47 protein-coding genes, 1 rRNA gene, 2 pseudogenes and 1 riboswitch are annotated in these 57,671 nt (G+C 53.0%); of the genes and pseudogenes, 26 read left to right on the top strand and 24 right to left on the bottom strand.

Going from position 1 to position 57,671, the window contains the following annotated elements:
* The first annotated feature begins 102 nt into the window (after window positions 1-102).
* From fieF to F4V61_RS17880, 6 genes are all read left to right on the top strand, one after another.
* Complete coding sequence (gene fieF, locus F4V61_RS17905) at window positions 103-1,005, top strand: CDF family cation-efflux transporter FieF (RefSeq protein ID WP_001077317.1); 903 nt, start codon at window positions 103-105, stop codon at window positions 1,003-1,005.
* A 184-nt stretch (window positions 1,006-1,189) separates the two neighbouring features.
* Window positions 1,190-2,152: a 6-phosphofructokinase gene (gene pfkA / locus F4V61_RS17900; protein ID WP_000591793.1), complete on the top strand. Its 963-nt coding sequence runs from the start codon at window positions 1,190-1,192 to the stop codon at window positions 2,150-2,152.
* Window positions 2,153-2,315: 163 nt separating this feature from the next.
* Window positions 2,316-3,290, top strand: coding sequence for a sulfate ABC transporter substrate-binding protein (locus tag F4V61_RS17895; RefSeq protein ID WP_080161166.1), 975 nt, complete (start codon window positions 2,316-2,318; stop codon window positions 3,288-3,290).
* A 115-nt stretch (window positions 3,291-3,405) separates the two neighbouring features.
* On the top strand, window positions 3,406-4,155 hold the full coding sequence (locus F4V61_RS17890) for a CDP-diacylglycerol diphosphatase (RefSeq protein WP_000750753.1): 750 nt from the start codon (window positions 3,406-3,408) through the stop codon (window positions 4,153-4,155).
* A gap of 72 nt (window positions 4,156-4,227) precedes the next feature.
* Window positions 4,228-5,532, top strand: a complete 1,305-nt coding sequence (locus tag F4V61_RS17885) for an SLC13 family permease (RefSeq protein WP_079829233.1) — start codon at window positions 4,228-4,230, stop codon at window positions 5,530-5,532.
* Window positions 5,533-5,645: 113 nt separating this feature from the next.
* The gene (locus F4V61_RS17880) at window positions 5,646-7,118 is read left to right on the top strand and encodes a DASS family sodium-coupled anion symporter (RefSeq protein WP_080161167.1); all 1,473 of its coding nucleotides are present in this window, start codon (window positions 5,646-5,648) and stop codon (window positions 7,116-7,118) included.
* 41 nt (window positions 7,119-7,159) lie between these two features.
* Here F4V61_RS17880 and tpiA read toward each other — a convergent pair whose 3' ends face one another.
* The gene (tpiA, locus tag F4V61_RS17875) at window positions 7,160-7,927 is read right to left on the bottom strand and encodes a triose-phosphate isomerase (RefSeq protein ID WP_001216335.1); all 768 of its coding nucleotides are present in this window, start codon (window positions 7,925-7,927) and stop codon (window positions 7,160-7,162) included.
* Between the two features lie 112 nt (window positions 7,928-8,039).
* Entirely contained in the window at window positions 8,040-8,636 is a 597-nt protein-coding gene (locus F4V61_RS17870; RefSeq protein WP_038397254.1) for a YiiQ family protein, read from the bottom strand.
* 100 nt (window positions 8,637-8,736) lie between these two features.
* On the opposite strand from F4V61_RS17870, the gene F4V61_RS17865 reads away from it, so the two are divergent.
* Window positions 8,737-9,165: a DUF805 domain-containing protein gene (locus F4V61_RS17865; protein ID WP_038397253.1), complete on the top strand. Its 429-nt coding sequence runs from the start codon at window positions 8,737-8,739 to the stop codon at window positions 9,163-9,165.
* Window positions 9,166-9,286: 121 nt separating this feature from the next.
* On the opposite strand, the gene fpr is transcribed toward F4V61_RS17865, so the two are convergent.
* From fpr to F4V61_RS17845, 4 genes are all read right to left on the bottom strand, one after another.
* Complete coding sequence (fpr, locus tag F4V61_RS17860) at window positions 9,287-10,033, bottom strand: ferredoxin--NADP(+) reductase (RefSeq protein WP_000796294.1); 747 nt, start codon at window positions 10,031-10,033, stop codon at window positions 9,287-9,289.
* Between the two features lie 96 nt (window positions 10,034-10,129).
* Window positions 10,130-11,140, bottom strand: a complete 1,011-nt coding sequence (gene glpX / locus F4V61_RS17855) for a class II fructose-bisphosphatase (RefSeq protein ID WP_038397252.1) — start codon at window positions 11,138-11,140, stop codon at window positions 10,130-10,132.
* Between the two features lie 138 nt (window positions 11,141-11,278).
* Window positions 11,279-12,787, bottom strand: a complete 1,509-nt coding sequence (gene glpK, locus F4V61_RS17850) for a glycerol kinase GlpK (RefSeq protein WP_079829234.1) — start codon at window positions 12,785-12,787, stop codon at window positions 11,279-11,281.
* A 20-nt stretch (window positions 12,788-12,807) separates the two neighbouring features.
* Window positions 12,808-13,653: an MIP/aquaporin family protein gene (locus tag F4V61_RS17845; RefSeq protein ID WP_079829235.1), complete on the bottom strand. Its 846-nt coding sequence runs from the start codon at window positions 13,651-13,653 to the stop codon at window positions 12,808-12,810.
* A 266-nt stretch (window positions 13,654-13,919) separates the two neighbouring features.
* Here F4V61_RS17845 and F4V61_RS22635 point away from each other — a divergent pair, with 266 nt between their 5' ends.
* Both F4V61_RS22635 and zapB read left to right on the top strand, forming a co-directional pair.
* On the top strand, window positions 13,920-14,045 hold the full coding sequence (locus tag F4V61_RS22635; protein WP_254899578.1) for a hypothetical protein: 126 nt from the start codon (window positions 13,920-13,922) through the stop codon (window positions 14,043-14,045).
* 4 nt (window positions 14,046-14,049) lie between these two features.
* Window positions 14,050-14,289: a septal ring assembly protein ZapB gene (zapB, locus tag F4V61_RS17840; RefSeq protein WP_000051365.1), complete on the top strand. Its 240-nt coding sequence runs from the start codon at window positions 14,050-14,052 to the stop codon at window positions 14,287-14,289.
* Window positions 14,290-14,510: 221 nt separating this feature from the next.
* Here the strand turns inward: zapB and rraA are convergent, their stop codons facing one another.
* The 7 genes from rraA to priA form a co-directional block, all read right to left on the bottom strand.
* Window positions 14,511-14,996 carry a ribonuclease E activity regulator RraA gene (gene rraA / locus F4V61_RS17835; RefSeq protein WP_000872920.1) on the bottom strand — a complete coding sequence of 162 codons (486 nt, stop codon included), beginning with the start codon at window positions 14,994-14,996 and terminating at the stop codon, window positions 14,511-14,513.
* A 92-nt stretch (window positions 14,997-15,088) separates the two neighbouring features.
* On the bottom strand, window positions 15,089-16,018 hold the full coding sequence (menA, locus tag F4V61_RS17830) for a 1,4-dihydroxy-2-naphthoate polyprenyltransferase (RefSeq protein ID WP_000139643.1): 930 nt from the start codon (window positions 16,016-16,018) through the stop codon (window positions 15,089-15,091).
* Between the two features lie 66 nt (window positions 16,019-16,084).
* Window positions 16,085-17,416, bottom strand: coding sequence for an HslU--HslV peptidase ATPase subunit (gene hslU, locus F4V61_RS17825; RefSeq protein WP_038397250.1), 1,332 nt, complete (start codon window positions 17,414-17,416; stop codon window positions 16,085-16,087).
* Between the two features lie 9 nt (window positions 17,417-17,425).
* Window positions 17,426-17,956: an ATP-dependent protease subunit HslV gene (gene hslV / locus F4V61_RS17820; protein ID WP_000208241.1), complete on the bottom strand. Its 531-nt coding sequence runs from the start codon at window positions 17,954-17,956 to the stop codon at window positions 17,426-17,428.
* 91 nt (window positions 17,957-18,047) lie between these two features.
* Window positions 18,048-19,022: a cell division protein FtsN gene (gene ftsN / locus F4V61_RS17815; RefSeq protein ID WP_038397249.1), complete on the bottom strand. Its 975-nt coding sequence runs from the start codon at window positions 19,020-19,022 to the stop codon at window positions 18,048-18,050.
* Window positions 19,023-19,115: 93 nt separating this feature from the next.
* The gene (gene cytR / locus F4V61_RS17810; protein ID WP_000841329.1) at window positions 19,116-20,141 is read right to left on the bottom strand and encodes a DNA-binding transcriptional regulator CytR; all 1,026 of its coding nucleotides are present in this window, start codon (window positions 20,139-20,141) and stop codon (window positions 19,116-19,118) included.
* Between the two features lie 154 nt (window positions 20,142-20,295).
* Entirely contained in the window at window positions 20,296-22,494 is a 2,199-nt protein-coding gene (gene priA, locus F4V61_RS17805; RefSeq protein ID WP_080152786.1) for a primosomal protein N', read from the bottom strand.
* 203 nt (window positions 22,495-22,697) lie between these two features.
* On the opposite strand from priA, the gene rpmE reads away from it, so the two are divergent.
* From rpmE to F4V61_RS17790, 3 genes are all read left to right on the top strand, one after another.
* A complete protein-coding gene (gene rpmE / locus F4V61_RS17800; RefSeq protein ID WP_000715284.1) occupies window positions 22,698-22,910 on the top strand; it encodes a 50S ribosomal protein L31 in 213 nt (70 codons plus the stop codon).
* Window positions 22,911-23,246: 336 nt separating this feature from the next.
* On the top strand, window positions 23,247-23,927 hold the full coding sequence (locus F4V61_RS17795; protein ID WP_000768226.1) for an oligogalacturonate-specific porin KdgM family protein: 681 nt from the start codon (window positions 23,247-23,249) through the stop codon (window positions 23,925-23,927).
* Window positions 23,928-24,013: 86 nt separating this feature from the next.
* Window positions 24,014-25,438, top strand: coding sequence for an MFS transporter (locus tag F4V61_RS17790; protein WP_000093228.1), 1,425 nt, complete (start codon window positions 24,014-24,016; stop codon window positions 25,436-25,438).
* Between the two features lie 155 nt (window positions 25,439-25,593).
* Here F4V61_RS17790 and metJ read toward each other — a convergent pair whose 3' ends face one another.
* Window positions 25,594-25,911, bottom strand: a complete 318-nt coding sequence (gene metJ, locus F4V61_RS17785) for a met regulon transcriptional regulator MetJ (protein WP_000852811.1) — start codon at window positions 25,909-25,911, stop codon at window positions 25,594-25,596.
* A gap of 264 nt (window positions 25,912-26,175) precedes the next feature.
* On the opposite strand from metJ, the gene metB reads away from it, so the two are divergent.
* Together metB and F4V61_RS17775 are read left to right on the top strand one after the other, a co-directional pair.
* Window positions 26,176-27,336, top strand: coding sequence for a cystathionine gamma-synthase (gene metB, locus F4V61_RS17780; RefSeq protein ID WP_080152895.1), 1,161 nt, complete (start codon window positions 26,176-26,178; stop codon window positions 27,334-27,336).
* A gap of 2 nt (window positions 27,337-27,338) precedes the next feature.
* Window positions 27,339-29,771, top strand: coding sequence for a bifunctional aspartate kinase/homoserine dehydrogenase II (locus F4V61_RS17775; protein ID WP_080161168.1), 2,433 nt, complete (start codon window positions 27,339-27,341; stop codon window positions 29,769-29,771).
* A 62-nt stretch (window positions 29,772-29,833) separates the two neighbouring features.
* Here F4V61_RS17775 and F4V61_RS17770 read toward each other — a convergent pair.
* Both F4V61_RS17770 and F4V61_RS22510 read right to left on the bottom strand, forming a co-directional pair.
* Window positions 29,834-30,264 (bottom strand): annotated as a pseudogene (locus F4V61_RS17770) (hypothetical protein).
* 434 nt (window positions 30,265-30,698) lie between these two features.
* Window positions 30,699-31,445: pseudogene (locus tag F4V61_RS22510) on the bottom strand (cytoplasmic protein); the annotation flags it as partial.
* Window positions 31,446-31,524: 79 nt separating this feature from the next.
* On the opposite strand from F4V61_RS22510, the gene F4V61_RS17755 reads away from it, so the two are divergent.
* The 3 genes from F4V61_RS17755 (at window position 31,525) to katG (ending at window position 36,511) form a co-directional block, all read left to right on the top strand.
* On the top strand, window positions 31,525-33,081 hold the full coding sequence (locus F4V61_RS17755; protein WP_058346038.1) for a bifunctional metallophosphatase/5'-nucleotidase: 1,557 nt from the start codon (window positions 31,525-31,527) through the stop codon (window positions 33,079-33,081).
* Window positions 33,082-33,275: 194 nt separating this feature from the next.
* Entirely contained in the window at window positions 33,276-34,166 is an 891-nt protein-coding gene (gene metF / locus F4V61_RS17750) for a methylenetetrahydrofolate reductase (RefSeq protein ID WP_000007508.1), read from the top strand.
* 164 nt (window positions 34,167-34,330) lie between these two features.
* On the top strand, window positions 34,331-36,511 hold the full coding sequence (katG, locus tag F4V61_RS17745; protein WP_079782033.1) for a catalase/peroxidase HPI: 2,181 nt from the start codon (window positions 34,331-34,333) through the stop codon (window positions 36,509-36,511).
* Between the two features lie 106 nt (window positions 36,512-36,617).
* Here katG and gldA read toward each other — a convergent pair whose 3' ends face one another.
* The 6 genes from gldA to argE all read right to left on the bottom strand — a co-directional run bounded on the left by gldA (window position 36,618) and on the right by argE (window position 45,762).
* Window positions 36,618-37,721: a bifunctional L-1,2-propanediol dehydrogenase/glycerol dehydrogenase gene (gene gldA, locus F4V61_RS17740; RefSeq protein ID WP_079835608.1), complete on the bottom strand. Its 1,104-nt coding sequence runs from the start codon at window positions 37,719-37,721 to the stop codon at window positions 36,618-36,620.
* A gap of 11 nt (window positions 37,722-37,732) precedes the next feature.
* Entirely contained in the window at window positions 37,733-38,395 is a 663-nt protein-coding gene (gene fsa, locus F4V61_RS17735; protein ID WP_058346036.1) for a fructose-6-phosphate aldolase, read from the bottom strand.
* Between the two features lie 254 nt (window positions 38,396-38,649).
* Window positions 38,650-39,486, bottom strand: a complete 837-nt coding sequence (locus F4V61_RS17730) for a helix-turn-helix transcriptional regulator (protein WP_038397241.1) — start codon at window positions 39,484-39,486, stop codon at window positions 38,650-38,652.
* A gap of 160 nt (window positions 39,487-39,646) precedes the next feature.
* Complete coding sequence (locus F4V61_RS17725; protein ID WP_079799648.1) at window positions 39,647-41,380, bottom strand: phosphoethanolamine transferase CptA; 1,734 nt, start codon at window positions 41,378-41,380, stop codon at window positions 39,647-39,649.
* Between the two features lie 210 nt (window positions 41,381-41,590).
* Window positions 41,591-44,242, bottom strand: a complete 2,652-nt coding sequence (ppc, locus tag F4V61_RS17720; protein WP_079828310.1) for a phosphoenolpyruvate carboxylase — start codon at window positions 44,240-44,242, stop codon at window positions 41,591-41,593.
* A 368-nt stretch (window positions 44,243-44,610) separates the two neighbouring features.
* Window positions 44,611-45,762, bottom strand: coding sequence for an acetylornithine deacetylase (gene argE / locus F4V61_RS17715; protein ID WP_000800200.1), 1,152 nt, complete (start codon window positions 45,760-45,762; stop codon window positions 44,611-44,613).
* 88 nt (window positions 45,763-45,850) lie between these two features.
* Between argE and argC the strand changes: the two genes are divergently transcribed.
* From argC to oxyR, 4 genes are all read left to right on the top strand, one after another.
* Window positions 45,851-46,855, top strand: coding sequence for an N-acetyl-gamma-glutamyl-phosphate reductase (argC, locus tag F4V61_RS17710; RefSeq protein ID WP_000935327.1), 1,005 nt, complete (start codon window positions 45,851-45,853; stop codon window positions 46,853-46,855).
* 7 nt (window positions 46,856-46,862) lie between these two features.
* Complete coding sequence (argB, locus tag F4V61_RS17705) at window positions 46,863-47,639, top strand: acetylglutamate kinase (protein WP_012210721.1); 777 nt, start codon at window positions 46,863-46,865, stop codon at window positions 47,637-47,639.
* Window positions 47,640-47,756: 117 nt separating this feature from the next.
* On the top strand, window positions 47,757-49,130 hold the full coding sequence (gene argH / locus F4V61_RS17700) for an argininosuccinate lyase (RefSeq protein ID WP_058819918.1): 1,374 nt from the start codon (window positions 47,757-47,759) through the stop codon (window positions 49,128-49,130).
* Window positions 49,131-49,477: 347 nt separating this feature from the next.
* A complete protein-coding gene (oxyR, locus tag F4V61_RS17695) occupies window positions 49,478-50,395 on the top strand; it encodes a DNA-binding transcriptional regulator OxyR (protein WP_001025923.1) in 918 nt (305 codons plus the stop codon).
* On the opposite strand, the gene sthA is transcribed toward oxyR, so the two are convergent.
* Window positions 50,378-51,778: a Si-specific NAD(P)(+) transhydrogenase gene (sthA, locus tag F4V61_RS17690; RefSeq protein WP_024132063.1), complete on the bottom strand. Its 1,401-nt coding sequence runs from the start codon at window positions 51,776-51,778 to the stop codon at window positions 50,378-50,380. The genes oxyR and sthA overlap by 18 nt on opposite strands.
* Window positions 51,779-51,976: 198 nt before the next feature.
* Between sthA and fabR the strand changes: the two genes are divergently transcribed.
* Window positions 51,977-52,612, top strand: a complete 636-nt coding sequence (fabR, locus tag F4V61_RS17685) for an HTH-type transcriptional repressor FabR (protein ID WP_000971961.1) — start codon at window positions 51,977-51,979, stop codon at window positions 52,610-52,612.
* Between the two features lie 15 nt (window positions 52,613-52,627).
* A complete protein-coding gene (locus F4V61_RS17680) occupies window positions 52,628-52,987 on the top strand; it encodes a YijD family membrane protein (protein WP_038397237.1) in 360 nt (119 codons plus the stop codon).
* A gap of 77 nt (window positions 52,988-53,064) precedes the next feature.
* Here the strand turns inward: F4V61_RS17680 and trmA are convergent, their stop codons facing one another.
* Window positions 53,065-54,165 carry a tRNA (uridine(54)-C5)-methyltransferase TrmA gene (gene trmA, locus F4V61_RS17675; RefSeq protein WP_038397236.1) on the bottom strand — a complete coding sequence of 367 codons (1,101 nt, stop codon included), beginning with the start codon at window positions 54,163-54,165 and terminating at the stop codon, window positions 53,065-53,067.
* Window positions 54,166-54,279: 114 nt separating this feature from the next.
* Window positions 54,280-54,472: riboswitch (cobalamin riboswitch) on the top strand.
* Window positions 54,473-54,537: 65 nt separating this feature from the next.
* Here trmA and btuB point away from each other — a divergent pair.
* The 3 genes from btuB to F4V61_RS17660 form a co-directional block, all read left to right on the top strand.
* Window positions 54,538-56,382, top strand: a complete 1,845-nt coding sequence (btuB, locus tag F4V61_RS17670) for a TonB-dependent vitamin B12 receptor BtuB (RefSeq protein ID WP_000591410.1) — start codon at window positions 54,538-54,540, stop codon at window positions 56,380-56,382.
* Complete coding sequence (gene murI, locus F4V61_RS17665) at window positions 56,327-57,178, top strand: glutamate racemase (protein ID WP_000201804.1); 852 nt, start codon at window positions 56,327-56,329, stop codon at window positions 57,176-57,178. Before btuB ends, murI begins: the two co-directional genes overlap by 56 nt.
* 376 nt (window positions 57,179-57,554) lie before the next feature.
* A 16S ribosomal RNA gene (locus F4V61_RS17660) occupies window positions 57,555-57,671 on the top strand; the annotation flags it as partial.

The raw sequence follows: 57,671 nt of genomic DNA, 5'->3' as shown, positions 1-57,671 counted from the left end.
CGCTTCTTCTATGATGAGAGGAGCCACAATTTGTCACTCTGTTATTATCTTACTGTTTTAAACCATCCGTTATACTACCGACGGAAGATAGCGGGAGTATTTATGAATCAAACCTATGGACGGCTGGTCAGCCGGGCGGCTATCGCGGCAACGGCGATGGCGTTAGCGTTACTTTTGATCAAAATTTTTGCGTGGTGGTACACGGGGTCGGTAAGTATTCTGGCGGCGTTGGTGGATTCGCTGGTCGATATTGCCGCGTCATTGACGAACTTGTTGGTCGTGCGTTATTCGCTGCAACCAGCAGATGATGAACACACGTTTGGTCACGGTAAAGCGGAGTCGCTGGCGGCGCTGGCGCAAAGTATGTTTATTTCCGGTTCGGCGTTGTTTCTGTTTTTGACCAGTATCCAGAATCTGATTAAGCCGACGCCAATGAACGACCCCGGCGTGGGGATTGGCGTTACCGTCATCGCTCTGATATGCACTATTATACTGGTCACGTTTCAGCGCTGGGTGGTACGCAAGACCCAAAGTCAGGCGGTACGGGCGGATATGCTTCATTATCAGTCTGATGTTATGATGAACGGAGCGATTCTTATCGCGCTTGGGTTATCCTGGTACGGCTGGCATCGTGCGGATGCCCTGTTTGCGTTAGGTATCGGCATTTATATTTTGTATAGCGCGTTACGTATGGGGTATGAGGCGGTGCAGTCATTATTGGATCGCGCGCTGCCTGATGCGGAACGACAGGAAATTATTGATATCGTGACGTCATGGCCGGGAGTCAGCGGCGCGCACGATCTTCGCACGCGGCAGTCAGGGCCGACCCGCTTTATTCAGATTCATTTGGAAATGGAAGATAATCTGCCGCTCGTTCAGGCGCATTTAGTGGCTGAACAGGTAGAGCAGGCGATTTTGCGGCGTTTTCCGGGCTCAGATGTCATTATTCATCAGGATCCCTGTTCAGTCGTCCCCAGGGAAATTAAGAAGTTCGAGCTTGTATAATTGATTGTTAAAAAGTGAGCCAGGCCAGCATTTTGTGTATAAATTACCGCCATTTGGCCTGACCTGAATCAATTCAGCAGGAAGGGATTGTTATACTATCTGTATATTCGTTGGATCGTTTCGAAGTGCGAAATCCGCTTCCGGCAATAGATTTCATTTTGCATTCCAAAGTTCAGAGGTAGTCATGATTAAGAAAATCGGTGTGTTGACAAGCGGCGGTGATGCGCCGGGCATGAACGCGGCAATCCGCGGCGTTGTGCGCGCAGCGTTGACGGAAGGGCTGGAAGTCATGGGAATTTATGACGGCTATCTGGGCCTGTATGAAGATCGTATGGTTCAGCTTGATCGTTATAGCGTATCTGACATGATCAACCGTGGCGGTACTTTTCTTGGCTCCGCGCGTTTTCCGGAATTCCGTGACGAAAATATTCGCGCTGTCGCGATCGAAAACCTGAAAAAACGCGGCATCGATGCGCTGGTTGTGATTGGCGGCGACGGTTCTTATATGGGGGCAAAACGTCTGACTGAAATGGGTTTCCCATGCATCGGCCTGCCGGGCACTATTGATAACGATATCAAAGGTACCGACTACACTATCGGCTATTTCACCGCTCTGGGCACTGTGGTGGAAGCGATTGACCGTCTGCGTGATACTTCCTCTTCTCACCAACGTATCTCTATTGTTGAAGTGATGGGACGTTATTGCGGTGACCTGACTCTGGCGGCGGCCATTGCGGGCGGCTGTGAGTTTATCGTGGTGCCGGAAGTTGAATTTAATCGCGAAGATCTGGTGGCGGAAATCAAAGCCGGTATCGCGAAAGGTAAAAAACATGCCATCGTTGCTATCACTGAACATATGTGCGATGTTGACGAGCTGGCGCACTTTATTGAAAAAGAAACGGGTCGTGAAACGCGTGCGACGGTGCTGGGCCACATCCAGCGCGGCGGTTCTCCCGTACCTTACGATCGCATTCTGGCTTCCCGTATGGGCGCTTATGCTATTGACCTGTTGCTGGAAGGCCACGGCGGTCGTTGTGTCGGTATCCAGAACGAACAGCTTGTTCATCATGACATCATTGATGCAATTGAAAACATGAAGCGTCCGTTCAAAAGTGACTGGATGGAGTGCGCGAAAAAACTGTACTAAGTTTTGGCGACGTAAATTGCCGGATAAGGCGCAAGCCGCCATCCGGCAACTCCTCCTGTTACATATTCCCTACTGTTATAGCCAATCTTTTTTTATTCTTTAATGTTTGGATCGCTTTCTGGCACGCTTTGCTCATCACAATACAACATAAGCGAGTCGGGCGATGAAAAAGTGGGGCGTGGGATTCACATTATTGCTGGCGTCAACCAGCGTTCTGGCAAAGGATATTCAGCTACTTAACGTGTCTTACGATCCAACGCGCGAACTGTACGAACAATACAACAAAGCGTTTAGCGCGCACTGGAAACAGGAGACCGGCGATAATGTGATTATCCGTCAGTCGCACGGCGGTTCAGGCAAACAGGCTACGTCGGTGATTAACGGTATTGATGCGGATGTCGTTACGCTGGCGCTGGCCTGGGATGTTGATGCCATTGCCGAGCGTGGGCGCATTGATAAGGCCTGGATCAAACGCCTGCCGGACAATTCTGCGCCGTATACGTCCACCATTGTCTTCCTGGTGCGTAAGGGCAATCCAAAACAAATTCATGACTGGAACGATCTGATTAAACCTGGTGTGTCAGTGATTACGCCAAATCCGAAAAGCTCCGGCGGCGCACGCTGGAACTATCTGGCAGCATGGGGTTATGCCCTGCATTATAACAATAATGACCCGGCGGAAGCGCAGGCTTTTGTCAAAGCGCTATTTAAGAATGTCGAGGTGTTGGACTCTGGCGCACGCGGTTCAACGAATACCTTTGTTGAACGAGGGATCGGCGATGTATTAATCGCCTGGGAGAACGAGGCGTTGTTGGCGACGCATGAGTTGGGTAAAGACAAGTTCGAGATTATCACCCCCAGCGAATCCATTCTGGCGGAGCCGACTGTTTCCGTGGTGGATAAAGTCGTTGAGAAGAAAGGGACGAATGCGGTGGCGGAAGCGTATCTCAAGTACCTGTATTCGCCGGAAGGCCAGGCGATTGCGGCAAAAAATTATTATCGTCCGCGCAATGCTGACGTGGCAAAAAAATACAAGGATGCGTTTCCGAAGCTGAAGTTGTTCACCATTGACGAGGTGTTCGGCGGCTGGGCGAAGGCGCAAAAAGATCACTTCGCGAATGGCGGTACGTTCGACTAAATCAGCAAACGCTAAACCGTTTATAAACCCGGTAACGTATTATGTTGCCAGTTTTTTTCTTTGCCATAATTTTGCGTTACTCTTCCTCGTCTATGAGACATAGGGAACGCATAACATGAAAAAAACAGGCTACTTTTTACTGGCGGTGATAGTGATTGTCGCTGCGGCAGGCGTCGGTTACTGGAAATTCTCCGGCAATCCTGATGCATTACGGGAAATCGTGCTTGAACAATGCCTGCCCGATCAGTTACAGCATCAAAACCCAGCGCCATGCGCAGAGGTCAAACCTCGCGCCGGCTATGTCGTCTTTAAAGATCGTCACGGTCCGTTGCAATATTTATTGATGCCCACCTACCGTATCAATGGTACGGAAAGCCCGTTGCTGCTGGAACCCGCTACGCCCAACTTTTTCTGGCTGGCCTGGCAGGCTCGTGACTATATGAGTAAAAAATACGGGCATGATATTCCGGATAGCGCGGTCTCGCTGACGGTTAATTCGCGGCTTGGTCGTTCACAGGACCATTTACATATCCATATTTCCTGCATCCGTCCTGACGTTCGGGAACAGTTAGATAACGATCTCACGCGCATCAGTACCCGCTGGCTCCCGCTGCCGGGCGGCCTGATGGGGCATGAATACTTGGCGCGCCGGGTAACCGAGAGCGAACTGGCGCAGCGTAGCCCTTTTATGATGCTCGCGGAAGAGGTACCGGAAGCACGCGATCATATGGGACGTTATGGGCTTGCAGTGGTACGCCAAAGCGATGGCTCTTTTGTTCTGCTGGCGACGCAGCGTAATTTACTGACGCTCAATCGCGCCTCTGCCGAGGAAATTCAGGATCATCAGTGTGATATTCTGAAGTAACCTGGCGATTCTGGCGTTTACTCTACGTGCCTGTCCCCGTATTCTTGTTGAAAAAAACAACAGGAGACAGGCATGTCGCTCTGGCTTTCACACCCTCTGTTTCTTCCTTCGCTGGTTGTTGGCATTACTGTCCTGCTTTGGGCCACCTCATTGCTGCCGGAATTTATTACCGCGCTGCTCTTTTTTACCGTAGCGATGGCGGCGAAAATTGCGCCGCCGGATATGATCTTCGGTGGTTTTGCCTCTTCAGCTTTCTGGCTGGTATTCAGCGGATTCGTGCTGGGAATCGCAATTCGTAAAACCGGACTGGCGGACAGAGCGGCGCGTGCGTTATCGGCCAAATTAACGGACTCCTGGCTATTAATGGTAAGCAGTGTGGTGTTACTGAGCTATGCTCTGGCGTTCGTGATGCCCTCAAATATGGGGCGTATTGCGCTATTAATGCCGATTGTCGCGGCGATGGCGAAACGTGCCGGAATCGCGGATGGCACCCGCGCCTGGTATGGGCTGGCGTTGGCCGTCGGGTTTGGCACCTTCCAGCTTTCCGCCACTATTTTACCTGCGAACGTACCCAACCTGGTGATGAGCGGCGCGGCAGAAGGATCTTATGGTATCCATCTGAACTATGTACCGTATTTACTGCTGCATACGCCGATACTGGCATGGTTAAAAGGCGCCGTATTAATCGCCCTGATTTGTTGGCTATTTCCCGGCGCGCCCTGTACGCCGCGCGAGGCAGAAGCGTCTGCGCCAATGAGCCGCAATGAAAAGCGGCTGGCGTGGATGCTGACGGTGGTGTTGATGATGTGGGTAACGGAAAGCTGGCACGGTATTGGCCCGGCCTGGACCGGTCTGGCGGCAGCGGTAGTGACGATGTTGCCGCGAATAGGTTTTATCAGCGGGGATGAGTTTGCCAGTGGTATTAACATTCGCGCCTGTATTTATGTCGCCGGAATTCTGGGGCTGGCGCTCACTGTAACGCAAACCGGTATTGGTAATGCGGTGGGGGAGACATTACTGCATGTTATGCCATTAGATACGCAAAAACCGTTTACCAGCTTCCTTGCGCTCACGGGGATCACGACGGCGCTGAATTTTATTATGACCGCTAACGGCGTACCGGCGCTCTATACGACGCTGGCGGAAAGCTTTGCGGCTGCGACCGGTTTTCCACTGTTATCAGTCATTATGATTCAGGTGCTGGGCTATTCCACGCCGATATTACCGTATCAGGCGTCGCCTATTGTCGTTGCGATGGCGCTAGGAAAGGTACCGGCAAAGGCGGGAATGCTACTGTGTCTGGCGCTGGCGGCGGTGACGTATCTGGTACTGCTACCACTGGATTACGCATGGTTTCGGGTACTGGGCAAATTATAGTTTTAACGGGATGTTGATTTTTTGTTTTGTGAGATGGTGAATTGTTTTATTTGCACCGATGCCGGTTAATACCGGAGCGCAGATATATGCGCTGGAAACTCAAGGATTGATTCATGGACAGATTGACCCCCATTCGCTGTTGGCCTGCCATTATTTCGCTCGTGATTACGCTGACTATCTGGTTTGTTATCCCTTGTCCTGCGGATGTGATACCACAGGCATGGCAGTTGCTGGCGCTGTTTATCGGTACTATCGCGGCGATTATCGGGAAAGCCATGCCTATTGGCGCTATCGCGATTGTGGCGATTATGCTGGTGGCAATGACCGGCGTCACCCATCCCGGTAAGCCTTCAGCGGCGCTGAACGATGCGCTAAGCGGTTTTTCTAATCAACTTATTTGGCTGATTGGCTTATCGATCATGCTGTCGCAAAGTTTGTTGAAAACCGGCCTGGGCGCGCGTATTGGCTATAGATTTATTGCGCTGTTTGGTAAAAGAACGTTGGGGATCGCCTGGGCATTAACGCTGGCGGAAACCCTAATTGCGCCCGTGACGCCAAGCAATACCGCGCGTGGCGGCGGCATTATTCATCCGGTGATGCGGGCGATTGCGGAAAGCCTCGGCTCGCAGCCGGGAAACTGTGAAAATGGTTCCACGGGACGCTATCTCGCGCTGGTGAACTACAACATAAACCCGATCAGTTCGGCGATGTTTGTCACCGCAACCGCGCCAAACCCGTTAATTGTCAGTTTCCTGACCAAAGGAACGGACGGGGTCCTGAATATGACTTGGGGCATGTGGGCCATTGCCGCTCTGCTTCCTGCTATAATATCACTGGTCGTGATGCCCATTGTAATTTGGTGGCTCTACCCTCCTGCCGTTACGCGTACGCCGGATGCGCCGCAGTTCGCCCGGCAAAAGTTAAATGCGCTTGGTCCTCTCTCGCTGGCAGAGAAGATTACCCTGGCGGTTTTCATTCTGCTGCTTTGTCTGTGGGCCGGCGTTCCTGCGATGCTAATGGGGAGTGGCTGGACCGTTAACCCCACCAGCGCCGCATTAATTGGTTTATCAATTCTGTTGCTGACGGGAGTATTAAGCTGGGATGACATTCTTAAATGTCGCGGGGCGTGGGATACCATTGTCTGGTTCGCCGCGCTGGTGATGATGGCTGATTTTCTCAGCAAGCTGGGGTTGGTGGGCTGGCTGGCGACCAGCGTTGGTAGCGCCATCAACCATCTCGGCGTTCACTGGAGTATTGCAACGCTACTGCTGATCCTGCTTTACGTTTATTCACACTACTTTTTTGCCAGCACCACGGCGCATATTACAGCAATGTTTGCCGCGTTCTTTGCTGCGGGATTGGGTCTCGGCGCGCCACCGGCGCTGCTTGGCCTGATGCTCGGTTTCTCTTCCTCGTTGATGATGTCGCTGACGCACTATGGTACGGGTACCGCGCCCATTATCTTTGGTTCTGGCTATGTTACGTTGGCGGAGTGGTGGAAAACGGGACTGGTGATGAGTGTGCTTAACCTGATTATCTGGGGTGTTATCGGCGCTTTCTGGTGGCACTGGTTGGGATACTGGTAAAGCGAGAGTGACGGGAGGAGAGCGCCTCCCGTCGCGACAGCTTAAGCCTGTTTAGCGGCTTCGGCTGCTTTCACGATAACGGCGAAGGCGTCTGCTTTCAGAGACGCGCCGCCTACCAGCGCGCCGTCGATGTCCGGCTGTGCGAACAGTTCGGCTGCGTTGGACGCGTTTACGGAACCGCCGTACTGGATAATGACCTGCTCAGCGATTTTAGCGTCAGCTTTGGCAATGTGGTCACGGATGAATTTGTGCACCGCCTGAGCCTGGGCCGGGGTCGCAGATTTGCCGGTACCGATCGCCCATACGGGTTCGTAAGCGATAACCGCGCCTTCAAATGCCGCCGCGCCCTGAGTTTTCAGCACCGCGTCGATCTGGCGTGCGCACACTTCTTCTGTTTTGCCCGCTTCGTTTTCCGCTTCAGTTTCACCAATGCACAGTACCGGCGTCAGACCTTGTTCTTTCAGTACGGCGAATTTTTTGGCGATCAGCTCGTCAGATTCTTTGTGATAAGTACGACGCTCGGAGTGGCCGATAATAATGTACTGCGCGCCGATATCTTTCAGCATTTCCGCCGAAGTTTCACCGGTGAATGCGCCGGACAGGTTCAGGTCAACGTTCTGCGCGCCCAGCATGATGTGGCTACCGGCAGCAGCGCGTTTCGCCAGGTCGATATACATTTCCGGTGGAGCGATTGCTACGTCGCAGCCTGCTACGCCCGCCAGTTCTTTACGCAGGTTAGCCACCAGTTCGTTTACCATGTGGCGGCTGCCGTTCAGTTTCCAGTTACCCATCACTAAAGGATGTCGCATTTCATTTCTCCACGCTTAGTCAGCGAATTAAGGAAGATGGCCGCTCGTCAAAGCAGCATGGTCTGTGAAACAGTATAGAGATTCATGCCTGGAAAGGCTTTGCTTTTTGTCATCAATTCGACCCTTCCAGATTTTCAGATAACGCCAGCTTAATCGGTTCAACGGCGAAGGTCAGCCCCTTTTCGCCGTTATCTGCGACAACATAACGTACTGCGCCTTCGGTCTCGGCGTAATAGTGTTTACCTTTACCGGCGATAAGCATCTTTTGCAGTTTTTTCTGGCTTTGCTCCTTTGTCAGCAACGGGGCGACGGTACGGATAATAGCGGCCATATATTCCAGCGCTTTCGCTTTCGCTGCTTTCTGTTCCGGTCCCTGAATTGGCAGCCAGGTAATCTGCATACTTTTCACTTTGAGCGTACCGCGCTCCAGCGCCGTGGACGCATACAGATTTTCGTTAATTTTACTGGCGGCGCGGGTCAGATTCGCCTTATCACGGCTATTCTCAATAGCGCGAAATTCATTGAGCGGCAGGTCTGGGTTCTGACGGTTAAAGTTCTCACGGAACTGGCTAATAGAGAGATCGAAGGTAGGCGATCCCGCCAGCAAATAGGGCGCCGTCGTGGTCGATGATGAGAGCTGTGCACGCGCCGTTATGCTGGCGGTGAGTACAGAAAACAACAGTAAAAAGAGAGTATATCCGGGCTTCATCAAGTTTACCTTTTGTTAGGACTGCTGACGATTAAAACGATAACTGTCGAGCTTGTCAAAAGGGTAAACTGTAGCGGAAAGCAAAATATAAGGAACTTACATGACCATACAGCAATGGTTATTCTCATTTAAAGGGCGTATCGGGCGCCGTGATTTCTGGATTTGGATTGGCCTATGGTTTGCCGGAATGCTGGCGCTATTTTCGCTGGCGGGAAAAAATCTGCTTGATATCCAGACGGCGGCATTTTGCTTGGTATGCCTGCTGTGGCCGACCGCCGCCGTCATGGTCAAACGTCTGCATGACCGGGGGCGTTCCGGCACGTGGGCATTGCTGATGATTCTGGCGTGGATGCTGTTGGCCGGAAATTGGGTGATGTTGCCGGGTATGTGGCAGTGGGTCCTCGGACGATTTATTCCGACGCTGATCCTGGTGATGACGCTTATCGATCTGGGCGCGTTTGTCGGCGTTCAGGGTGAAAATAAGTTTGGGAAAGCGACACAGGATGTGAAGTTTAAAGCAGAACCGTAAACGGGTGGTAAACCGTAGCCTGTCACCTGGTAAATTGCCCGGTGGCGCTGGCGCTTACCGGGCCTGCGGCTTGATGATGATTTGTAGGCCGGATAAGGCGCAGCCGTCATCCGGCAGAACATCACCAGTAATGTTCTGCCGTCATATGCCCCGGTCGGCGGCGCAGATGTTTAGTCATCTGTCGGGTCTCTTTCAGCAGTTGCTGCGTATCGCGCACCATCTGCGGATTCCCGCACAGCATGACGTGGCTGGTCTCTTTATCCATCGGCAATCCAACGGCTTTTTCCAGTTCGCCGTTTTCAATGAGTGCAGGCACGCGTCCGGTAAGCGAACCTGGCACGCTTTCCCGGCTGACAACCGTCTGTATGTGCAGCTTGCCTGCATAACGCTTTTGTAATTCCAGCATCAGCGGCAGATAGCTTAAATCGGCGGCGAAGCGTGCGGCGTGGACTAAGACCAGATTTTTAAAGCGCGCTAAATCCTGGCCATATTGCAGGATCGATAAATATGGGCCGATAGCGGTTCCGGTCGCCAGCATCCATAGCGTCTCGCAGTCGGGCACTTCATCCAGCACAAAGAAGCCCGACGCATCGCTGACCACTTGTACCTCATCGCCGGGCTTTAGCGCTGCCAGCCGTGGGCTGAGTTTTCCTTGCGGAACCGTGACCAGGTAAAACTCTAAATTTGGATTGTCAGGCGCATTCACATAGGAATACGCGCGCTGAACGCGCTCGCCATCGATCTCCAGTCCGAGTTTGGTAAATTGGCCTGCAGTAAAAGGATTAATGGGGGCGTGAACGGTCAGGCTGAACAGTGCGTCAGTCCAGTTTTGCACCTTAGTGACTTTACCTGTTACCCAATCGGCCATGGTTTTCTCCTGTTCTGAATCGCTAACCTTATCTTCGTTCTTCAGGAGAAAGATTTCCAGCCCCGTGAGGCTGGAAGGCTCTAACTAACAAATGCGCTAGAGGATATGAGCCTGCACATCCGGATCTTTACGATCAAGATAGTGGATAGACTGAATGCGGCGGATAGTGCGTGATTTGCCGCGGATCAGCAGCGTTTCCGTCGTGGCGATATTACCTTTACGGCTAATCCCTTCCAGCAGGTCGCCTTTCGTGATGCCGGTCGCGGAGAAAATAACGTTATCGCTACGCGCCATGTCGCCCAGGCATAACGCCTTGCCTGCTTCAATCCCCATTGCTTTGCAGCGCGCCAGCTCCTGTTCGCCAATACGTCGATTTTCTTTGCTGCCGCCTTTCACGTCATGGCGCGCCAGCAGACGGCCCTGCATGTCGCCGTCCAACGCGCGGATCACCGCTGCGGATACCACGCCCTCTGGCGCGCCACCAATTCCGTAAAGCACGTCTACTTCGCTATCCGGCATACAGGTCAGAATTGAGGCTGCGACGTCGCCGTCAGGAATGGCAAACACACGTACTCCCAACCTGGCCATCTCTGCGATGACATCGTCATGACGCGGTTTTGCCAGAATGGTCACGGTCAGATCGCCAAGCGGTTTACCCAGCGCATTCGCAATGTTGCGCAGGTTATCCGCCAGCGGCAGATTGAGATCGATTGCCCCTTTGGCGCCCGGACCGACAATCAGTTTTTCCATATACATATCGGGCGCATTCAGGAAACAGCCTTTATCGCCGACCGCCAGTACCGCCAGCGCGTTCGCCTGGCCCATCGCCGTCATGCGCGTGCCCTCAATCGGATCGACGGCGATATCTACCGCATCGCCGTGGCCTGTACCGACTTTCTCGCCGATATAAAGCATCGGGGCTTCGTCGATTTCGCCTTCGCCAATCACGATGGTGCCGTCAATGTTGACTTGGTTTAGCATGATACGCATAGCGTTGACCGCCGCGCCGTCCGCGGTATTTTTATCGCCGCGTCCCAGCCATTTGTAGCCAGCCAGCGCCGCCGCTTCGGTTACGCGGGAAAATTCGATGGCAAGTTCTCGTCTCATAACAAACTCGTAGCAAAAAGGAGTGGCGCGCAGTGTAGCACAGGGGAGGGAGGGAATAATTGATGTGTGTGGGGAGTTGCCCCCGCACACAGAGTTTGCCGGATAAGACGCATTAGCGTCTTATCCGGCATGGCAACCTTACTTGTCGTGCTCTTCCCACGCCATGGCGCGTTTAACCGCTTTCTTCCAGCCGCTGTAACGGTAATTACGCTCGGTAGTTTCAATACCGGGGCGGAACTCACGTTCAATGACCGCTTTTTCCTGTAGCTCGTCCAGGTTCTGCCAGTAACCGACCGCCAGACCGGCCAGATAGGCGGCGCCCAGCGCTGTCACTTCGCGCACTTCCGGGCGTTCCACGCGCGTGCCGAGAATATCTGACTGGAACTGCATCAGGAAATTGTTGGCCACCGCGCCGCCGTCCACGCGCAGGGCGTGCAGGCGAATGCCCGAATCCGCCTGCATCGCTTCCAGCACGTCGCGGGTCTGGTAAGCAATGGATTCGAGCGTCGCGCGGATAATGTGATTAGAATTCACGCCGCGGGTAAGGCCAAAAATGGCGCCGCGGGCATACGGGTCCCAGTACGGCGCGCCCAGACCGGTGAAGGCTGGAACCACGTAGACGCCGTTGGTATCTTTCACTTTCGTGGCGAAGTATTCGGAATCGAATGCGTCGCTGATGAGCTTCATTTCATCACGCAGCCATTGAATGGACGCCCCCGCCATAAACACCGCGCCTTCCAGCGCATAGTTGACTTCGCCGGCAGGACCGCAGGCGATGGTAGTTAACAGACCGTTTTCCGATTTTACCGCTTTCTCGCCGGTGTTCATTAGCATAAAGCAGCCGGTGCCGTAGGTGTTCTTCGCCATCCCTTCTTTCACGCACAGTTGACCGAATAGCGCCGCCTGCTGATCCCCGGCTATACCGGCGATAGGAATACGCGTACCGCCTTTGCCGCCAATATTGGTCTGGCCGTAAACTTCGGAGGATTTACGTACCTGGGGCAGCATCGCGCGTGGGATATCCAGCACGTCCAGCATCTTATCGTCCCAGTCCAAATCATGGATGTTGAACAGCATGGTTCGTGAGGCGTTGGTGTAATCCGTAACGTGGACGCGGCCCTGCGTCATCTTCCAGATAAGCCAGGTATCCACCGTACCGAACAGCAGCTCGCCACGCTTCGCGCGTTCGCGCGAACCTTCCACATGGTCAAGGATCCATTTCACTTTAGTGCCAGAGAAGTACGGGTCGACGACCAGACCGGTATTGTCGCGGATGTAATCTTCCAGGCCGTCACGTTTAAGCTGTTCGCAAATATCGGCGGTACGACGGCACTGCCAGACAATAGCGTTGTATATCGGTTTGCCGGTTTCACGTTCCCAGACGATCGCGGTTTCACGTTGGTTGGTGATACCGATAGCGGCAATCTGATCGGAACTGATATCGGCCTTAGCCAGCACTTCTACCAGCGTTGAGCTTTGGGACGCCCAAATTTCCATCGGGTCGTGTTCTACCCAGCCTGGCTTAGGATAAATTTGCTCAAATTCGCGCTGTGATACGCTGACGATATTCGCGTCATGATCCATAACGACCGCGCGGGAGCTGGTGGTGCCCTGGTCGAGCGCAACGATATATTTTTTTTCAGTCATAATTTTGTCCCGTAATCAGATTACAGCGAAGCATTTTGTTGTGTGGTCGCGGTGGAGTCCTTCTCTTCCACGACGCAGGTATCGCACGGCAAATGACGGCCAATAAATTTGCGATAAGCAAACGCGCCCAGAATGGCGCCGACGATGGGGCCAAACAGCGGCACCAGGAAGTAAGGAATGTCTCTACCGCCGGTAAACGCAATTTCACCCCAGCCGGCAAGCCCGGCGAACATTTTGGGGCCAAAGTCACGCGCCGGATTCATCGCAAAGCCCGTCAACGGCCCCATAGAGGCACCGATAACGGCGATCAGTAAACCAATGAGTAATGGCGCAAGCGGACCGCGAGGTACGCCGTTTCCGTCGTCGGTCAGCGCCAGAATCAGTCCCATCAGAATAGCGGTAATTACCATTTCAACTGCGAAGGCCTGCGCAAAATTGATATGTGGATTCGGGTAAGTTGAGAAAATACCTGCAAGATCAAGACTTTCAATGCTGCCACGTACGATATGGTGGGTTTGTTCGAAATCGATGAAAAGATTGTAATAAAGCCCGTAAACTAACGCCGCTGCGCAAAAGGCGCCGGCAATTTGAGAAATAATAAAAGGAACAACTTTACGTTTGTCGAAACAGGCAAATAGCCAGAGTGCGATGGTCACTGCCGGATTCAGGTGTGCGCCAGAAACACCTGCCGTCAGGTAGATAGCCATCGCTACTCCCAGACCCCAGATGACGCTGATTTCCCACTGCCCAAAAGTAGCTCCGGCAACTTTAAGCGCAGCGACACAACCCACACCGAAAAAAATCAACAACCCGGTACCGAGGAATTCAGCAATGCACTGGCCTTTTAAGGTTGATGTTTGACTCATAATCGGATCCTAAAGAGTATGTAATGTTTATTGGTATGCGAGGAGGTCATGGACGTCCACGATGCCCTGTAGGCACGCTGTTAATTTATCGTTAACGAGCAAAAACGAGAAATATCGAAATTAAAATGTGTGTACTGTGTCAATAAAATGAGCGTTATCGCGCCATGAAGCGCGTTTTGAGACAGCAGAAGAGTGTGAATTGAATCATTTCATTAACCAATATGTTAACACTTTTGAGTTATTGGGGGAATGTTACCAGGAGATGGATGAAAATTGTTGCAAACCACGATCTATGCGGTATGTCGCTGGACAGCGAGAGCGGGGCTTCATACAATCGGCACTATATTGTGCGCGTTTACGTGAAGCGTCGCCTTGCAATTCAGGAGAGGTAAGATCATGTCTTTAGAAGTGTTTGAGAAACTGGAAGCAAAAGTACAGCAGGCGATTGACACCATCACCCTGTTACAGATGGAAATTGAAGAGCTGAAAGAAAAGAACAACAGCCTGGCGCAGGAAGTCCAGTCTGCACAGCATCAGCGTGAAGAGCTGGAGCGTGAAAATAACTCTCTGAAGGAACAGCAGAGTGGCTGGCAGGAACGTTTGCAGGCGCTGCTTGGTCGTATGGAAGAAGTCTAATCCTCGTCATATTTCACGTTATGGCGGCGTTGGCTGCGTGCGTTCACCCCAGTCACATAGTGGCCTATGCTCTTGGGGATTCACTTACTTGCCGCCTTGCCCTGACGCGAAATCTATAGAGGATTTAGAATGCGGATACCGGTGGGCCGGATAAGGCGTAAGCTGCCATCCGGCAATCAGCGACAACGTATAAAAAAGGCGCCTTACGGCGCCTTTTTTGATCACTCGATATCGAGTGGGTCTTCGGAAAGGATAATCCCGGTGTTGTCGGCATAGAGATGATCGCCGGAGAAGAACGTCACGCCGCCGAAATTAACGCGCACATCGCTTTCCCCAATGCCTTCACCTGCGGCGCCAACCGGAATTGCGGCGATCGCCTGAATGCCGATATCCAGCTCTTCCAGATCGTCCACCTGACGCACTGCGCCATAAATAACCAGCCCTTCCCATTCATTTTGCGTGGCCAGACTCGCCAGCTCCGCGTCGACTAACGCACGACGGACAGAACCGCCGCCATCGACCAGCAGAACCCGGCCACGGCCATTTTGTTCGAGCAGATCATACAGCAACCCGTTATCCTCGAAACATTTTACCGTGATGATTTGTCCGCCAAACGACGACCGTCCTCCAAAGTTAGAAAACAGTGGTTCCACGACGTTGACATCTTCCTGATAGATGTCACAAAGCTCGGAAGTATCGTATTTCATAGGCTTAACGTTCAGTTGCTGCGAGAATTTTTAGTATATCGCGCTAAGTACACTGTTGGCAAAATCATCAATTGTTAATTGATATTTGTCAGTTAAACGGCCCACTGACTCAAGAGTATCCCAATCACAAATAACAGGTTGGTTAACAGCGCGCCTTTGACGGTGCGTTCAAGCATTGGACGCATTGCCGCAGGCTCTCTTTCGCGCATGACATAGCGCGCCTGTTTGATGAGTAACGGCGCGGCCAGAATAAACAACCACCCCCATATGCTGTGTAGCGAGAGCAGGTTAAACAGCGCCAGACAGATCAGCGCGCCTAGCAACAGGCAGGCGTGATAACGACGCGCGTTAACATCGCCCAGACGTACCACAAGGGTGTTTTTGCCATTCTCTCTGTCGCTATTAATATCGCGCAGGTTATTAATATTCAGTACCGCTGTCGCCAGTAAACCGCAGGCGGTGGCCGGGAGAATCAGCGCAGGAATCAGCGTGTGCGCCTGAAGATACCAGCTCCCCATGACACTTAGCCAGCCAAAGAACACCAGAACAGAGATATCGCCCAGCCCGATATAACCATAGGGCCGATTACCCACGGTGTAGGTGATAGCGGCGACAATCGACAGCCCGCCCAAAATCAGGAAGCCGACAAAATCGGTTAATGTATGGCACGCAACCACCACCAGCGCCAGCCCGGAGATACAGATCAGCACGACGGTAATAATTAACGCTCGCTTCATCTCCTGTCGGGTGATAACGCCTTTCTGCATCCCACGCAGCGGCCCGATGCGATCCGGTTTATCACTGCCTTTGACAGCGTCGCCGTAATCGTTGGCGAGGTTAGATAAAATTTGCAGCAGTCCGGCGGTGATAAGGGCCAGCAGTGCGACCAGAGGATCGAAATAGCCTTGCCACCATGCCAGAGCCGTACCGACGATAATCGCCGCGAAAGCGAGGGGTAAGGTCTTGGGTCGTAAGCTTTCCAGCCAAGCCTGGGTGCGGCTAATTTGTTGTTGTTCAGTCATATTTAGCGCCAATAAAAATGGGGCTTTTCAGCCCCATCAACAGTGATGAAAATGCATTGGACGCGATTATAAGATAAAACGGCTGAGATCTTCATCTGCGACCAGCGCATCCAGATGTTTGCTCACATATTCCGCATCAATTGTGATGTTTTGGCCGTGCAGATCGCTGGCGTTATAGGAAATTTCTTCCATCAGACGCTCCAGTACGGTATGCAAACGACGCGCGCCGATGTTTTCGGTGGTTTCGTTAACCTGCCAGGCAGCTTCGGCAATACGTTTAATACCGGAATCGGTAAACTCAATATTGACGCCTTCTGTCGCCATCAGCGCTTTGTACTGCATGGTGACGGACGCATTCGGCTCGGTCAAAATGCGTTCGAAATCGCTGGTGGTCAACGCCTGAAGTTCAACGCGAATCGGCAGACGGCCCTGCAGTTCCGGGATTAGATCAGACGGTTTCGCCACCTGGAACGCGCCAGAGGCGATAAACAGAATATGATCCGTTTTGACCATCCCATGTTTGGTCGAGACAGTGCAACCTTCTACCAGCGGCAGTAAGTCGCGCTGTACGCCTTCGCGTGAAACATCCGGGCCGGAGGTTTCGCCACGCTTACAAATTTTGTCAATTTCATCGATAAACACGATGCCGTGCTGTTCAACTGCGTCGATAGCATCCTGTTTCAGCTCTTCCGGGTTAACCAGTTTAGCAGCCTCTTCTTCAACCAACAGTTTCATCGCGTCTTTAATTTTCAGCTTACGCGGTTTCTGTTTCTGGCCGCCCAGGTTCTGGAACAGAGACTGCAACTGGCTGGTCATCTCTTCCATGCCCGGAGGCGCCATAATCTCTACACCCATCGGCGCGGCAGCGAGGTTAATCTCGATCTCTTTATCGTCAAGCTGGCCTTCGCGCAGTTTTTTGCGGAATGTTTGACGGGCGGCAGAAGGTTCCTGCTGCTGTTCGGTTTGGCCCCAGTTATTTTTTGCTGGCGGGACCAGCACGTCGAGAATGCGTTCTTCCGCCAACTCTTCCGCACGATAGCGGTTTTTCTCGATAGCCTGTACGCGAACCATTTTCACTGCGGCATCGGTCAGATCGCGGATAATTGAGTCCACTTCTTTACCGACATAGCCCACTTCGGTGAACTTGGTGGCTTCGACTTTAATGAACGGCGCGTTGGCGAGTTTTGCCAGACGACGGGCGATTTCGGTTTTACCGACGCCGGTCGGGCCAATCATCAGAATATTTTTTGGGGTCACTTCGTGGCGCAGCTCTTCATCAAGCTGCATACGACGCCAACGGTTACGCAATGCAATCGCCACGGAACGCTTGGCGTTATCCTGGCCGATAATGTGTTTGTTCAGTTCGCTGACGATTTCGCGTGGGGTCATTTCAGACATGAGGGGTCCTTACGCTTTGGAGGTCAATTCTTCAATGGTGTGGAAATGGTTGGTGTAAATGCAGATATCGCCTGCAATATCCAACGCCTTTTCAGCAATTTCGCGCGCACCAAGCTCAGTGTTTTCCAATAGAGCGCGAGCGGCAGCTTGGGCATAAGGACCGCCGGAACCGATAGCAATTAAATCGTTTTCAGGTTGCACGACATCGCCGTTACCAGTGATGATGAGCGAAGCGGTTTCATCCGCGACGGCCAGCAACGCTTCAAGCTTGCGCAGCATACGATCGGTACGCCAGTCTTTTGCCAGTTCAACGGCGGCTTTGACCAGATGTCCCTGATGCATTTCCAGTTTACGTTCAAACAGCTCGAACAGCGTGAATGCATCTGCAGTACCGCCCGCAAAGCCCGCAATGACCTTGTCGTTGTAGAGACGGCGGACTTTCTTCACGTTGCCTTTCATTACAGTGTTACCTAGCGTGGCCTGACCATCACCGGCGATTACCACGTGGCCGTTACGGCGTACGCTTACTATTGTTGTCACGAGCAGACCCCTTGGTTATTAATGCAGAATTCCGGCCCCGTACTGCGTACGGGGCGTAATGCAAGTATAGATGGGGGAGATTTTGAGGGTTTCAACCCCCGGTGGCGAGTCGAATACAGTTTGTATGGCCCGCCATCTTCAGACGGTTAATGGTGCTGTCGGCATTTTCTTTACCTTTAACCGGCCCGATAACGACGCGATTCCAGCCGTTATTGGTGGTGATTTTGGAGTCAAAGCCTTCAAACGCCAACTGAGCGCGTACACTTTCTGCCTGCCCGGCGCCTTTGAATGAGCCGCATTGCACCATCCAGCGACGTTCATCTTTTTTCTCTGTTGCCGCTTTCGGCGCTTCAGGCGCGCGCGTAATTGGCGCGGCTTTCGGCGCTGCCGCGCTGGTATGCGTCGGCGTTTGCAGCAAGTCCTGGTAAGGTTGCTGCGAGGCCATCTGCTTCGGCGGCTGGCTCTGGCGTACGGGTTGTGCAGGAGCGGATTGTACCGTGCGCGTTTGCGACTGCTCGTTTACCCGCGGCTGCGTTCGTGGTTGCTGAACAGGCTGCGTTTGAGTCCACTGCTGTTGCTGTGCCTGACGCTGGCGCTGTAGCGTTTGCTGACGCTGTTCGGGCGTCTGCTCGTTCCACGGCACTTCGTTAAGTTGCGTCGGCTGCTGGCGCATATCCGCCTGCATCTGCGCCAGTAGTTGACGCTGCTCGCTGGTTAACTGATTCGGATTCATGACTTCGCCGCCAGCGGACGGTTCCGTTGGCGTACGCACGCCCGGCTGGCGGCTTTCCAGCTCTTTGATGTAACGCCAGCGCTCTTCCGGTTTTGGCGGAAGCCCGTTGCCGGTGACTTTCTGGTTTTGTAGCGTTTCAGACTCTTCTTTCTTATGGTGCGTAATGAAGTACAGACCGCCGATAAAGGTCACAAGGACGGCTGCCGCAATCGCGACCATTGCCGGCGAGACCGCAGGCATATTGCTTTGCTTCTTCCGTGAGTTCCGTGAGGTGTTCTTTTTGCGCCGCGAAGGAGCCGGTTGGCCGCGACGTACATAATCTCGTTGTGCCACTATCGTTTCGCTGTATTTATTCGTTCGTCAGTCCGTCATGTTACTGAAGCGGCGGGCCTTTGACCAGACAGGTGAGTCTTAAAGCTATTTACTTTAAGGTAAAGCGCGCGTAGAACCGCGAATAATCAGCTCGCAATCCATTAAACGCGAGCCGCTGCTCACATTTTGCCCCTGCATCTGATCGAGCAATAGCAGCATCGCTTCGCGACCAATGTCAAAACGCGGCTGCGCCACGGTCGTCAACGGAGGATCGCAAAACTCAGCCAGCGCGATATTGTCAAAGCCGATAATCGACAGATCGTCAGGCACTTTCAGCCCCTGGCGCTTAGCCCAGGAGAGCGCGCCCAGCGCCATCACATCGCTATGGCAAAAAACGGCGGTAGGCGGCAACGGTTGCTCAAGCAACTGCTTTAATGCGTTTGCCCCAGCTTCATAGGTAAAGTCGCCACGGGCGATGTAATGCGGATCGACTACAATGCCACTGCGTCTTAATGCCTGTACGTAACCTTGTAAGCGATAGTGACAGAGTGGCATATCTTCCGGTCCCGCAATACAGCCAATACGCTGATGGCCCAGATCCAGCAGGTAGTTCATGGCATTGAACGCGGCGGTAAGGTTATCGATATGTACCGTCGGCAGTTCAAGCTCCGGCGCAAACTCATTCGACATCACCATCGGAGGCAAATTGCGCTGCTCCTCAACGCTGGCGTCAAAGGGCAGTCGGGAGCTGAGAAGTACCATGCCGTCGATCTGTTTGGTGATGATGAGATTAAGGAAGGTTTTTTCTTTCTGGTGTTGATGCGCGCAATCGCCAATCAGCACCAGATATCCCTGTTCTGCCGCGGTTACTTCGATACCGCGGATAATTTCACTGAAGAAGGGATCGCAAATATCCGGGACAATTATCAAAATCGTACGGGATTCATTCCGTTTTACGTTTCGCCCCATCGACTGCGGGAAATAACCCACTTCAAGCGCGGCCTGTTCAACCCGGCTACGGGTGGACTGGGAGACTTTATCGGGGTTCATTAGCGCGCGGGATACGGTTGCCGTAGAGACTTTTGCCTTCAACGCAACATCCTTCATCGTAGCGGCAGTAACCTGCTTGTTCGATTTCACTCTTTCTCCTCGCCTGGGAACTGCTGGCGCAGATCTATCCCTCGTAACACTCATCTAAAACATTTTTATCAGATAGTGCGTGGAAGCGGTTACAGAATTTTCATAAAAAGTGTGATGGATCTTTAATTTTACGATCCGTCTCGCATCGTGAGGGCTATCCCTCAATCGGATCGACATCAAGGACCCATTTAACTTTTCGTGCCTCAGGGAGCGTATTGATCAACGCCAGCGTGCCGCTGATGATATGTTGCAGGCGAATCCGTGAAGGATGCTGAAGTAAAATTTGCCAGCGATAGCGACCGCCGCGTTTTGGCGCGAGGGCCGGAACCGGGCCTAAGATCCATAGTTTATCGTCTGATAGCGGGCTGGCCTGAATCAGTTTGCGCAACTGCTGGAGAAAAATCGGCGCCTGTTGGTTGTTGTGATCCTCTGCGCGAATAATGACGTGGCTGGTCCACGGCGGAAGCTGGAGCGTTTGCCGTTCCGTCAGCGCTTGTTCTGCAAACGCATCATAGCCTTTATACAGTAACGTTTGCAGCAGGGGATGTTCAGGATGGTGCGTTTGCAGCACCACTTCGCCTTGCTTGCCCGCGCGCCCGGCGCGTCCGGAAACCTGGGTGTAGAGTTGGGCGAAGCGTTCCGCTGAACGAAAATCTGCGGAAAAAAGCGCGCCATCAACGTCCAGCAATGCCACCAGCGTGACGTCCGGGAAGTGATGGCCCTTCGCCAGCATTTGAGTACCTATCAGGATGCGCGCTCCGCCGCGGTGAACTTCCGCCAGATGCTGCTCCAGCGCGCCTTTACGACTGGTGGTATCACGGTCGATTCGTGAGACTGGCACGCCAGGGAAAAAGGGAGCCAGCACCTGCTCCAACTGTTCAGTCCCTAACCCAACCGGTAGCATATGTGTGGAGCCGCAGGAGGGACACTGACGCGGCACCGGACGCTGGCTGTCGCAGTGGTGACAGCGTAAATGATGCTGCGCCTGATGCAGCGTATAGTAGTGATCGCAACGCGGGCACTCCGCGATCCAGCCGCAGTCGTGGCAAAGCAGCGCGGGCGCGAATCCCCGGCGGTTAAGAAATAGAATGACCTGATTGTCGGCCTGGAGATGTTGGCGCATACGGGCGATAAGGGCGGGCGCCAGTCCCGCCTGAAGACGCTGGCCTTTTAAATCCAGCACATGTTGCAGCGCTGGTCGGGCATTGCCCGCGCGCCGCGTCAGACGTAACATCCGGTATTTTTTCTGCCGCACATTGCATAACGTTTCCAGCGCCGGCGTGGCGGAACCGAGAATTATCGGAATCTGCTCGCTATGGGCGCGATACACCGCCAAATCGCGGGCATGGTAGCGCCACCCTTCCTGCTGTTTATAAGAACTGTCATGCTCTTCATCAATGACAATCACGCCAAGATTTTTAAACGGCGTAAAGAGCGAGGAACGAGTGCCGATGACAATCGCCGCTTCGCCGTTTTTCGCTTTAAGCCATGCTGAAAGACGCTCGCTGTCGTTTAGCCCGGAATGCAGCACTTCCACCGGCGCGTTAAAACGTTCGCGAAAACGGGCGATCGTTTGCGGCGTCAGACCGATTTCCGGCACCATCACCAGCGCCTGTTTGCCTTGGGCGAGGACATTTTCCAGCACGCTCAGGTACACTTCAGTCTTGCCGGAACCGGTCACGCCTGCCAGCAACCAGGCGGAAAAATCGTCTAACGCGCTGTGAATCGCGCCGACGGCCGTCGCCTGTTCGGTATTCAGCCGCAGTCGTTCCCCTGCGACTGTATAACGTTCTCGCCAGTCGGTAAACGTGGGCGTTTCACTGGCAAGCTCACAAAGTCCTTTACGCCGCAGCGTTTGCAGCGTGGCGTCGGTAAAATCAAGCTCGGCTACTTGATAGCGCCAGATCTTTCCTTGCCGCAGCGCCGCCAGCGCCTGTTGTTGTTTGGCGGAGCGTTTCAGGCTATTGATATCGACGGCCAGCCCCTCTTCGGTAGCAAACCAGTACCATAGGGGCGCGTTGCTGGCTGGTTTTCCCTGGCGCAGTAAAATTGGTAGGGCGTGAAACAGAACGTCGCCGAGGGGATGGTGGTAGTAATCTGCCGCCCAGAGGAGTAAGCGCCAGACGGAGGTAGAAAAGACCGGCTCGTTATCCAGGATTTCAATGACCGATTTTAATTCATCGAGAGGCAATTCGCTGTGGTCGCTGACCGAGACCACAATGCCTACGCGCTCTTGCTGCTTGCCGAACGGCACGCGCACGCGGCACCCTGCTTTGACGACCCCGTCTTCCGGCAACAGGTAATCAAAGGTTCGGGGAAGCGGAACGGGCAAGGCAACGTGCGCGACGAACATAGCATCTTCCTGACTTGAAATTTCGTCGGGTAGTATACACATTACGATAAGGGAGCGCGGATCAGTTTGCATACAGAGGCCAAATTCTGTATGATTCGCCGCCTTTGGTGCGTGTTATGCGCATCAAACCCTTTACTATTAACTTCGCGTGGTGTCTGGCGTTAGGGCTGGAAGAGCGACGCGGCCTTACACTGAGGTTCCCCATGAAAAAAGGTATTCACCCGAATTATGTAGAAATTACTGCAACCTGTTCTTGCGGTAATGTTATCAAAACCCACTCTACTGTGGGTCACGACCTGAACCTGGACGTGTGCGGCAAATGCCACCCGTTCTTCACTGGTAAGCAGCGTGTTGTTGATACCGGTGGTCGTGTTGAGCGTTTCAACAAACGCTTCAGCATCCCTGGCAGCAAATAAGTTATCGCCAGAAAAAAAAGCGCCGCAGGGCGCTTTTTTTGTATGTGTGAATCAGAATTGAAATATACATTTAGGTACCGAATGAATTTTCATTAAAAATAAATAAAACAATGTTTTTATTTTATCGATAAAATGTTTCTATTGGTGATCTTCATCCTTTTTATCTTCATTTTTTTGCCATTTATTTCTTTTGTTGGCAAAATTAAAAAGGTTTTATTCCCCTTGCTTAAATACACTTTTTAGGAAATTTAAAATTATTCATAGGCCAGATTTTCTTTTCCCATAACGGAGTGAAGGTCGGGTTGATTCCTTAATTGTGTATGAAGAGGGACGTTCATGAAATTAAAATTTTTATTATTACTTATTCCATTACTCTCTGCGGCCACGCACGCGGGTTATGTTGATTACCGTCATGAATATTATGATGATGGACGTAACTATGATCGTATTTATATGTCACACCGTTTTGCTACAGGTTTTGGGGTAGCAGTCGAAGCCATTTCTCGCTCCGATGACGCGCAATCTAACGACGCGTGGAACAATATGGAAAGTAACGGCAACGAGTATACAGCAAGCTATCAGTTTACCTGGCAGGGGCTTGTCTGGCAGCCTGGCATTGCGATTGAAACGGGCGATAACATCTCGATTTATAAGCCTTATATCCGCGTACAGTATAACATCAATGATAACTGGTGGACCGCGTTCCGCTATCGCCAGGAGTACATGCGCAGAAACAGCGATGGTAAAGATGACCGCATGGTCTACCGTCCTGAAGCATGGCTTGGTTATAACGTCAATAACTGGATGTTTGAACTCAACGGTATTTATAAAATTGCCGATAGCGAAGATTTATATAACAACAAAAAAGAAGATTACGAATATAACTTCCGTGTAGCTTATAAGATTGGTTCCTGGGTTCCTTTTGTTGAGATGGGTAACGTCTCTTCGGGCTATAATACGACGACTACGGACGATCGTCAGACACGTTACCGTGTTGGCCTTGGATATAATTTCTGATTAATACCCCTCGTATCGGCTTATTACGCTGAGCGTCAGGATATATACATAATTTGCGTAAGTAACATATCTAAGGAGTTGGCATCATGTCTAGTGATGGCGCTATCATCGGAAACAATAAGAGTATTACCGTCAGGCCTTTCGGGATTAGAGATAAGTTTGGTTATTTGTGTGGTGATCTGGGGACCTGTTTTATTCTTGGGTTAGTAAATAGTTTTTTAATGATTTATTACACTAACGTACTTGGCATTTCCGGAGCTATTGTCGGCTCGCTCTATTTTGTGACTAAACTCTTTGATGCGTTTATCGATGTTGGGGTGGGGCGTTTATGTGACACCTCCAGGCTGACGGCTCATGGGCGCTTTAACCCTTGGGTGCGCCGTATGAAGTATCCGTTCTGCATCATTGCGGTCGTCCTGTTCCTGCCGTTTGTGCAGGATTTTTCGTATACGGCGAAAATTATCTACATCTGCTGCTCCTATTTTATCTACGGTTCGCTGTTATCGACCGTGAGTATTCCGTATGGCGCGATGTCTGCGGCGATTAGCTCTAATCCGGAAGATCGTGTATCGCTCTCAACCTGGCGCAGCGTTGGGTCTGCAATCGGCGGCGGGGCAACTGGCTTTTTTATTCCTATCCTGATGTATACTACTCTGGTGGACGGAAGCCAGGTGATTTCCGGGCAACATTTCTTCTGGATCGCCATTGGTTGCGGTGTGCTGGGTTTCATCTTCTTATCGTTGACCTGCCAGCTCACGACGGAACGCGTGCGTGTGGAGAGAAAAGCGAGTATGCCCGTGTCGGTGCTGCTGAAGGGATTGGCGCGTAATAAAGCGCTGATTGTTTTAGTGGTTGTGGATCTGCTGATTGTGATTAATCAGGGATTGTCTGGTACTAACATGACTTACCTGTTTAATGATTATTTCCACAACAAAGAGGCCATGTCTGTCGCGCTGCTTTTTACCTTTGGTTCCCTGGTTTTGCTGGCGCCATCGGCATCCTGGCTCACGAAGCGCTTTGGTAAGAAGGAAGCCAGCGTCGGCGCGCTGCTCTTTGCAGTGGCGATGTATCTGATTATGTTTTTCATCCACATTATCGACGCGAAAGTCTATTTGGTTTTCCTGTTTCTGGCGACGCTGGGGGCGGGGTTATTTAACTTGATGATTTGGGCGTTTATGACCGATGTGTGTGACTATCACCAGTATGTTACTGGCACTCGTGAGGATGGCACCGTTTATGGTGTGAACTTCTTCGCTCGCAAGGTGGGTCAAGCGTGCGCAGGAGCCATTGGCGGTTTTATGCTGGCCATCATTGGTTATCAATCCTCGTCAATGGGCGGCGCTGTGCAAACCAGCGCCGTGCAGGAAAATATTTATACGATGGCGAATCTCTTACCGGCTTCATGCCTGTTTTTGGCGGCGGTTATTCTGATTTATTTCTATCCACTGAACCGTAAAGAAACGCTTAAAATGGAAGAAACACTGAATAAATTCAATGGTATTAGTCAGTAACGCTGTGAGTTCATGAACAGATAAGAAGAGGTGGAAGCAATCCCGCCTCTTCTTATCTGTGTGAGCGGTGGGGGTAAGATCGGGCAACTGTAGGGTAGAAGGCTTTCGTTACCATGAAAACAGCGGCCAGGAATTCTGCGCCGCTCTTTTCGGGATCAATACTCCCACGTTTCCGGGTCAATCCCCATCTCACGCATGATCTCTTTTGCCGCTTCCGGGATTTCATCGCTGCGCTCTTTTCGCAGATCGGCATCATCCGGCAATGGCTGTCCGGTAAAGGCGTGCAGAAATGCTTCACACAACAGCTCGCTGTTGGTGGCGTGGCGCAGGTTGTTCACCTGACGACGCGTACGTTCATCGGTGAGGATTTTTAACACCTTCAGAGGAATGGAAACCGTAATTTTCTTGACTTGCTCACTCTTCTTGCCGTGCTCAGCGTATGGGCTGATATATTCGCCGCTCCATTCAGCCATGAGATACTTAATCCTCTTCGTCATTAATATTGAGGTCTGAACCTGAGCCCGGACCATAATCGCGCGTAGTTTACCGTAGTGGCGCGGCCCTGACACGAAGTTAGCGGTCGCAGATGTGCGCTAATGCATATAATTTTAACGGCTATTTGTGGTTTGCTCAATCTATACGCAAAGAAGTTTAGATGTCCAGATGTATTGACGTCCATTGTGACAGTGGTTAATCTGTGGCCTGATTTTCACCGACTCAGCCAGGAATATCTTCATATGACGCGTAAACAAGCCACTATCGCAGTGCGTAGCGGATTAAACGACGACGAACAATACGGCTGCGTCGTGCCGCCAATTCATCTCTCCAGCACTTATAACTTTACTGGTTTCAATGAGCCGCGCGCGCATGATTATTCCCGTCGCGGTAATCCCACGCGCGATGTTGTTCAGCGCGCGCTGGCGGAGCTGGAAGGCGGCGCGGGCGCGGTATTGACCAATACCGGCATGTCAGCGATTCATCTGGTCACGACCGTTTTCCTCAAGCCGGGTGATTTGCTCATCGCACCGCATGATTGCTACGGCGGCAGTTATCGTCTGTTCGACAGTCTGGCGACGCGTGGCTGCTATCGTGTACGGTTTGTCGATCAGAGCGATGAACACGCCTTGCAAACGGCGCTGGAAGAAAAACCAAAGCTGGTACTGGTAGAAAGTCCAAGTAATCCATTGTTACGCGTGGTGGATATTGCGAAAATCTGTCGGCTGGCGCGCGAGGCGAGCGTAGTGAGCGTCGTCGATAATACGTTTTTAAGCCCGGCGCTGCAAAATCCACTGGCGTTGGGCGCCGATCTGGTGTTGCATTCATGCACGAAATATCTCAATGGTCATTCGGATGTCGTGGCCGGAGTGGTGATCGCCAAAGATCCGGAAATCGTCACTGAACTGGCGTGGTGGGCGAATAATATTGGCGTCACTGGCGGGGCGTTTGACAGTTATCTGCTGCTGCGAGGCTTGCGTACGCTGTCGCCGCGTATGGAGGTGGCGCAACGTAATGCGCAGGCGATTGTGGATTACCTGCAAACCCAGCCGCTGGTGAAGAAGCTGTATCATCCGTCGCTGCCGGATAATCAGGGCCATGAGATTGCCGCGCGTCAGCAAAAAGGCTTTGGCGCGATGTTGAGTTTTGAACTGGATGGGGATGAGGAGACTCTGCGTCGTTTTCTGGGCGGGCTGTCGCTGTTTACGCTGGCGGAATCTTTAGGGGGAGTGGAAAGTTTAATCTCTCACGCCGCCACCATGACGCATGCCGGTATGTCGCCGCAGGCGCGTGCCACCGCCGGGATCTCCGAAACGCTACTGCGTATCTCCACCGGTATTGAAGATGGCGAAGATTTAATTGCCGACCTGGAAAATGGCTTCCGGGCTGCAAACAAGGGGTAAACATGAGTGTGATTGCGCAGGCAGGGGCGAAAGGTCGTCAACTGCATAAATTTGGCGGCAGTAGTCTGGCGGATGTGAAGTGTTACCTGCGTGTCGCAGGCATTATGGCGGAGTATTCGCAGCCTGACGATATGATGGTAGTGTCCGCCGCAGGCAGTACCACCAACCAGTTGATTAGCTGGCTCAAATTAAGCCAGACCGATCGCCTTTCTGCGCATCAGGTATTACAGACGTTACGCCGCTACCAGTGCGATCTAATTAGCGGGCTGCTTCCCGCCGACGCGGCAGATGATTTAACCAGCGCTTTTATTAGCGATCTGGAACGTCTTGCCGCTTTGCTCGACGGCGGTGTGACGGAAGCCGTCTATGCTGAGATCGTCGGACATGGCGAAATTTGGTCGGCGAGATTGATGTCCGCTGTCCTGAATCAGCAGGGGCTGGATGCCGCCTGGCTGGACGCGCGCGCATTTTTACGCGCTGAACGCGCCGCGCAGCCGCAGGTGGATGAAGGGCTATCTTATCCTTTATTGCAACAGCTACTGGCACAGCATCCTGGCAAACGTCTGGTCGTGACCGGCTTTATCAGCCGCAATCATGACGGCGAAACGGTCCTGTTAGGTCGTAACGGTTCCGACTATTCCGCCACGCAAATCGGCGCGTTGGCGGGCGTTTCCCGCGTGACCATCTGGAGCGATGTCGCGGGCGTTTATAGCGCCGACCCGCGCAAAGTTAAAGATGCCTGCCTGCTGCCGTTGCTGCGTCTGGACGAAGCCAGCGAGCTGGCGCGTCTGGCGGCGCCTGTTCTGCACGCCCGCACGCTACAGCCAGTGTCCGGCAGCGATATCGATTTGCAGTTGCGCTGTAGCTACACGCCGGATCAAGGGTCAACCCGAATTGAACGGGTGCTGGCTTCCGGGACGGGCGCGCGTATCGTGACCAGTCACGATGATATCTGTCTGATTGAGTTTCAGGTGCCCGCCAGCCAGGATTTCAGGCTGGCGCACAAAGAGCTCGACCACATTTTAAAACGGGCGCAGGCGCGTCCGCTGGCGGTGGGCGTGCATCGCGATCGCCAGCTATTGCAGTTCTGCTATACCGCCGAGGTAGCGGATAGCGTACTGAAACTCCTCGACGATGTCGGGCTGCCGGGCGAATTGCGCCTGCGGCAGGGGCTGGCGCTGGTGGCGATGGTCGGTGCGGGCGTCACTCGTAATCCGCTACACTGCCATCGCTTCTGGCAGCAGCTTAAAGGTCAGCCAGTGGAATTTACCTGGCAGTCGGAGGAGGGCATCAGTCTGGTTGCGGTACTGCGTACTGGCCCAACCGAAAGCCTGATTCAGGGGCTGCATCAGTCGATTTTCCGCGCCGAAAAACGTATCGGTCTGATGCTGTTCGGTAAAGGCAATATCGGCTCCCGTTGGCTGGAACTGTTTGCCCGTGAGCAAAGTACGCTTTCTGCGCGTACTGGTTTTGAATTTGTCCTGGCGGGCGTGGTGGATAGTCGACGCAGCTTACTTAGCTATGACGGACTGGACGCCAGCCGCGCGCTGGCGTTCTTTGATGATGAAGCCGTTGAGCAGGATGAAGAGTCGTTATTCCTGTGGATGCGCGCCCATCCTTACGACGATCTGGTGGTATTAGATGTGACCGCCAGCGAGCAGTTAGCCGATCAGTATCTTGATTTCGCCAGCCACGGTTTCCACGTAATTAGCGCGAATAAGCTGGCGGGCGCAAGCGCCAGCGATAAGTATCGCCAGATTCATGATGCATTTGAAAAAACCGGGCGTTACTGGCTGTATAACGCCACCGTGGGCGCGGGATTGCCGATCAACCACACGGTGCGGGATCTGATTGACAGCGGCGATACGATTCTCTCGATCAGCGGGATCTTCTCCGGGACGCTATCCTGGCTGTTCCTGCAATTTGACGGTACGGTGCCGTTTACCGATCTGGTGGATCAGGCCTGGCAGCAGGGGCTGACCGAACCCGATCCGCGCGTCGATCTTTCCGGAAAAGATGTCATGCGTAAGCTGGTGATTCTGGCGCGCGAGGCGGGATACGACATCGAGCCGGATCAGGTGCGTGTAGAATCGTTGGTGCCGGCGCACTGTGAAGAAGGGTCTATCGATCACTTTTTCGAAAACGGCGACGCGCTGAATGAACAGATGGGGCAGCGTCTGGAGGCAGCCCGCGAACTGGGGCTGGTGTTGCGTTACGTGGCGCGTTTCGACGCCAATGGCAAAGCGCGCGTCGGCGTTGAAGCGGTGCGTCCGGAACATCCGCTGGCGGCGCTGCTGCCGTGCGATAATGTCTTTGCTATTGAAAGCCGCTGGTATCGCGATAACCCGCTGGTGATCCGTGGGCCGGGTGCGGGTCGCGATGTGACCGCCGGGGCGATTCAGTCTGACATCAACCGCCTGGCGCAGCTATTGTAATACGCCTGCCTGCCGGATAGCGGCTTCGCCAGATCCGGCAGCGGGCAAACCGGGGTATCTGTTTATTCTTCGTCAGATGCGTTTTCTGCATTGGCGACGATAAATCGGTTCATCTTCGCCTGAATAATGGCTATGCCGACAGGGGGGAACAGCAATGCCCAAAATAGCGCCCAGCCGCTCTGTATCCCTGTATTTTCGTTTGCATTCGCCAGCAATGTTTGGATTTCGTCGCTCAGCGTCAGACACAATATTGCTGTACTATGATAAGCCTGACTACGTCAGATGGGCCATTTACGCAAACGAGAATAACACCAATACGATCGGCTGGAATAGACAGTGATTTACTCCAAAAATAAACACCATACGACGATCCCAGCGAACTGATAAAAGAGAGCGCCAAAAAGAAAAAAGTGATCCCCCAGAATCGATAGCTATTCAGAAGATCGGCGCAGGTCCATTTTTTATCTGACATTGACGGTAAAGTAATTTCCATATTTATCCCTTGTTTTCCATAGAAAATAAGAATGTATAGAACTATTTAAATTGATAATAAATATTGATTATGTGAATAACGTTTATATCCTTCATACTTCAAGTTGCTTATGTGTTGGCTACGGATTACTCAGCCCATCCATGGGCCTCGCCCTGACGGGCCGTCGTACGCGACGTTCAAATCTGCTCCCGGCAGATTTGTCGCTCACCCCAGTCACATAATTATCTATGCTCCTGAGGACTCACTCCCTTGCCGCCTTTAAGCAACTCGAATTATTTTGGGTATATAGCCGATCTTAACTTAAAACGAAGGGCCATTTTATCAAATAGTTCTATTCTTTTTCAGCGTGTAAAAGCAGGATGTGAGGTGACGAAATCTATAGCGCCTTCTGAATGATATTCTGTGTTTTTTATGCGTGGCATTACATCATTGGGTTAAATGTGATTCCATTGTGAGTTATATTTTTCCGTCAGAAAATACAGAATTTGCGTGACGCGTTTGGCGGAATAGTGGGCGCTTTGCTGGAATTCAGGTTGTTGCCATAGCCAGGTAACAAAGCGGCGACTGGCCGCCAGATTAACGGCGACACCTTGTTCTAAGTGGGAACCGGTTAACGAACAGACCATTTTGCGGTTGTGACCTTGCCCCCAGAGTTGCTACTGATTTTGCCACCATCCCTGCCATGTTTTGCCTAACAGTTGCCACTCTGCGCGGCAATCGTCATCGTTTATTTCTTCCTCAACGAACCACAGCGAGGAGAGACGCTGGCGAAACCGCTCCGCCCATGCCGTAATGACCGCGCCGCGCAAAAAACACTCATGGGCAATGATGTGTGTCGCGACATCAGGAAAGCGGTTTTTCAGCACCCGAAAATGACCATGCGCTGTAATGACCGGGCGAAGTATTGTCCCTTGCGCGTTACGTTTAAGCGCCGCCGGGCCATACTGAATCTCATCGAACTGGCTGCGCTGTAAAAATTGCCGTTCTTTAATGGCGATACGGTGAATAATATCGCCATTCTCACCCTCGGGCGGCGCAATTCCTTTCCAGTGGTAATGCAAACTCTTTCCGGCAGAAAGTAACGTGAAATTGCAGGAAAGGTGAAGAACATTGCCGCGAACAGCGTCAAAACTGAATAAAAAGTACAATTGCTGGAAGGCATTCGCTCCCTGAAACGGTACGCGGGTGTGAGGATTCTCACATAAAAAACCTTTCAGAACGTAACGTAGCGAATCTTTATATGACTGAAAGGGACTATTTATGAAAGTAAAACTGCTTGCTGCCGGTATTTTGTTCACGCTGCCGTTCTGGGCCTGTGCAAAAGATGTCACCATTATTTACACCAACGATCTTCATGCTCACGTAGAGCCTTACAAAGTACCGTGGATTGCTGACGGTAAACGCGATATTGGCGGCTGGGCCAATATCACCACGTTGGTGAAACAGGAAAAAGCCAAAAATAAGGCGACGTGGTTTTTTGATGCCGGAGATTACTTTACCGTACCGTATATCAGCAGCCTGACGAAGGGTAAAGCGATTATCGATATTTTGAATACCATGCAGTATGACGCTGCCACTATCGGTAATCATGAGTTCGATCATGGCTGGGACAATACATTGTTGCAACTGAGCCGGGCGAAATTCCCTATCGTGCAGGGCAATATTTTTTATGAAAACAGTAGTAAATCCTTCTGGGATAAGCCGTACACCATTGTTGAAAAAGATGGCGTCAAGATTGGCGTAATCGGCTTACACGGCGTCTTTGCTTTTAATGATACGGTATCCGCCGCGACGCGCGTAGGCATTGAGGCACGCGATGAAATTAAGTGGCTGCAACGTTACATTGATGAACTTAAAGGTAAAGTCGATCTGACCATCGCGCTGATCCACGAAGGTACCCCGGCCCGCCAGTCCAGCATGGGGAATACCGATGTGCGACGCGCGCTGGATAAAGATATTCAGACCGCAAGTCAGGTAAAAGGGCTGGATATCTTGATTACCGGCCATGCGCATGTCGGTACGCCGGAACCGATTAAAGTCGGTAATACGCTGATCCTCTCAACGGACAGCGGCGGCATTGATGTCGGCAAACTGGTGCTGGACTACCAGGAAAAGCCGCATCAGTTTACCGTGAAGAACTTCGAGCTGAAGACCATTTTTGCTGATGAGTGGAAGCCCGATCCGCAAACGAAACAGGTGATCGACGGCTGGAACAAAAAGCTCGATAAAGTCGTGCAGCAGACGGTGGCGCAGTCGCCGGTTGAGCTGACCCGCGCGTATGGCGAATCGTCGTCGCTGGGGAATCTGGCGGCGGATGCGCTGCTTTTTACGGCGGGGAAAGATACCCAGTTAGCGCTTACTAACTCTGGTGGTATCCGCAACGAAATCCCGGCTGGCGCGGTGACGATGGGGGCGGTAATCAGTACCTTCCCGTTCCCTAATGAACTGGTCACGATGGATTTAACCGGTAAACAATTGCGCAGCCTGATGGAGCATGGCGCCGGATTAAGCAACGGCGTCTTGCAGGTGTCTAAAGGGCTGGAGATGAAGTATGACAGCAGCAAACCTATTGGCCAGCGGGTTACCGTGCTGACGCTCAATGGCAAACCGATTGACGATGCTACGGTTTATCACATCGCCACCAACAGCTTCCTTGCCGACGGCGGCGATGGTTTTGCGGCGTTCACGGAAGGCCAGGCGCGGAACACTTCCGGCGGCTACTATGTGTCGAATGCGATAGTTGATTACTTTAAGGCGGGCAACACCATCACGGATGAGCAGCTCAAAGGGATGCGCGTTGCGGATGTGAAGAAGTAATTTCCCCTGCCGCGGCGCGTTCAGTGTCGCGGCGTGACATGAAGAAAATTCATCTTTGCTGAATATTCCTCATTCTTTGGCGTGATTTTTCAGTTGACGTCCTCCCGCTTTTCCGTCATTTTTACATCTGGACGTCTAAACGGATAGATGTTTACAACACAACAAATAATAACATGCGATTGATGAGGTAAGGTATGAGCTTTTTTCACGCCAACCAGCGGGAAGCCCTGAATCAGAGCCTGGCGGAAGTGCAGGGTCAGATTAACGTTTCGTTTGAATTTTTCCCGCCGCGCACCAGTGAAATGGAGCAAACCCTGTGGAACTCCATCGATCGCCTGAGCAGTCTGAAACCGAAGTTTGTTTCGGTAACGTATGGCGCCAACTCTGGGGAACGCGACCGCACTCATAGCGTTATTAAAGGCATTAAAGAGCGTACTGGGCTTGAGGCCGCGCCGCACCTTACCTGTATTGACGCCACGCGCGATGAACTGCGTACCATCGCCCGCGACTACTGGAATAACGGTATCCGCCACATTGTCGCTTTGCGCGGCGATTTGCCGCCGGGCAGCGGTAAGCCGGAGATGTACGCTGCCGATCTGGTTGGTTTGCTCAAAGAGGTGGCCGATTTCGATATTTCAGTAGCGGCCTATCCGGAGGTACATCCGGAAGCGAAAAGCGCGCAGGCCGATCTGCTTAATCTGAAGCGTAAAGTGGATGCTGGCGCTAACCGCGCGATAACCCAATTTTTCTTCGATGTGGAAAGCTATCTGCGTTTTCGCGACCGCTGTGTTTCCGCCGGTATCGACGTAGAAATTATTCCCGGCATTTTACCGGTGTCTAACTTTAAACAGGCGAAAAAATTTGCCGATATGACCAATGTCCGCATTCCGTCCTGGATGTCACTGATGTTTGAGGGGCTGGATAATGACGCAGAAACCCGCAAGCTGGTGGGCGCTAACATTGCGATGGACATGGTGAAAATTTTAAGCCGCGAAGGAGTGAAGGATTTCCACTTCTACACGTTGAATCGTGCGGAAATGAGTTATGCCATTTGCCACACGCTGGGCGTAAGACCCGGTTTATAACCTCAAGCTCCCTGCCGGGAGCTTTATTACATCTCATATTGATCTACATCTCTGTAACTAAAAATATAAAAGGTATTAGCTATCGAATCTGTGGATTAATTCAACTATCGCTTCACTTAATTGGTGTATATCGTAACGGTAACACTTTAAAAGGGAGCTGAGATATGAGCACGACCGACGATACCCATAACACGTTATCCGCTGGAAAATGTCCTTTCCATCAGGGGGGACATGACCGAAGCGCAGGCGCAGGGACAGCCAGCCGCGACTGGTGGCCAAATCAACTCCGCGTGGATCTTTTGAACCAACATTCCAACCGTTCTAACCCGCTGGGTGAAGACTTTGACTACCGCAAAGAGTTTAGCAAGTTAGACTACTCTGCCCTGAAAGGGGATCTCAAGGCGCTGCTGACCGATTCACAACCGTGGTGGCCCGCCGACTGGGGTAGCTATGTCGGTTTGTTTATTCGTATGGCCTGGCATGGCGCTGGCACCTACCGTTCTATTGATGGTCGTGGCGGCGCGGGTCGTGGTCAACAGCGTTTTGCGCCGCTTAACTCCTGGCCGGATAACGTCAGCCTGGATAAGGCGCGTCGTTTGCTGTGGCCGATTAAGCAGAAATATGGCCAGAAAATTTCCTGGGCCGACCTGTTTATTCTGGCGGGTAACGTGGCGCTGGAAAACTCCGGCTTCCGTACCTTCGGTTTCGGCGCCGGGCGTGAAGATGTCTGGGAACCGGATCTGGATGTGAACTGGGGCGATGAAAAAGCCTGGTTGACTCACCGACACCCTGAAGCGCTGGCAAAAGCGCCGCTGGGCGCGACCGAGATGGGCCTTATCTACGTTAACCCGGAAGGGCCGGATCACAGCGGCGAACCACTTTCTGCCGCCGCCGCTATTCGCGCTACCTTTGGCAATATGGGGATGAACGACGAAGAGACCGTGGCGTTGATCGCTGGCGGGCATACCCTCGGTAAAACCCACGGCGCGGCAGCGGCATCCCATGTAGGGGCCGATCCGGAAGCCGCGCCGATTGAAGCGCAGGGCTTAGGTTGGGCCAGCAGCTATGGTAGCGGCGTTGGCGCGGATGCTATCACCTCCGGGCTGGAAGTGGTCTGGACGCAGACGCCGACCCAGTGGAGCAACTATTTCTTCGAAAACCTGTTCAAATATGAGTGGGTACAAACCCGTAGTCCGGCTGGCGCTATCCAGTTTGAAGCGGTAGACGCGCCGGACATCATCCCGGACCCGTTCGATCCGTCGAAAAAACGTAAGCCAACCATGCTGGTCACCGACCTGACGCTGCGTTTTGATCCGGAGTTCGAGAAAATTTCCCGCCGTTTCCTTAACGATCCGCAGGCCTTTAATGAAGCCTTTGCTCGTGCCTGGTTCAAACTGACGCACAGAGATATGGGACCAAAAGCGCGTTACATCGGACCGGAAGTGCCGAAAGAAGATCTGATCTGGCAGGACCCGTTGCCGCAACCGCTCTACCAGCCAACGCAGGAAGACATTATTAACCTGAAAGCGGCGATCGCTGCATCCGGGCTTTCTGTTAGCGAGATGGTTTCGGTTGCCTGGGCATCCGCGTCTACTTTCCGCGGCGGCGATAAACGTGGCGGCGCTAACGGCGCGCGTCTGGCATTAGCGCCTCAGCGCGACTGGGATGTCAACGCCGTTGCGGCTCGCGTTCTGCCGGTATTAGAAGCGCTCCAGAAAACGACGAATAAAGCCTCGCTGGCCGATATTATTGTGTTGGCGGGCGTGGTCGGTATCGAGCAGGCGGCCGCTGCTGCGGGTGTCAGCATCAGCGTACCTTTTGCGCCGGGCCGGGTGGATGCGCGTCAGGATCAGACCGACATCGAGATGTTCTCGCTGCTTGAACCGATTGCCGATGGATTCCGTAACTATCGTGCGCGTCTGGATGTGTCGACGACCGAATCGCTGTTGATTGATAAAGCGCAGCAGTTAACGTTGACCGCGCCGGAAATGACGGTACTGGTTGGCGGGATGCGTGTGCTGGGAACCAACTTTGACGGCAGCCAGAACGGTGTCTTTACCGACAGACTGGGCGTGCTCAGCACTGACTTCTTCGCTAATCTGCTGGATATGCGTTACGAGTGGAAGCCCACCGACGACGCTAATGAGCTGTTCGAAGGCCGGGATCGTCTGACTGGCGAGGTAAAATACACGGCGACCCGCGCCGATCTGGTGTTTGGTTCCAACTCCGTACTGCGCGCGCTGGCGGAAGTTTACGCGTGTAGCGATGCGCACGAGAAGTTTGTGAAGGACTTCGTCGCGGCATGGGTGAAAGTGATGAACCTGGACCGTTTCGATCTGTTGTAAATCTTATGCCGGATGACGCTAACGCTTATCCGGCCTACCGTCTCATATGCCCACCGGGCAAAAAAATCCCCGCGCGATTGCGGGGATTTTTCATTGCAAGCCGACCTTATTCCCATTCCTGCAGAAAGCGCTGACCGTATTGGTCGGCGACCAGCAGCGCGGCGTACACTTCATCCGGCGTTACGCCGCCAGGCATGTTATGAATAGTTTCACCTTCTGCGCAGGCGGCTTCCGCGACGGTGCGCATTTTGGCCGGGATATCCTGTTTAATATCCAGTTGCGCCAGCGTAATCGGCAGGCCAACGGAATGGCACAGCGCAGCAACGGTTTCGATCTCTTCGACCGGCGCGTTTTCCAGCACCAGTTGCGTCAGCGTACCGAAAGCGACCTTCTCACCGTGATAATAGTGGTGCGCATCCGGAATCGCCGTTAAACCGTTATGAATCGCGTGCGCTGCGGCCAGACCGCCGCTTTCAAAACCGACCCCGCTCAGGTAGGTGTTGGCTTCGATGACGCGTTCCAGCGCTGACGTGACGACGTGCTGTTCGGCGGCCAACATGGCTTTTTCGCCTTCTTCGATCAGCGTGTTATAGCATAGCTCCGCCAGCGCCAGCGCGGCCTGTGTACACTTGCCGCCCGCCATTGTGGTGGCGCCGCTGCGTGAGCAGGCGCGAGCTTCAAACCAGGTCGCCAGCGCATCGCCGATACCGGCTGCCAGCAGACGCGCCGGCGCGCCCGCCACTATCTGCGTATCGACAATGACCATATTCGGGTTATGCGGTAGTAGCAGATAACGGTCAAACTCACCGGCATCGGTATAAATAACCGAGAGCGCGCTGCACGGTGCGTCGGTAGAGGCGATGGTCGGCGCGATAGCGACCGGGACGTTCATAAAATGCGCCAGCGCTTTGGCGGTATCCAGCGTTTTACCGCCGCCGATACCCAGTACGGCGCCACACTGACTTTTCTCGGCGACGGCGCGCAGCCTGTCGATCTCATTTTGTGAACATTCGCCGCCAAACGGGGCGATTTCTACTGACAAACCGGCATCCGTCAGGCTTTTGCGCAGCGTCTCTTCGGCAAATCCCAGCACGAATTTATCGCCCACAACCAGCCAGTTGTTCGCCATTGGTTTTAAATAATCGCCAAGACGCGCGATGACGTTTGCACCCTGAATATACTTACCTGGTGACTGAATAATGCGATCCATACATTTCTCTCCTACAGGTTCAGATTACCAAAAGCGTTTTTCCAGTCTTGCTCAAACTTCTCTATTGCTGACTCTACCGCAGGCGTGTTGAGCATTTGTTGCGCTACATCTAAAGGAAGGGTAATCGCCTGGCAACCTGCCAGTAAGCAATCCAGCGCCTGCCGCGGCGTTTTAAAGCTGGCCGCTAGCACCATGCTGTCGGGCGCGTGACGTTCCAGTAGTGTTTGCAGCTCCTGAACCATACGAATGCCATCGCCGCCCTGCGCATCAACGCGGTTGACGTAGGGAGCGACATATTTTGCGCCCGCCAGCGCCGCCAGCAGACCCTGCGATGCGCTGTAGACGGCGGTTCCCAGCGTCACGATACCTTCTTTTTTCAGCAGCTTAATAGCTGCGAGACCTTCGGCGGTTACCGGAATTTTAACCACAATGCCGGGGATGGCGTTATTCAGCCGTTTGGCTTCTTCCACCATCCCTTTCGCGTCGCGGCTCATGGTCTGCGCAAATAAAGTGCCTTCTTCGCCGATGGCGTTTTGCAGCCTGGGCAGCACATCCCAGATAGATTCTTTGCTGGCAGCCACAATGCTCGGATTAGTGGTGACGCCGGCAATCGGGAAAATGCGCGCCAGACGTTCAACTTCCGCCACGTTAGCGGTATCCAGATAGAGTTCCATAGTCTTTCTCTTCGTGAGTTTTCGTTATGGACAGGATAAAGGAGCGTTGTCGGGATGCGCTATGTGACAAATCTGCCAAAAACTGGACAAATGTGATGCGCTGAGTAAAGTGTGATTCACTTCACAAGTTGGCGTTATTTAACGTATAGCGTGCTGTTGTATGCCATATGGGGGAGCGAGTTTTTTGCATTTATATTACAATTATCCAGTAAATGCGCGTTTTATCTACTGTATTTTCTTTATTGGCGTGTGGATTATTTCTCTGTTAGCTGGCTGTGATACTGGCGGCGATACTCCGACGGCGAACGTTCCGTATTTTTGCGAAACAGGCGGCAGAAATAGTTACTGTCGACAAAGCCGCAGCGGTGCGCCACTTCTTTCACTTTCAGGTCATAACCCTTCAGCAACGTTTTGGCGTGTTCCAGTCGCGTATGGTTCAGGTATTCGTTAAAGCCGATGGCTCCCGTTTTCTGGAACAGGTGCGAGAGGTAATTTGGCGAGATATAAAACGCCTGTGCTACCGATTCGCGCGTCAACGGCGCAGCGTAGCGTTCATCAATATACTCCCGAATGGCTTCAAAAAGCGCGCGGCTGCGGGGGGCGGTCTGGATTTGGCTGCCGAGCAGATCGCGGCAATGGCTTAGCAGGCTGGCGACAATCAATCTGGCCGTTTGCTGCTCTTGGGGTTGCATCTGCATCTCATTAAGCGTTTGTATCAGGAAAGAGCCGATACGCGGGCCGCGGCGCGCAACGTGCTGTTTCGTGAGGTTTTGATGCTGCTGACCGTCCCAGTGGACTACGCTGAAACCTAACTGCTGTTTGCCGAACAGAATGCTGAGCGTGGTGGCCGGCGCTTGCCATTGCGGGAAATTCCAGCCGCCTGACGGAATATAGAGAACATCGCAAGGAATGAGCGGGGCGGTAATGCTCATGTCAGTAAGCTCGCCCTCCAGCATAATCTCCAGCCGCGGAAAATCCACCTGGTACGCCAGTTCCGGCGCTGGGCCGCTGGCGCTGGCAAAATAAATCTGGCGCAGCGGCAGCGGGCCGTTGATGAGACGGGAGAGAAGGTGGCTGACGTCGTGATACATGATAATCCCCTGCCGATCGCAAACAGAGGAAACAGTAACGTCGAAAACCGATGTCCTCAAGCGATTATTGCCGGATAGCGGCGCTTTGCGCCTTATCCGGACTACGGGAGAGAAGAACGCCAGGCCCGATAAGCGTTAGCGTTATCGGGCAACATATAGGCTATTGATTACCGACCTGATCGCCATACGGCAACGTATCATAATCAATCAGCGCGTTTTTCTTATACGGGTTGCCAATCCAGCGCGTGGTCTCTTTGAACTGCGGGTTGGTGATGGAACGCGTCGGGTCGTAGCCATCATAGGTCAGGCCCGCTAAGTCCGACCAGGTATGGATAAGCTCGGAACTGCTGTACTTACGATCGACATCCTGTGAGAAGTCACGCGGATGCGCCGCCTGCCATTTCTCTGAGGTCCACAGCAGGAACGGCACCGTATACATATGACGGGTTGGCGAATCTTCGTTTCGTCCCTGCGTCTTATGCGGCGGCGTGTCATACACTTCTTCACCGTGATCGGAGAAGTAGAGCAGGAAACCGTTCGGATCGGTCGCTTTATAGTCCTTAATCAGGCTGGCGACAACATAGTCATTATACAGGTTCGCGTTGTCGTAATCGTTATACGACTCCAGTTCGTCACTGCTTAATCCCGGCGGAACATGGTCGGTTTTACCATCAAACTTGCCCTGGTTTTCTGGATAGCGGAATTTGTATTTAATGTGCGTTCCCAGCAGATGCACAATAATGAATTTTTTCGGCGCCGGGTCGGCTAACACCGCTTTAAACGGCGCCAGCACGTTGCTGTCATATTCGCGTGCGCTTTGAGTGCGCTGCTGGTTCATATAGAACTGCTTATCAGTCTGCTTAGAGAACACGGTCAGCATGGTATTACGCGCCGTCATCGTCTGCTGGTTAGTGATCCAGAAGGTTTTATACCCGGCCTGTTTCATCATATTCATCAGCGATGGCTTCGTCAGATACCAGTCCGGGTTCTTTTCATCCGCGAACGTTAGCGCCTGTTGCAGAATCTCAATGGTGTACGGTCGCGAAGTCACCACATTATTAAACACGGTCAGCCCGGGGTCGGTTTTATGCAGCGCGTCCAGTTCCGGCGTGGTTTCGCGCGGATAACCGTACAGGCTCATACGGCCACGCTGGGTCGATTCGCCAATCACCAGTACCAGCGTGCGCGGCGCATCACCGGAATTGTCTTTGAAATTCGCCAGCGGCGGCAGGGCGCCGTTTTCATTCAGCAGTTTATTCAGCGAGGCGAGCTGTAAACGGTACTGATAGTAGCCGGTAATAAATTGCCACGGCGCGGCGGGTTCCATTCGTGACGCCAGACTATCCAGTGTTTTCTCCATCGACTTATGCTTGATCAGGGTATTCATCGCGATGGGATGGAGGATCAGCCCGTACAGCAGGGCAAACGACACCAGATAACGCCAGGGGGATGGAATATAAACCGGGCGCAGACGTGTCCACAGCAAAATCGCCGCCACCGTATAAGCCAGCGCGACAAGAACAATTTTCAGACTGAAATATTGGCTTAAATATTCGCTGGCTTCATTGGCGTTGGTTTCAAACATCACAAACAGCACGCTTTGTGAGAACTCCTGCCCGTAGATTACGTAATAGCTCAGCGCCGCCAGCGAGGCGGCCCAGAGTACGACGCCAATAACGGCAGCAATAACCCGGATGCGGCCTGGAAACAGAAAGACGGGGATCAGCCACAATGAGCTGTACAGTAGCGAATCCCGCAGGCCGTTTGTCCCGCTGTATCCGGTGAAATAAATAATGGCCTGCAGGAGAGTGGAAAAGAACCAAAAGTAGAGAAGTGCCCAGCCCAGGGCTTTCCAGCTAAACGCGGGTTTAGTCCGGAGTAATGTGGATTGCATAATAAGAGCCTGTCTTTAATCGTAGCGCCAAACGTAACGCCTGAACCTTAAAAGAATCTGAAGCAAACCTGCTTTATGCCGCACGTTTTGCTAAGAAAGATTTATAAATGCATAAAATGCAGACAGGAATATATTGAAAAAATGACGAGGATGACAGCAGTATTTCATGCCGCCCCCACATAACTGCGTGAGGGCGACTTTCTTTTGGCGTTAGCCGGTGTTGCGCATACCGGCGGCGACGCCCGCAATCGTGACCATCAACGCCTGTTCGACGCGAGGATCGGGCGATTTGCCCTGCTCTTCAGTCAGACGGGAACGATACAGCAATTCGGCCTGCAACACGTTTAATGGATCGGTATAAACGTTTCTTAACTGAATGGACTCCGCAATCCACGGTAAGTCGGCCATCAGGTGCGAATCGTTGGCAATCGCCAGCACCACTTTAATGTCTTCTTCCAGCAGGTCTCGTAGCTCTTTGCCCAGCGGCCATAGCGTTTTCGCCACCAGGCGCTGATCGTAATAGTCGGCCAGCCACAGGTCGGCTTTCGAGAACACCATTTCCAGCATCCCAAGACGCGTGGAGAAGAACGGCCAGTCGCGGCACATGGCTTCCAGTTCACTTTGTTTACCGTCTTCCACCACTTTTTGCAGCGCAGTACCCGCGCCCAGCCAGGCTGGCAGCATCAGGCGGTTTTGCGTCCAGGCGAAGATCCACGGAATCGCGCGCAGCGATTCGACGCCGCCAGTTGGACGACGTTTTGCCGGACGTGAGCCGAGCGGCAATTTGCCCAGCTCTTGTTCCGGCGTCGCGGAGCGGAAGTACGGTACAAAGTCTTTATTTTCACGCACGTAGCCGCGGTAGGTTTCACAGGAGATGACGGAAAGCTCATCCATAATATGACGCCAGCTGTCTTTCGGTTCCGGCGGCGGCAGCAGGTTTGCTTCCAGAATTGCGCTGGTGTAGAGCGACAGGCTGCTGACGGTGACTTCCGGCAGGCCGTATTTGAAGCGGATCATCTCGCCCTGCTCGGTCACGCGCAGGCCGCCTTTCAGACTGCCTGGCGGTTGCGAAAGCAGCGCCGCGTGGGCTGGCGCGCCGCCACGGCCAATAGAGCCGCCGCGGCCGTGGAAGAGGGTGAGCTCGATACCGGCTTTTTCACAGGTTTTGATCAGGGCGTCCTGCGCCTGATACTGCGCCCATGACGCGGCCATAACGCCGGCGTCTTTTGCCGAGTCGGAGTAGCCGATCATGACCATCTGCTTACCCTGAATCAGCCCGCGATACCAGTCGATATTCAACAACTGGGTCATCACGTCGTCGGCATTGTTCAGGTCGTCGAGGGTTTCAAACAGCGGCGCGACCGGCATGGCAAAGCCGATACCTGCCTCTTTCAGCAGCAGATGCACAGCCAGCACGTCAGACGGCGTTTTCGCCATTGAAATCACGTAGGCGGCGATCGACCCTTTTGGCGCTTCGGCAATAACCTTGCAGGTTTCAAGCACTTCGCGGGTATCGTTGCTCGGCTCCCAATTACGCGGCAGCAGCGGACGTTTGGAGTTCAGTTCGCGGATCAGGAAGGCCTGCTTGTCGGCTTCCGACCAGCTTTCGTAGTCGCCAATACCAAGGTAGCGGGTAATTTCGCCCAGCGCTTCGGTATGGCGGGTGCTCTCCTGGCGGATATCAATACGCACCAGCGGTACGCCGAAACACTTCACGCGGCGGAGCGTGTCAAGTAACTCGCCGTTGGCGATAATGCCCATGCCGCAGGCCTGTAACGACTGGTAGCAGGCGTACAGAGGTTCCCAGAGCTGCTCGTTTTGCGTCAGCAAGCCATCCGGTTTGGGCAGCTTCTCGCCTTTCAGACGCGCTTCCAGCCAGGACTGAGTCGCCATCAGACGGGCGCGCAATTTTTTCATCAGATAGCGATACGGTTCAGACGCGCCTTCTTCGCCCACTAACGCCAGCAGCTCCGGCGTGGCGTCGACCATCGACAGTTCTGATACCAGAACATGAATGTCTTTCAGGAACAGATCGGTGGCTTTCCAGCGGCTTAACAAGAGTACGTGGCGGGTGATCTCCGCCGTCACGTTCGGGTTGCCGTCACGGTCGCCGCCCATCCAGGAGGTAAAACGTACCGGCACAAAATCCACCGGCAATTTGTAGCCGAGATTTTCTTCCAGCTGTTCGTTCAGTTCACGCAGATAGTGAGGTACGCCCTGCCACAGGCTGTTCTCAACCACGGCGAAGCCCCATTTGGCTTCATCCACCGGGCTTGGACGCTGCTTGCGGATCTCATCCGTATGCCAGGATTGGGCAATCAACTGGCGCAGGCGACGCATCACCTGGTGGCGTTCGTAGTCGGCGATATCGGTATTATCAAGCTGCTTCAGACAGTTGTTGATTTCACCCATCTTGTGAATAAGCGTACGGCGGGTAATTTCTGTCGGGTGGGCGGTCAGCACCAGCTCCAGAGACAGCGACTCTACCGCTTTTTTGATGGTTGCGTCGTTGAGGTCCGGTTGGTTTTTCAGTTTACGCAGGGTGCGGGCAATCACTTCCGGGTTACTGGCGGCTTCGCCTTTTGGCGAAATGCTGTGGTATTGCTCGGCAGTATTAGCCAGGTTCAGGAACTGACTAAACGCGCGCGCCACTGGCAGCAGCTCGTCATTAGACAAATTTTGTAGCGTGGTGAGCAGCTCCTGGCGATTAGCTTCATTGCCGGCGCGTGAAGATTTGGATAGCTTACGGATTGTTTCTACGCGATCAAGAATGTGTTCTCCCAGCGCATCCTTGATGGTTTCTCCCAGCACCTTGCCGAGCATACTGACATTACTACGCAACGCGGAATATTGTTCGTTCATATGATCCCAGACACCCCATCTCTGTTGTAATTGTCCTGCATCTTTCACGCTGCGGCGGCGTTGGCTGCGCTCGCCCGTATGCCAGTTCTCCGGAATGGGCTCGTTTGCCGCCTTGCTGTGACGTGAAATTTTTCGGACTTTGCTTTTTAGCCGTCTTTTATAAAGCCACGTAAAACCCGTGGCGTCAATTACTGCGAAATCGGTTCAGCAAACGAAGAAATGACGGTAATTTATTAAAGTTAATTCGCATCGTGCCAAATAAGAAATGCTTATGAACATGTGGCGTAGAGATGCCGGATGGCGCTGCGCTTATCCGGCCTACAAGACGGGGTAGGCCCGGTAAACATCGCGCCACCGGGCAATATGCATTAATGCCAGCAAAAATGGTGTACTACCTGGGTAATCAATTCCCGGGTTGGCTTAATAAAACGCGTTTCGAGATATTCATCCGGCTGATGGGCCTGATTAATTGAGCCCGGGCCGAGCACCAGCGTTGGGCATAATGTCTGCATAAACGGCGCTTCAGTGCAGTAGTTCACCACGTCGGTTTTCGTACCCAACAGTTTTTCTACTACTTCAACCAGTTGGTGGTCCGGTGGACACTCGTAACCTGGAATCGGCGGATGTAATTCTGCCACCGTCAGGCGGCCCGGCCAGCGTTCGCTTACCGGGGCCAGCGCGTCGTTAAGCAGTCCATTAAGGTCGTTTAACGTCATGCCCGGCAGTGGACGAATATCCATATGCAATTCGCAGCAGGCGCAGATACGGTTTGAGGCATCGCCGCCGTGAATATGGCCCAGATTCAGCGTTGGATACGGAACGGTAAACGCCTCGTAGTGATACCGCGCTTTCAGCGAGTCACGCAGTTGCATGATATGACCAATCGCATCGTGCATCAGTTCAATGGCGTTAACCCCACGCGCCGGGTCGCTGGAATGACCGGACTGCCCCAGGACGCGAACGACATTAGAGATATGCCCTTTGTGCGCGCGTATCGGTTGCAACGACGTCGGTTCGCCAATGATCGCGCAGTCCGGACGTAATGCCGTGGTTTCGGAAAAATAACGCGCCCCCGCCATGCTGGTCTCTTCATCGGCGGTCGCCAGAATGTAGAGCGGCTTTTTCAACTGTGTTACGTCAACGGCACGTAGCGCGTCCAGAATAAAAGCGAAGAAACCTTTCATATCCGCAGTACCTAGGCCATACAGCTTATTGTCGTGCTCGGTCAGTGTGAACGGGTCGCGCGTCCAGCGTCCGTCATCAAACGGTACGGTATCGGTATGGCCCGCCAGCAGCAGACCGCCAGCACCGTGCCCGGAACTGGCGAGCATATTAAATTTGTTTCGTGTTCCCGGAACCGGTTGCACCTCTACATTGAAACCAAGATCGCTGAACCAGCCCGCAAGCAAAGTGATTAAAGACGCATTACTTTGATCGAGGGATGCTTCGGTTGCGCTTATCGACGGCGTGGCAATCAGAGCGCGGTAAATCTCGATAAATGGCGGTAAAACGTTTTTCATTGTTGACACACCTCAGGTCATGATAGTATCAATATTCATGCATTAATTATGAATAAAAATACATTAACGTTGAGCATAAAGGAACCCGATGTTGAATACGCTGATTGTAGGCGCTAGCGGTTATGCGGGCGCAGAGCTTGTAAGCTACGTAAATCGCCACCCACATATGACCATAACCGCTTTGACCGTCTCAGCGCAAAGCAATGATGCAGGAAAGTTAATTTCTGATTTACATCCGCAGTTAAAAGGGATTGTCGACCTGCCATTGCAACCGATGTCGGATGTGCGTGACTTTAGCGCAGATGTTGATGTGGTGTTCCTGGCGACAGCGCATGAAGTGAGCCACGATCTGGCGCCGCAGTTTTTACAAGCCGGATGCGTCGTATTCGATCTTTCCGGCGCGTTTCGGGTAAACGATCGCGCCTTCTATGAAAAGTATTACGGATTTACTCATCAGTATCCTGAGCTGCTGGAGCAGGCGGTGTACGGTCTGGCTGAGTGGAATGCCGATAAACTGAACGCGGCGAATTTGATTGCGGTTCCTGGTTGCTATCCAACCGCGGCGCAGTTGTCGCTAAAACCGCTGATTGACGGCGGGCTTCTGGATCTGACGCAGTGGCCGGTAATTAATGCCACCAGCGGGGTGAGCGGCGCGGGGCGCAAGGCGGCAATATCGAACAGTTTCTGTGAAGTGAGTCTGCAACCGTATGGCGTGTTTACGCATCGTCATCAGCCGGAAATCGCCGCCCATCTGGGCGCGGAGGTCATCTTCACCCCGCATCTGGGGAATTTCCCGCGCGGGATTCTGGAAACCATTACCTGCCGCCTGAAAGCGGGCGTAACCCATGCGCAGGTCGCCGACGTGTTGCAAAAAGCCTATGGCGACAAACCGCTGGTGCGCCTGTATGACAAAGGCGTTCCGGCGTTAAAGAACGTCGTCGGGCTGCCGTTCTGCGATATTGGTTTTGCCGTCCAGGGCGAACATCTGATTGTGGTGGCAACCGAAGACAACTTGTTGAAAGGCGCAGCGGCGCAGGCGGTGCAGTGCGCTAATATTCGTTTCGGCTTCGCTGAAACGCAGTCTCTTATTTAAAGGTGCAATGATGAATCCATTAATTATCAAGCTGGGCGGCGTATTACTGGATAACGAAGAGGCTCTTGAACGTCTTTTTACCGCGCTGGTCAACTATCGTGAATCCCATCAGCGTCCGCTGGTGATCGTCCATGGCGGCGGTTGCGTGGTGGATGAGCTGATGAAAGGGCTTAATTTGCCGGTGAAAAAGAAAAACGGCCTGCGCGTGACGCCTGCCGATCAGATTGGCATCATTGCCGGCGCGTTGGCGGGAACCGCTAACAAAACCCTGCTGGCCTGGGCGAAGAAACACCATATCGCCTCTGTTGGTCTGTTTCTGGGCGATGGCGACAGTGTGAAAGTGATTCAACTTGATGAAGCGCTGGGCCACGTCGGGCTGGCGCAGCCGGGGTCGCCGAAGCTGATTAATACGCTGCTGGAAAACGACTTTCTGCCGGTGGTCAGTTCCATTGGCGTAACAGAAGACGGTCAATTGATGAACGTCAACGCCGATCAGGCGGCAACCGCGCTGGCGGCAACGCTGGGCGCAGATTTGATTCTGCTTTCTGACGTAAGCGGGATTCTGGACGGTAAAGGCCAGCGGATAGCGGAAATGACCGCCGCGAAAGCAGAGCAACTGATTGACCAGGGCATTATCACTGACGGGATGATTGTGAAAGTGAATGCGGCTCTTGACGCGGCGCGGGCTTTGGGTCGCCCGGTAGATATCGCCTCCTGGCGTCATGCCGATCAACTGCCGGCGCTGTTCAACGGTACGCCGATTGGCACGCGTATTCTGGCTTAACTATTTCTGTGCCCGATGGCGACTATGCCTTATCGGGGCTACGAGAGTCGAACCTGTAGGCCGGATAAGCGTAGCGCCATCCGGCAGTGAAATTCGAAGAATTTAAGGAAGCATATTATGGCACTTTGGGGTGGGCGTTTTACACAGGCGGCAGACCAGCGGTTTAAACAATTCAATGATTCGTTGCGCTTTGATTACCGTCTGGCGGAGCAGGATATTGTCGGTTCTGTGGCCTGGTCCAAAGCATTGGTCACGGTAGGCGTACTGACTGCCGATGAGCAACGACAGTTGGAAGACGCGCTGAACGTGCTGCTGGAAGAGGTTCGCGCGAATCCGCAGCAAATCCTGCAAAGCGATGCGGAAGATATCCATAGCTGGGTAGAAGGTAAGCTCATCGACAAAGTGGGTCAGTTGGGTAAAAAGCTGCACACCGGACGCAGCCGTAACGATCAGGTGGCGACGGACCTGAAACTGTGGTGCAAAGAGACGGTGAGGGAACTGCTCACCGCTAACCGCCAGCTACAGAGCGCGCTGGTGGAAACCGCGCAGGCGAACCAGGATGCGGTAATGCCGGGATATACCCATCTGCAACGCGCGCAGCCGGTGACTTTCGCCCACTGGTGTCTCGCGTATGTCGAAATGCTGGCGCGCGATGAAAGCCGCCTGCAGGACACGCTTAAACGTCTGGACGTGAGTCCGCTAGGTTGCGGCGCGTTGGCGGGAACGGCCTATGAAATTGACCGTGAACAATTGGCAGGTTGGCTGGGCTTTACGTCTGCGACCCGCAACAGCCTGGACAGCGTGTCCGATCGTGACCACGTACTGGAACTGCTTTCTGATGCGGCTATCGGCATGGTGCATCTGTCACGCTTCGCGGAAGATCTGATTTTCTTTAATTCTGGCGAAGCGGGCTTTGTGGAGCTTTCTGACCGCGTTACTTCCGGTTCATCGCTCATGCCGCAGAAGAAAAACCCGGACGCGCTGGAGTTGATTCGCGGTAAGTGCGGCCGCGTACAGGGGGCGCTAACCGGCATGATGATGACCTTAAAAGGTCTGCCGCTGGCCTATAACAAAGATATGCAGGAAGACAAAGAAGGGTTGTTCGACGCGCTCGATACCTGGCTTGACTGCCTGCATATGGCGGCGTTGGTGCTGGACGGTATTCAGGTGAAACGCTCACGTTGTCAGGACGCGGCGCAACAGGGGTATGCCAACGCCACGGAGCTGGCGGATTACCTGGTCGCGAAAGGCGTGCCGTTTCGCGAGGCGCACCATATTGTCGGCGAAGCGGTGGTAGAAGCCATTCGCCAGGGTAAGCCGCTGGAAGCGTTGTCGCTTGCTGACTTGCAGAAGTTCAGCCTGGTGATTAGCGATGACGTTTACCCGATACTCTCTTTGCAATCGTGTCTGGATAAGCGGGCAGCGAAAGGCGGCGTGTCGCCTCAGCAGGTTGCTCAGGCGATCGACTACGCGAAGGCGCGTCTGGCGTAACTGGCATTGTGCCGGATGGCGGCTGACGTCTTGCCTGTCAAAAAATAGTGAGCCGTAGGCCGGGTAATACGCGTTGGCGTCACCATCCGGCAACGGTCATTAGAGCCTGGCATCACGCCGGGCTTTTTTACGCAAAAAAAAGCGGACCAGAGGTCCGCAAAAGTTCACGTTGGCTTTAGTTATTTCGGGTTCGAGAGATGCCCTCTGAACGGGCGGTGTCTTCAAGGGTTAAACGAGAAACCGCTCCGTTTCTTTGATGTATTATTAATCAGAAAGGTTGATAGGGATAATCGTTCGTTGCTATGCTACCTATCGCCATGAACTATCGTGGCGACGGAGGATGAATAATGAATATTCGTGATCTTGAATATCTGGTGGCGTTAGCCGAACATCGCCATTTCCGGCGAGCGGCGGACTCCTGTCACGTCAGCCAGCCAACCCTTAGCGGGCAAATTCGCAAGCTGGAAGATGAGCTGGGCGTTATGCTGCTGGAGCGAACGAGCCGTAAGGTGCTGTTTACCCAGGCGGGCTTACTGCTGGTGGATCAGGCGCGCACCGTGCTGCGTGAGGTCAAGGTGCTCAAAGAGATGGCAAGCCAACAAGGCGAGACGATGTCCGGCCCGCTGCATATTGGTTTAATCCCAACGGTTGGCCCCTATTTGCTGCCGCTTATTATTCCGATGTTGCACCAGACTTTCCCGAAGCTGGAAATGTATCTGCATGAGGCGCAAACCCATCAGCTATTAGCGCAACTCGATAGCGGCAAACTTGACTGCGCTATTCTGGCGCTGGTGAAAGAGAGCGAGGCGTTTATCGAAGTGCCGCTGTTTGATGAGCCCATGATGCTGGCTATCTATGAGGATCATCCGTGGGCGAAGCGCGATCGCGTGCCGATGTCCGATCTGGCTGGCGAAAAATTGCTGATGCTGGAAGATGGTCACTGTCTGCGCGATCAGGCGATGGGATTCTGTTTCGAAGCCGGGGCGGATGAAGATACCCATTTCCGGGCGACCAGTCTGGAAACGCTACGCAACATGGTGGCGGCGGGCAGTGGTATTACACTACTCCCCGCGCTGGCAGTGCCGCAGGAGCGTAAGCGCGACGGCGTGGTCTATCTGCCGTGCATTAAACCGGAACCGCGTCGTACCGTGGGGCTGGTATATCGTCCGGGTTCGCCGCTACGTGGCCGTTATGAGCAACTGGCAGAGGCCATCCGCGGTGCAATGGATGGCCATTTCGACAAAGCGTTAAAACAGGCGGTTTAATCCGTTTAGCGCCGCTACCCGATAAGCTTCCGCCATGGTTGGGTAGTTAAAGGTGGTGTTAACGAAGTACTCGATAGTGTTACCGCCACCTTTCTGCTCCATGATCGCCTGGCCGATATGAATAATTTCGGCGGCGCGTTCGCCAAAGCAATGAATCCCCAGAATTTCTTTGGTTTCGCGGTGGAAGAGAATTTTTAGCGTGCCGACGTTCATGCCGACGATTTGCGCTCGCGCCAGATGCTTAAACTGCGCGCGGCCCACTTCGTAAGGCACTTTCATGGCTGTTAACTGCTGCTCGGTTTTGCCGACAGAACTGATTTCCGGAATGGTATAAATCCCGGTGGGGATATCTTCAATAAGATGCGCGGTCGCTTCGCCTTTCACCAGCGCCTGCGCCGCAATACGTCCTTGATCGTAAGCCGCGGAAGCCAGACTGGGATAGCCTATCACATCGCCCACCGCATAGACGTGCGGCAGGGCGGTCTGGTACATGCTGTTAACCTTGAGTTGTCCACGGCTGTCTGTTTTCAGACCAATATTCTCCAGCGCCAGCGAATCGGTGTTACCGGTGCGGCCGTTGGCATAGAGCAGGCAGTCAGCCTTCAGTTTTTTACCCGATTTCAGGTGCATAATGACGCCGTCATCGCAGCCTTCGATTTTCTCATACTCTTCATTGTGGCGAATAACCACGCCGCTATTCCAGAAATGATAAGAGAGAGAGTCGGACATCTCCTGATCGAGAAAAGCCAGCAGTCGATCGCGAGTGTTGATTAGATCAACTTTTACATCCATACCACGGAAGATGGACGCATATTCGCAGCCGATAACGCCGGCGCCATAAATAATGACGTGGCGTGGTTCATGATGGAGACTAAGGATTGAGTCGCTGTCATAAACACGCGGATGCGAGAAATCCACATCATTCGGATGGTAAGGACGCGAACCACAAGCAATGACAAATTTTTCTGCTGTCAGGTTTTCAACTGTGCCGTCATGGCATTCCAGCGCCAGGGTATGTTCGTCAATAAAATGGGCGTTGCCCTGCAAGATTTCACAGTGGTTACGCTCATAAAACCCCTGACGCATACGGGTTTGCTGATTAATCACATTATCGGCATGGTTGAGGATGTCGGCGAAAGAAGAACGAAGGAGACGGGAATGGTCGCTATAAAGCGGGTTTTGATTAAATTCGATAATACGGCTGACGGCGTGGCGCAGGGCTTTGGATGGGATGGTGCCCCAGTGGGTACATCCGCCGCCAACGTTATGATAACGCTCAATCACCGCGACGTGTGCTCCAAGCTTGACCAGACCCATTGCAGCACCTTCACCGCCAGGGCCTGACCCTATGACGACTGCATCATAATCCCAGGAATGTGGCATGGTATTACTCACCTGTTTTTATACATAAAATAAACACGATGATAACATTTGCCCGGCTTTAACCCAATTATCGTTGTGCTTTTTTGCGAAGCTGGAGCACAAACTGTCTGTAAACAATCATTCACAATCCAGTGTGAACCCGTTATTTTTATTCTCTGGTATAGTGCCGAATAAGGCATATGGAAGGATTCAGACATTGTGATGGGTGTTAGAGCGCAACAAAAAGAAAAAACCCGGCGTTCGCTGGTGGAAGCCGCATTCAGTCAACTGAGCGCTGAGCGAAGTTTCGCCAGCCTGAGTTTGCGTGAAGTGGCGCGTGAAGCGGGCATTGCGCCAACGTCGTTTTACCGTCATTTTCGCGATGTCGATGAACTCGGGCTGACGATGGTGGATGAAAGTGGCCTGATGCTGCGTCAGTTGATGCGTCAGGCGCGGCAACGCATTGCGAAAGGCGGCAGCGTGATTCGCACGTCGGTCTCTACATTTATGGAGTTTATCGGCAACAATCCCAACGCTTTCCGTCTGTTGTTGCGCGAGCGTTCCGGCACTTCAGCTGCGTTTCGTGCCGCCGTCGCGCGGGAGATCCAACATTTTATTGCGGAACTTGCCGATTATCTGGAACTCGAAAACCATATGCCGCGCGCGTTTACTGAAGCCCAGGCTGAAGCGATGGTCACTATTGTCTTTAGCGCGGGCGCAGAGGCGTTGGACGTCGGCGCTGAACAGCGTCGGCAATTAGAAGAGCGACTGGTATTGCAACTACGCATGATTGCGAAAGGGGCGTATTACTGGTATCGCCGTGAGCAAGAGAAAATAGCACATCATTCCGAATAACGTGAAGGACGAGTAATGAAACAGTCAGGTCAAGATAAAGGTACGCTGTTGCTGGCGCTCATCGCTGGCTTATCGATTAACGGCACATTTGCGGCGCTGTTTAGCGCTATTGTGCCGTTCTCCGTATTTCCGATTATCTCGCTGGTGCTGACGGTATATTGTCTGCATCAGCGCTACCAAAATCGTACTATGCCGGTAGGTTTGCCGGGGCTGGCTGCAGCCTGTTTTATTCTTGGTGTTTTACTGTATAGCACCGTCGTGCGTGCAGAATATCCGGATATCGGCTCCAACTTCTTCCCGGCAGTGTTGTCGGTGATTCTGGTATTCTGGATTGGCTTGAAGATGCGTAATCGGAAGCAGGAGATGGCGGAGTAGGCCGGATAAGGCGTTTACGCCGCCTCGCCGTATGCCTGATGGCGCGTTGCGCTTATCGGGCATACGGCGACAAACATTTACTTTGCGGTCAATAATACTCCGCATTCCATATGGTGCGTATACGGGAACTGATCGAACAGCGCCAGGCGAGACACCGTGTGCGTCTGGCTTAATGTTTCCAGGTTTTTGCACAACGTTTCCGGATTGCAGGAAATGTACAGAATACGTGGATAAGCCTGCACCATTTTTTCAGTTTCGCTGTCCAGACCGCTGCGCGGCGGATCGACAAAAATGGTTTCGCACTGATAGCGCTTCAGATCGATCCCCTGCAGGCGGTTAAACTCACGAACACCGTTCATCGCCTGGGTAAACTCTTCCGCCGCCATACGAACAATCTGCACATTATCAATATGATTAGCGGCAATATTGTACTGTGCGGCAGCAACGGACGGTTTGGCGATTTCGGTCGCCAGCACGCGGTTAAAATTGCGCGCCAGCGCTAAAGAAAAATTGCCGTTGCCGCAATACAATTCAAGCAGATCGCCTTTTGAGTCTTTCGTCACCTCCAGCGCCCACTCTAACATCTGAATATTCATGGCGGCGTTTGGCTGCGTAAAGCTGTTTTCGACCTGGCGGTAGATCATCTCTTTACCTGCCACAGGCAGACGCTCATCAATATAATCCTGATCCAATTCGATTTTGGTTTTAGTGGCCCGGCCAATCAGGTGTACGTTCAGACCTTGCGCGCGTAAAGCATCGCGTAACGCAGTGGCGGCTTCACGCCACTTTTCGTCCAACTTTTTATGGTACAGCAACGACACTACCGCCTGGTTGCTCAAGGTCGTGAGATAATCGATCTGGAACAGCTTATGCCGCAGTGCATGATTATCGCGCACGCCGGCAATCATCGCCTTCATTAAGGTATTAATCAGTTGGCTGGCCGCCGGGAAGCTGTCAACGCGAATCCGGCTTTTGGTCTGCTGATCAAACATAATGTGGTACAGGTCATCGCCGTCATGCCACAGGCGGAATTCCGCACGCATACGATAGTGACTGGCCGGCGAGCGAAATACTTCCGGAACCAGGCCAGAAAACGGCGCCATCATACTCTGCAAGCGCGCCACTTTTTCGGCTAGCTGCGCGTCATACTGTTCTGTCGGAAGATGTTCGGGGGTCATATCGCATCCTGAATAATAAAAGTACGCGGGGATTGTAGGGATTGCTCAGTGGATGTCCAGCTATTGATGATTTCTGATTTGTGATGCGCGGTCTGGACAGGGTGTTGTGACAGACGGTAGCATCCGTGGGCCGGTCCCGTGAGTTAATAGGGAATCCAGTGAAAATCTGGAGCTGACGCGCAGCGGTAAGGAAAGGTGAGATGAGAGCGTAAGCAGACACTGCCTCCGGCGGGAAGTCATCATTTCTGCTATCCAGCCAACGGATAACCCTCCAAGCCCGAAGACCTGCCGGCTAACGTCGCATCTGGTTTTCATCATCGCGTACTATCGATGAAGCCTGCGGCATCCTTCTTATATTGTGGATGCTTTACAATGATTAAAAAAGCTACGCTGCTGACGGCGTTCTCCGTCACGGCCTTTTCCGCTTGGGCGCAGGATACTAGCCCGGATACCCTGGTTGTCACCGCCAACCGTTTTCAGCAGCCGCGCAGCGCGGTTCTGGCGCCCGTTACCATCGTGACGCGTCAGGATATTGAACGTTGGCAATCGACCTCCGTAAATGATGTTCTGCGCCGTTTGCCTGGCGTCGATATTGCGCAGAGCGGCGGCGCCGGACAAAACTCCTCCATTTTCATTCGCGGCACCAACTCCAGCCATGTACTGGTATTGATTGACGGCGTGCGTCTGAATTTAGCAGGCGTGAGCGGGTCCGCCGATCTCAGCCAGTTCCCGGTGTCGCTGGTACAGCGCATTGAATATATTCGCGGTCCGCGTTCCGCTATTTATGGTTCCGATGCTATCGGCGGCGTAGTGAATATCATTACGACGCGCGATAACCCAGGCACAGAATTAACCGCTGGATGGGGAAGCAATAGCTACCAGAATTACGACATCTCGACGCAACAGCAACTTGGCGAAAACACACGGGCGACGGTGATCGGCGATTATAAATACACCAAAGGGTTTGACGTGGTAGCGAAAGGCGGTACCGGGATGCAGGCGCAGCCTGACCGGGACGGCTTTTTGAGTAAAACGCTTTATGGCGCGTTAGAGCATACCTTTTCTGATCGCTGGAGCGGATTCGTGCGTGGTTATGGCTACGATAACCGTACCGATTACGACGCCTATTACTCGCCGGGCTCGCCGCTGATTGATACACGCAAACTTTATAGCCAAAGCTGGGACGCCGGGCTGCGCTTTAATGGCGAACGTATTCAGTCTCAGCTGGTTTCAAGCTATAGCCACAGTAAAGATTACAACTATGATCCGCACTATGGCCGGTATGATACCTCCGCCACGCTGGATGAGATGAAACAGTACAATGTTCAATGGACCAACAGTGTGGTCGTGGGGCACGGTAATGTTGGGGCGGGCGTAGACTGGCAGAAACAGACTACCACGCCAGGTACCGGCTATGTGCCCGAGGGATATGACCAGCGTAATACCGGGGTTTACCTGACAGGATTACAACAATTGGGTGACTTCACTCTGGAAGCGGCGGCGCGCAGTGATGACAACTCCCAGTTTGGTCGTCACGGTACATGGCAAACCAGCGCGGGATGGGAGTTTATAGAAGGTTATCGCTTTATTGCCTCCTACGGAACCTCCTACAAAGCGCCTAATTTGGGCCAACTGTATGGTTATTACGGTAATCCGAACCTGAATCCTGAAAAGAGTAAACAGTGGGAAGGCGCATTTGAAGGGCTAACCGCTGGCGTCAGCTGGCGTATTTCAGGTTATCGTAACGATATTAATGACATGATCGATTATGACGATCATCTGCAAAAATATTACAACGAAGGTAAGGCGCGCATTAAAGGTATTGAGGCGACGGCGAATTTCGATACCGGACCGTTAACGCATACGGTCAGTTATGATTACGTTGATGCGCGTAATGCGATTACCGATACGCCATTACCTCGGCGTTCCAAACAGATGGCAAAATATCAACTTGACTGGGACGTTTACGATTTTGACTGGGGGGTGACATATCAATACCTTGGTTCCCGCTATGATTCGGATTACTCCGCTTACCCATACCGGACAGTAAAAATGGGCGGCGTCAGTTTATGGGATCTTACGGTTGCATATCCGGTCACCTCACATCTGACAGTTCGTGGTAAAATAGCCAACCTGTTCGACAAAGATTACGAGACAGTTTATGGCTACCAAACTGCAGGACGAGAATACACCTTGTCTGGCAGCTACACCTTCTGAACCACGTCCCACCGTGCTGGTATTTGATTCCGGCGTCGGTGGATTGTCGGTCTATGATGAGATTCGGCGGCTCCTGCCGGATCTCCACTATATATATGCTTTCGATAACGTGGCATTCCCCTATGGGGAAAAGAGCGAAACGTTTATCGTCGAGCGCGTTGTCGAGATTGTGACTGCGGTACAGCAGCGCTATCCCCTTTCACTGGCGGTGATAGCCTGCAATACCGCCAGTACGGTTTCACTTCCCGCATTACGTGAAAAGTTTGCCTTCCCGGTGGTGGGCGTTGTACCTGCGATTAAACCAGCGGCGCGGCTTACCGCAAATGGCGTCGTCGGGCTACTGGCGACGCGAGCGACGGTCAAACGTCCTTATACTCACGAACTGATTGCGCGCTTCGCCAATGAATGTCAGATAGCGATGTTGGGGTCGGCAGAACTGGTGGAACTGGCGGAAGCTAAATTACATGGCGACTCGGTATCGCTGGAAGAGCTGCGCCGCATATTACGCCCATGGCTACGAATGCCGGAGCCGCCTGACACGGTCGTTCTGGGGTGTACGCATTTCCCTCTATTACGGGACGAGCTTTTGCAAGTCCTGCCTGAAGGGACGCGGTTAGTGGATTCCGGCGCGGCGATAGCGCGTCGTACAGCCTGGCTGTTGGAACATGAAGCGCCGGATGCGAAATCAACCGATGCCAATATTGCTTATTGCATGGCAATGACGCCAGGAGCTGAACAATTATTACCCGTTTTACAGCGTTATGGCTTTGAAACGCTCGAAAAACTGGCGGTTTAATGGCGTTTTGGGTAAATACCAGGCACTTGAGAAATTATTTTAAATTTCCTCTTGTCAGGCAGAAATAACTCCCTATAATGCGCCACCACTGACACGGAACAACGGCACACAGGCCGCCGGGTCAGCGGGGTTCAGACCAGAACCTCACGGAGAAAAGCGAAAATAAACGCTTGACTCTGAAGCGGGAAAGCGTAATATGCACACCCCGCGCCGCTGAGAAAAGCGAAGCGGCACTGCTCTTTAACAATTTATCAGACAATCTGTGTGGGCACTCGAAGATACGGATTCTTGACGTCGAAAGACGAAAAATGAATACCAAGTCTCTGAGTGAACACGTAATTCATTACGAAGTTTAATTCACGAGCGTCAAACTTTTAAATTGAAGAGTTTGATCATGGCTCAGATTGAACGCTGGCGGCAGGCCTAACACATGCAAGTCGAACGGTAACAGGAAGCAGCTTGCTGCTTCGCTGACGAGTGGCGGACGGGTGAG

This window comes from Salmonella enterica subsp. arizonae (assembly GCF_008692845.1).
Classification (GTDB): Bacteria; Pseudomonadota; Gammaproteobacteria; order Enterobacterales; family Enterobacteriaceae; genus Salmonella; species Salmonella arizonae.
Note: the sequence above shows the minus strand (reverse complement) of the source record. Positions and strands in the feature narration are given on the sequence as shown.

What these genes read in the sequence shown, in the direction of transcription:
- fieF (WP_001077317.1), top strand. Translation starts at nt 103, where the DNA reads ATGAATCAAACCTATGGACGGCTGGTCAGCCGGGCGGCTATCGCGGCA.
- pfkA (WP_000591793.1), top strand. Translation starts at nt 1,190, where the DNA reads ATGATTAAGAAAATCGGTGTGTTGACAAGCGGCGGTGATGCGCCGGGC.
- F4V61_RS17895 (WP_080161166.1), top strand. Translation starts at nt 2,316, where the DNA reads ATGAAAAAGTGGGGCGTGGGATTCACATTATTGCTGGCGTCAACCAGC.
- F4V61_RS17890 (WP_000750753.1), top strand. Translation starts at nt 3,406, where the DNA reads ATGAAAAAAACAGGCTACTTTTTACTGGCGGTGATAGTGATTGTCGCT.
- F4V61_RS17885 (WP_079829233.1), top strand. Translation starts at nt 4,228, where the DNA reads ATGTCGCTCTGGCTTTCACACCCTCTGTTTCTTCCTTCGCTGGTTGTT.
- F4V61_RS17880 (WP_080161167.1), top strand. Translation starts at nt 5,646, where the DNA reads ATGGACAGATTGACCCCCATTCGCTGTTGGCCTGCCATTATTTCGCTC.
- tpiA (WP_001216335.1), bottom strand. Translation starts at nt 7,927, where the DNA reads ATGCGACATCCTTTAGTGATGGGTAACTGGAAACTGAACGGCAGCCGC.
- F4V61_RS17870 (WP_038397254.1), bottom strand. Translation starts at nt 8,636, where the DNA reads ATGAAGCCCGGATATACTCTCTTTTTACTGTTGTTTTCTGTACTCACC.
- F4V61_RS17865 (WP_038397253.1), top strand. Translation starts at nt 8,737, where the DNA reads ATGACCATACAGCAATGGTTATTCTCATTTAAAGGGCGTATCGGGCGC.
- fpr (WP_000796294.1), bottom strand. Translation starts at nt 10,033, where the DNA reads ATGGCCGATTGGGTAACAGGTAAAGTCACTAAGGTGCAAAACTGGACT.
- glpX (WP_038397252.1), bottom strand. Translation starts at nt 11,140, where the DNA reads ATGAGACGAGAACTTGCCATCGAATTTTCCCGCGTAACCGAAGCGGCG.
- glpK (WP_079829234.1), bottom strand. Translation starts at nt 12,787, where the DNA reads ATGACTGAAAAAAAATATATCGTTGCGCTCGACCAGGGCACCACCAGC.
- F4V61_RS17845 (WP_079829235.1), bottom strand. Translation starts at nt 13,653, where the DNA reads ATGAGTCAAACATCAACCTTAAAAGGCCAGTGCATTGCTGAATTCCTC.
- F4V61_RS22635 (WP_254899578.1), top strand. Translation starts at nt 13,920, where the DNA reads ATGAAAATTGTTGCAAACCACGATCTATGCGGTATGTCGCTGGACAGC.
- zapB (WP_000051365.1), top strand. Translation starts at nt 14,050, where the DNA reads ATGTCTTTAGAAGTGTTTGAGAAACTGGAAGCAAAAGTACAGCAGGCG.
- rraA (WP_000872920.1), bottom strand. Translation starts at nt 14,996, where the DNA reads ATGAAATACGATACTTCCGAGCTTTGTGACATCTATCAGGAAGATGTC.
- menA (WP_000139643.1), bottom strand. Translation starts at nt 16,018, where the DNA reads ATGACTGAACAACAACAAATTAGCCGCACCCAGGCTTGGCTGGAAAGC.
- hslU (WP_038397250.1), bottom strand. Translation starts at nt 17,416, where the DNA reads ATGTCTGAAATGACCCCACGCGAAATCGTCAGCGAACTGAACAAACAC.
- priA (WP_080152786.1), bottom strand. Translation starts at nt 22,494, where the DNA reads ATGTTCGTCGCGCACGTTGCCTTGCCCGTTCCGCTTCCCCGAACCTTT.
- rpmE (WP_000715284.1), top strand. Translation starts at nt 22,698, where the DNA reads ATGAAAAAAGGTATTCACCCGAATTATGTAGAAATTACTGCAACCTGT.
- F4V61_RS17795 (WP_000768226.1), top strand. Translation starts at nt 23,247, where the DNA reads ATGAAATTAAAATTTTTATTATTACTTATTCCATTACTCTCTGCGGCC.
- F4V61_RS17790 (WP_000093228.1), top strand. Translation starts at nt 24,014, where the DNA reads ATGTCTAGTGATGGCGCTATCATCGGAAACAATAAGAGTATTACCGTC.
- metJ (WP_000852811.1), bottom strand. Translation starts at nt 25,911, where the DNA reads ATGGCTGAATGGAGCGGCGAATATATCAGCCCATACGCTGAGCACGGC.
- metB (WP_080152895.1), top strand. Translation starts at nt 26,176, where the DNA reads ATGACGCGTAAACAAGCCACTATCGCAGTGCGTAGCGGATTAAACGAC.
- F4V61_RS17775 (WP_080161168.1), top strand. Translation starts at nt 27,339, where the DNA reads ATGAGTGTGATTGCGCAGGCAGGGGCGAAAGGTCGTCAACTGCATAAA.
- F4V61_RS17755 (WP_058346038.1), top strand. Translation starts at nt 31,525, where the DNA reads ATGAAAGTAAAACTGCTTGCTGCCGGTATTTTGTTCACGCTGCCGTTC.
- metF (WP_000007508.1), top strand. Translation starts at nt 33,276, where the DNA reads ATGAGCTTTTTTCACGCCAACCAGCGGGAAGCCCTGAATCAGAGCCTG.
- katG (WP_079782033.1), top strand. Translation starts at nt 34,331, where the DNA reads ATGAGCACGACCGACGATACCCATAACACGTTATCCGCTGGAAAATGT.
- gldA (WP_079835608.1), bottom strand. Translation starts at nt 37,721, where the DNA reads ATGGATCGCATTATTCAGTCACCAGGTAAGTATATTCAGGGTGCAAAC.
- fsa (WP_058346036.1), bottom strand. Translation starts at nt 38,395, where the DNA reads ATGGAACTCTATCTGGATACCGCTAACGTGGCGGAAGTTGAACGTCTG.
- F4V61_RS17730 (WP_038397241.1), bottom strand. Translation starts at nt 39,486, where the DNA reads ATGTATCACGACGTCAGCCACCTTCTCTCCCGTCTCATCAACGGCCCG.
- F4V61_RS17725 (WP_079799648.1), bottom strand. Translation starts at nt 41,380, where the DNA reads ATGCAATCCACATTACTCCGGACTAAACCCGCGTTTAGCTGGAAAGCC.
- ppc (WP_079828310.1), bottom strand. Translation starts at nt 44,242, where the DNA reads ATGAACGAACAATATTCCGCGTTGCGTAGTAATGTCAGTATGCTCGGC.
- argE (WP_000800200.1), bottom strand. Translation starts at nt 45,762, where the DNA reads ATGAAAAACGTTTTACCGCCATTTATCGAGATTTACCGCGCTCTGATT.
- argC (WP_000935327.1), top strand. Translation starts at nt 45,851, where the DNA reads ATGTTGAATACGCTGATTGTAGGCGCTAGCGGTTATGCGGGCGCAGAG.
- argB (WP_012210721.1), top strand. Translation starts at nt 46,863, where the DNA reads ATGATGAATCCATTAATTATCAAGCTGGGCGGCGTATTACTGGATAAC.
- argH (WP_058819918.1), top strand. Translation starts at nt 47,757, where the DNA reads ATGGCACTTTGGGGTGGGCGTTTTACACAGGCGGCAGACCAGCGGTTT.
- oxyR (WP_001025923.1), top strand. Translation starts at nt 49,478, where the DNA reads ATGAATATTCGTGATCTTGAATATCTGGTGGCGTTAGCCGAACATCGC.
- sthA (WP_024132063.1), bottom strand. Translation starts at nt 51,778, where the DNA reads ATGCCACATTCCTGGGATTATGATGCAGTCGTCATAGGGTCAGGCCCT.
- F4V61_RS17680 (WP_038397237.1), top strand. Translation starts at nt 52,628, where the DNA reads ATGAAACAGTCAGGTCAAGATAAAGGTACGCTGTTGCTGGCGCTCATC.
- trmA (WP_038397236.1), bottom strand. Translation starts at nt 54,165, where the DNA reads ATGACCCCCGAACATCTTCCGACAGAACAGTATGACGCGCAGCTAGCC.
- btuB (WP_000591410.1), top strand. Translation starts at nt 54,538, where the DNA reads ATGATTAAAAAAGCTACGCTGCTGACGGCGTTCTCCGTCACGGCCTTT.
- murI (WP_000201804.1), top strand. Translation starts at nt 56,327, where the DNA reads ATGGCTACCAAACTGCAGGACGAGAATACACCTTGTCTGGCAGCTACA.